Annotated in this window: 51 protein-coding genes and 1 pseudogene (1 of these 52 running past the window's edge); 45 read left to right on the top strand and 7 right to left on the bottom strand. The window is 34.7% G+C overall.

All coding sequences use genetic code 11. The annotated features are described in order from the left end of the window. The 5 genes from DES38_RS03300 to DES38_RS03280 form a co-directional block, all read left to right on the top strand. Positions 1-209 carry the final stretch of a flagellar hook-basal body protein gene (locus DES38_RS03300; RefSeq protein ID WP_110250671.1) on the top strand. The gene continues 613 nt to the left of window position 1, outside the view, so 209 of the gene's 822 nt are visible here — the last part of the coding sequence; its start codon lies beyond the left edge, outside the window; it ends in the stop codon at positions 207-209. A gap of 14 nt (positions 210-223) precedes the next feature. Then, positions 224-1,057 (top strand): flagellar hook-basal body protein, encoded by an 834-nt coding sequence (locus tag DES38_RS03295; RefSeq protein WP_110250670.1) that lies wholly within the window; start codon positions 224-226, stop codon positions 1,055-1,057. Between the two features lie 11 nt (positions 1,058-1,068). Continuing rightward, positions 1,069-1,389, top strand: a complete 321-nt coding sequence (locus tag DES38_RS03290; RefSeq protein WP_110250669.1) for a DNA-directed RNA polymerase subunit beta — start codon at positions 1,069-1,071, stop codon at positions 1,387-1,389. A 57-nt stretch (positions 1,390-1,446) separates the two neighbouring features. Next, positions 1,447-1,869 carry a 3-hydroxyacyl-ACP dehydratase FabZ gene (gene fabZ / locus DES38_RS03285; protein ID WP_110250668.1) on the top strand — a complete coding sequence of 141 codons (423 nt, stop codon included), beginning with the start codon at positions 1,447-1,449 and terminating at the stop codon, positions 1,867-1,869. Positions 1,870-2,335: 466 nt separating this feature from the next. Then, on the top strand, positions 2,336-3,376 hold the full coding sequence (locus DES38_RS03280; protein WP_110250667.1) for a glycosyltransferase family 4 protein: 1,041 nt from the start codon (positions 2,336-2,338) through the stop codon (positions 3,374-3,376). A gap of 56 nt (positions 3,377-3,432) precedes the next feature. Here DES38_RS03280 and DES38_RS03275 read toward each other — a convergent pair whose 3' ends face one another. Both DES38_RS03275 and tagD read right to left on the bottom strand, forming a co-directional pair. Further along, complete coding sequence (locus tag DES38_RS03275) at positions 3,433-4,584, bottom strand: CDP-glycerol glycerophosphotransferase family protein (protein WP_110250666.1); 1,152 nt, start codon at positions 4,582-4,584, stop codon at positions 3,433-3,435. Next, positions 4,577-4,975 carry a glycerol-3-phosphate cytidylyltransferase gene (tagD, locus tag DES38_RS03270; RefSeq protein ID WP_110250665.1) on the bottom strand — a complete coding sequence of 133 codons (399 nt, stop codon included), beginning with the start codon at positions 4,973-4,975 and terminating at the stop codon, positions 4,577-4,579. The genes DES38_RS03275 and tagD overlap by 8 nt, the downstream gene beginning before the upstream one ends. 180 nt (positions 4,976-5,155) lie before the next feature. On the opposite strand from tagD, the gene DES38_RS03265 reads away from it, so the two are divergent. The 7 genes from DES38_RS03265 (at position 5,156) to DES38_RS03235 (ending at position 15,854) form a co-directional block, all read left to right on the top strand. Next, positions 5,156-6,346 (top strand): CDP-glycerol glycerophosphotransferase family protein, encoded by a 1,191-nt coding sequence (locus DES38_RS03265; RefSeq protein ID WP_425450527.1) that lies wholly within the window; start codon positions 5,156-5,158, stop codon positions 6,344-6,346. Between the two features lie 34 nt (positions 6,347-6,380). Continuing rightward, a complete protein-coding gene (locus DES38_RS03260; protein WP_110250664.1) occupies positions 6,381-9,017 on the top strand; it encodes an N-acetylglucosaminidase in 2,637 nt (878 codons plus the stop codon). A gap of 108 nt (positions 9,018-9,125) precedes the next feature. After that, on the top strand, positions 9,126-12,290 hold the full coding sequence (locus DES38_RS03255) for a CDP-glycerol glycerophosphotransferase family protein (protein WP_110250663.1): 3,165 nt from the start codon (positions 9,126-9,128) through the stop codon (positions 12,288-12,290). Positions 12,291-12,301: 11 nt separating this feature from the next. Next, positions 12,302-13,477: a glycosyltransferase family 4 protein gene (locus DES38_RS03250; protein WP_110250662.1), complete on the top strand. Its 1,176-nt coding sequence runs from the start codon at positions 12,302-12,304 to the stop codon at positions 13,475-13,477. Between the two features lie 10 nt (positions 13,478-13,487). Then, positions 13,488-14,309 carry an ABC transporter permease gene (locus tag DES38_RS03245; RefSeq protein WP_110250661.1) on the top strand — a complete coding sequence of 274 codons (822 nt, stop codon included), beginning with the start codon at positions 13,488-13,490 and terminating at the stop codon, positions 14,307-14,309. Positions 14,310-14,323: 14 nt separating this feature from the next. After that, the gene (tagH, locus tag DES38_RS03240) at positions 14,324-15,115 is read left to right on the top strand and encodes a teichoic acids export ABC transporter ATP-binding subunit TagH (protein WP_110250660.1); all 792 of its coding nucleotides are present in this window, start codon (positions 14,324-14,326) and stop codon (positions 15,113-15,115) included. A gap of 10 nt (positions 15,116-15,125) precedes the next feature. Further along, positions 15,126-15,854: a WecB/TagA/CpsF family glycosyltransferase gene (locus DES38_RS03235; RefSeq protein WP_110250659.1), complete on the top strand. Its 729-nt coding sequence runs from the start codon at positions 15,126-15,128 to the stop codon at positions 15,852-15,854. A gap of 67 nt (positions 15,855-15,921) precedes the next feature. On the opposite strand, the gene DES38_RS03230 is transcribed toward DES38_RS03235, so the two are convergent. The 5 genes from DES38_RS03230 to DES38_RS03210 form a co-directional block, all read right to left on the bottom strand. Next, positions 15,922-16,920, bottom strand: coding sequence for an LCP family protein (locus DES38_RS03230; protein WP_110250658.1), 999 nt, complete (start codon positions 16,918-16,920; stop codon positions 15,922-15,924). Between the two features lie 150 nt (positions 16,921-17,070). Beyond that, entirely contained in the window at positions 17,071-18,036 is a 966-nt protein-coding gene (locus DES38_RS03225) for an LCP family protein (protein ID WP_245881948.1), read from the bottom strand. Positions 18,037-18,164: 128 nt separating this feature from the next. Then, on the bottom strand, positions 18,165-19,040 hold the full coding sequence (galU, locus tag DES38_RS03220; RefSeq protein ID WP_110250657.1) for a UTP--glucose-1-phosphate uridylyltransferase GalU: 876 nt from the start codon (positions 19,038-19,040) through the stop codon (positions 18,165-18,167). 189 nt (positions 19,041-19,229) lie between these two features. Beyond that, positions 19,230-19,694 (bottom strand): anaerobic ribonucleoside-triphosphate reductase activating protein, encoded by a 465-nt coding sequence (nrdG, locus tag DES38_RS03215; protein ID WP_110250656.1) that lies wholly within the window; start codon positions 19,692-19,694, stop codon positions 19,230-19,232. A 2-nt stretch (positions 19,695-19,696) separates the two neighbouring features. Beyond that, positions 19,697-21,580, bottom strand: coding sequence for an anaerobic ribonucleoside triphosphate reductase (locus DES38_RS03210; protein WP_110250655.1), 1,884 nt, complete (start codon positions 21,578-21,580; stop codon positions 19,697-19,699). Positions 21,581-22,137: 557 nt separating this feature from the next. Between DES38_RS03210 and DES38_RS03205 the strand changes: the two genes are divergently transcribed. From DES38_RS03205 to DES38_RS03045, 33 genes and pseudogenes are all read left to right on the top strand, one after another. Next, positions 22,138-22,896 carry a YveK family protein gene (locus tag DES38_RS03205; protein WP_110250654.1) on the top strand — a complete coding sequence of 253 codons (759 nt, stop codon included), beginning with the start codon at positions 22,138-22,140 and terminating at the stop codon, positions 22,894-22,896. Positions 22,897-22,898: 2 nt separating this feature from the next. Further along, positions 22,899-23,588 carry a CpsD/CapB family tyrosine-protein kinase gene (locus tag DES38_RS03200; protein ID WP_110250653.1) on the top strand — a complete coding sequence of 230 codons (690 nt, stop codon included), beginning with the start codon at positions 22,899-22,901 and terminating at the stop codon, positions 23,586-23,588. A gap of 598 nt (positions 23,589-24,186) precedes the next feature. Continuing rightward, positions 24,187-24,954 carry a tyrosine-protein phosphatase gene (locus tag DES38_RS03195; RefSeq protein WP_110250652.1) on the top strand — a complete coding sequence of 256 codons (768 nt, stop codon included), beginning with the start codon at positions 24,187-24,189 and terminating at the stop codon, positions 24,952-24,954. A 215-nt stretch (positions 24,955-25,169) separates the two neighbouring features. Beyond that, entirely contained in the window at positions 25,170-27,002 is a 1,833-nt protein-coding gene (locus tag DES38_RS03190) for a polysaccharide biosynthesis protein (RefSeq protein ID WP_110250651.1), read from the top strand. Positions 27,003-27,079: 77 nt separating this feature from the next. Continuing rightward, positions 27,080-27,415, top strand: a complete 336-nt coding sequence (locus DES38_RS03185) for a type II secretion system protein (RefSeq protein ID WP_110250650.1) — start codon at positions 27,080-27,082, stop codon at positions 27,413-27,415. 293 nt (positions 27,416-27,708) lie between these two features. After that, the gene (locus DES38_RS03180) at positions 27,709-28,347 is read left to right on the top strand and encodes a sugar transferase (RefSeq protein ID WP_110250649.1); all 639 of its coding nucleotides are present in this window, start codon (positions 27,709-27,711) and stop codon (positions 28,345-28,347) included. Between the two features lie 54 nt (positions 28,348-28,401). Continuing rightward, positions 28,402-29,253 carry an NAD-dependent epimerase/dehydratase family protein gene (locus DES38_RS03175; protein WP_110250648.1) on the top strand — a complete coding sequence of 284 codons (852 nt, stop codon included), beginning with the start codon at positions 28,402-28,404 and terminating at the stop codon, positions 29,251-29,253. Then, positions 29,250-30,017, top strand: coding sequence for a glycosyltransferase family 2 protein (locus tag DES38_RS03170; protein ID WP_110250647.1), 768 nt, complete (start codon positions 29,250-29,252; stop codon positions 30,015-30,017). The genes DES38_RS03175 and DES38_RS03170 overlap by 4 nt, the downstream gene beginning before the upstream one ends. Before the next feature lie 26 nt (positions 30,018-30,043). Next, positions 30,044-31,126 (top strand): glycosyltransferase family protein, encoded by a 1,083-nt coding sequence (locus DES38_RS03165; protein ID WP_110250646.1) that lies wholly within the window; start codon positions 30,044-30,046, stop codon positions 31,124-31,126. Between the two features lie 12 nt (positions 31,127-31,138). Next, positions 31,139-32,212, top strand: coding sequence for an EpsG family protein (locus DES38_RS03160; protein ID WP_110250645.1), 1,074 nt, complete (start codon positions 31,139-31,141; stop codon positions 32,210-32,212). Between the two features lie 17 nt (positions 32,213-32,229). Then, complete coding sequence (locus DES38_RS03155) at positions 32,230-33,459, top strand: glycosyltransferase family 4 protein (RefSeq protein WP_110250644.1); 1,230 nt, start codon at positions 32,230-32,232, stop codon at positions 33,457-33,459. 387 nt (positions 33,460-33,846) lie between these two features. After that, a pseudogene (locus DES38_RS12220) lies at positions 33,847-34,005 on the top strand (DapH/DapD/GlmU-related protein); the annotation flags it as partial. Between the two features lie 43 nt (positions 34,006-34,048). Continuing rightward, complete coding sequence (locus tag DES38_RS03145) at positions 34,049-35,356, top strand: nucleotide sugar dehydrogenase (RefSeq protein ID WP_110250642.1); 1,308 nt, start codon at positions 34,049-34,051, stop codon at positions 35,354-35,356. Between the two features lie 12 nt (positions 35,357-35,368). Then, the gene (locus DES38_RS03140) at positions 35,369-36,451 is read left to right on the top strand and encodes a Gfo/Idh/MocA family protein (protein ID WP_110250641.1); all 1,083 of its coding nucleotides are present in this window, start codon (positions 35,369-35,371) and stop codon (positions 36,449-36,451) included. Beyond that, positions 36,448-37,008 carry an acyltransferase gene (locus tag DES38_RS03135; protein ID WP_110250640.1) on the top strand — a complete coding sequence of 187 codons (561 nt, stop codon included), beginning with the start codon at positions 36,448-36,450 and terminating at the stop codon, positions 37,006-37,008. Before DES38_RS03140 ends, DES38_RS03135 begins: the two co-directional genes overlap by 4 nt. 18 nt (positions 37,009-37,026) lie before the next feature. Next, positions 37,027-38,166, top strand: a complete 1,140-nt coding sequence (locus DES38_RS03130; protein ID WP_110250639.1) for a DegT/DnrJ/EryC1/StrS family aminotransferase — start codon at positions 37,027-37,029, stop codon at positions 38,164-38,166. Positions 38,167-39,587: 1,421 nt separating this feature from the next. After that, positions 39,588-41,009, top strand: coding sequence for a hypothetical protein (locus DES38_RS03125; protein ID WP_110250638.1), 1,422 nt, complete (start codon positions 39,588-39,590; stop codon positions 41,007-41,009). Positions 41,010-41,063: 54 nt separating this feature from the next. Beyond that, positions 41,064-42,350, top strand: coding sequence for a flippase (locus DES38_RS03120; RefSeq protein WP_110250637.1), 1,287 nt, complete (start codon positions 41,064-41,066; stop codon positions 42,348-42,350). A 31-nt stretch (positions 42,351-42,381) separates the two neighbouring features. After that, the gene (locus DES38_RS03115; RefSeq protein ID WP_110250636.1) at positions 42,382-43,362 is read left to right on the top strand and encodes an NAD-dependent 4,6-dehydratase LegB; all 981 of its coding nucleotides are present in this window, start codon (positions 42,382-42,384) and stop codon (positions 43,360-43,362) included. Between the two features lie 15 nt (positions 43,363-43,377). Beyond that, a complete protein-coding gene (locus DES38_RS03110; protein WP_110250635.1) occupies positions 43,378-44,550 on the top strand; it encodes a LegC family aminotransferase in 1,173 nt (390 codons plus the stop codon). Between the two features lie 25 nt (positions 44,551-44,575). Beyond that, the gene (locus DES38_RS03105; RefSeq protein ID WP_110250634.1) at positions 44,576-45,622 is read left to right on the top strand and encodes a sugar phosphate nucleotidyltransferase; all 1,047 of its coding nucleotides are present in this window, start codon (positions 44,576-44,578) and stop codon (positions 45,620-45,622) included. Beyond that, the gene (locus DES38_RS03100; RefSeq protein ID WP_110250633.1) at positions 45,615-46,259 is read left to right on the top strand and encodes an acetyltransferase; all 645 of its coding nucleotides are present in this window, start codon (positions 45,615-45,617) and stop codon (positions 46,257-46,259) included. Before DES38_RS03105 ends, DES38_RS03100 begins: the two co-directional genes overlap by 8 nt. Beyond that, positions 46,256-47,251 (top strand): N-acetylneuraminate synthase, encoded by a 996-nt coding sequence (neuB, locus tag DES38_RS03095; protein WP_110250632.1) that lies wholly within the window; start codon positions 46,256-46,258, stop codon positions 47,249-47,251. The genes DES38_RS03100 and neuB overlap by 4 nt, the downstream gene beginning before the upstream one ends. Continuing rightward, on the top strand, positions 47,248-48,417 hold the full coding sequence (neuC, locus tag DES38_RS03090) for a UDP-N-acetylglucosamine 2-epimerase (RefSeq protein WP_110250631.1): 1,170 nt from the start codon (positions 47,248-47,250) through the stop codon (positions 48,415-48,417). The genes neuB and neuC overlap by 4 nt, the downstream gene beginning before the upstream one ends. Then, positions 48,417-49,112: an acylneuraminate cytidylyltransferase family protein gene (locus tag DES38_RS03085; protein ID WP_110250630.1), complete on the top strand. Its 696-nt coding sequence runs from the start codon at positions 48,417-48,419 to the stop codon at positions 49,110-49,112. Before neuC ends, DES38_RS03085 begins: the two co-directional genes overlap by 1 nt. Positions 49,113-49,570: 458 nt before the next feature. Beyond that, positions 49,571-50,854 (top strand): hypothetical protein, encoded by a 1,284-nt coding sequence (locus DES38_RS03080; protein WP_146206348.1) that lies wholly within the window; start codon positions 49,571-49,573, stop codon positions 50,852-50,854. An 18-nt stretch (positions 50,855-50,872) separates the two neighbouring features. Continuing rightward, complete coding sequence (locus tag DES38_RS03075) at positions 50,873-51,505, top strand: hypothetical protein (RefSeq protein WP_110250628.1); 633 nt, start codon at positions 50,873-50,875, stop codon at positions 51,503-51,505. 26 nt (positions 51,506-51,531) lie between these two features. After that, positions 51,532-53,349, top strand: a complete 1,818-nt coding sequence (locus DES38_RS03070) for a KAP family P-loop NTPase fold protein (protein WP_245881947.1) — start codon at positions 51,532-51,534, stop codon at positions 53,347-53,349. Positions 53,350-53,351: 2 nt separating this feature from the next. Next, complete coding sequence (gene qatB / locus DES38_RS03065; protein WP_110250626.1) at positions 53,352-54,161, top strand: Qat anti-phage system associated protein QatB; 810 nt, start codon at positions 53,352-53,354, stop codon at positions 54,159-54,161. A gap of 26 nt (positions 54,162-54,187) precedes the next feature. Continuing rightward, a complete protein-coding gene (gene qatC, locus DES38_RS03060; RefSeq protein WP_110250625.1) occupies positions 54,188-55,477 on the top strand; it encodes a Qat anti-phage system QueC-like protein QatC in 1,290 nt (429 codons plus the stop codon). Beyond that, positions 55,464-56,186, top strand: coding sequence for a Qat anti-phage system TatD family nuclease QatD (qatD, locus tag DES38_RS03055; RefSeq protein ID WP_110250624.1), 723 nt, complete (start codon positions 55,464-55,466; stop codon positions 56,184-56,186). The genes qatC and qatD overlap by 14 nt, the downstream gene beginning before the upstream one ends. A 59-nt stretch (positions 56,187-56,245) precedes the next feature. Continuing rightward, positions 56,246-56,962, top strand: a complete 717-nt coding sequence (locus DES38_RS03050) for a hypothetical protein (protein WP_110250623.1) — start codon at positions 56,246-56,248, stop codon at positions 56,960-56,962. A 150-nt stretch (positions 56,963-57,112) separates the two neighbouring features. Continuing rightward, positions 57,113-57,511 (top strand): helix-turn-helix domain-containing protein, encoded by a 399-nt coding sequence (locus DES38_RS03045; RefSeq protein ID WP_170114318.1) that lies wholly within the window; start codon positions 57,113-57,115, stop codon positions 57,509-57,511. Positions 57,512-57,671: the final 160 nt, after the last annotated feature.

Below are 57,671 nucleotides of genomic sequence, written 5' to 3'. Positions count from 1 at the left end.
ATGAAGGCGAAGTTGTCAATGGTCGTGGGGTAGCTGGACTCAATTTTAGTGTAACCCAAGGGTACCTAGAATCGTCTAATGTTGATGAAGGTCAAACGATGGTTGAAATGATGCAAGCCTACCGTTTGTTTGAAACCAACCAACAAGTGTTGCGCGCCTATGATCAAAGCATGGATATTGCCGTCAATCAAATTGGACGATTAACCTAAGGAGCGTGAGCTAAATGAGTCGAATGTCTTTTCAAGCCGCAACAACAATGCGGGAATTACAAACGAAAATGGATTTGATCGGTCATAATGTTTCGAATACAAATACGACCGGCTACAAATCGCAAATGGCCAACTTTAACTCACTGCTCTATCAAAACATTGATAATTTTGGTGATGTTGAAGCGAATGCCGAAGGCCGCGTTTCACCACACGGGATTCGTCAAGGTGCCGGTGCGAGACTGGGGCATACGAACATTGACCTGTCTCAAGGGACGGTGACGACGACAGATCGTGCCCTCGATGTGGCTTTACTCGAAGATAATCAATTATTAGAGGTAGAAGTGACAGAGAACGGGAATACAGAGACGCGTTACACACGTGACGGCTCGCTTTATTTACAGCCGACAGATACAGGTGAAGTTGCGCTGGTCACGCGTAATGGTCATGCTGTATTGAATCCTGCTGGTGCGCCGATTACATTAGCTGAAGACTTTGATGATGTCAATATTGATGACCAAGGTCAACTTGTTGTCACACGTGGCGCCGCTACTTTAGTTGAAGGACAGTTATCGGTGTCAGAAGCGATTCGTCCTCAGTTTTTAGAAGCGACAGGTAACAATCTGTTCCGTTTACCTGATTTAACCGAAGTGGCTTTTAATGCTGCAGATATTATTGACCAAGTAGCTGTTAATGATATCACGCTTGCCGCGGGTAGATTAGAGGCATCAAATGTTAACCTATCCACACAAATGACGGATTTGATTCAATCGCAACGTGCTTATCAATTTAATGCACGATCGATCTCAATGCATGATCAGATGCGCGGTTTAATTAATCAAATGCGCTAAGGAGTATATTTATGACGAACACAAATGAAACAAAACCAAAAACAGCGAGCCAACCACGTGAAGTCATTGATGAACCGAATAATCGAGAAGTGGTAAAAGAAGAAAAAAAAGCTGAACGTAAAGCAAAACGACAAGCGCATAAAGAGAAGTACGCCGTACGGCGTATCTTTCCGATTTGGCTCCGCATCATCGTTATCGTGCTCTTGAGTATTCTGGCGCTGATTATCGGTCTTATTGTTGGCTATAGTGTGCTCGGTAATGGTGAACCGTTAGACGTATTGAAATTTGAGTTTTGGCAACATGTTTTAGACATTATTCAAGGCGTTGAGTAGAAGCAGCAAAAGATTTGCTGCTTTATCTTTTTAAATCAGAATTAGGAGTTGGTACTAATGTTAGATATAAATCAGATTAAAGAAGTCATACCACATCGTTACCCTTTTTTACTTATTGATGAAGTGATAGAACTTGAAGAAGGAAAACGTGTTGTCGCCAAGAAAAATGTCACGATTAATGAACCGTTTTTCCAAGGGCATTTTCCTGATTATCCAGTGATGCCGGGTGTACTGATTGTTGAAGCGCTAGCGCAAGCAGGAGCGGTTGCGATGCTTAAAAAAGAAGGTAACGAAGGTAAGCTTGGGTTTTTAGCGGGTATCGACAAGTGCCGCTTTAAACGTCAAGTCAAACCAGGTGATACGCTAAAACTGGAAGTTGAAATCACGCGTCTTAAAGGACCAATTGGTAAAGGTAAGGCAATTGCGACTGTTGAAGGTGAACTTGCCTGTGAAGCGGAGATTATGTTCGCGATACAGTAAGTGTTTAAGTGAATTATCTTTTATAATAGACGGATTAAAATAAAATTAATTGACCAACATAGGATCATGAGTGTAATGCTTTATAATAATGCAATAGAATAGATAGAAATAGAGCAAAGTGATAAATCATAATTATGGATTTTATAATAATCTATGGTTGCCCACTTTGCTTTTTGCGTTGATTTATAACAACAGAATTATTAAAACGTCAAAGATTAGCTAGCATTATTTTTATACTAATAAAATGCAAGTTACTCTAACTCCAAAGGGTACATTTGTTTCAACGTTCGATTAATAGTTATATACTCTCAATTTTAGTCCCAGGCAATGAAATAAATGAATCTGATTCAAAAATATGGTATAATCATCTGATGAAGTAATCTTAAATTTACAGTAACATTACATTGCATTTATACGACAAAGTATAATGTGAACCAATAGAGAGAATTGAGAAAGGAAGGGGAACATGAATTTTATAATTGCAGTAATTATTACATTTAGTCTAACTGTATTTTTAACCCCTCTTGTTAAACGATTAGCATATAAAATTGGAGCAACAGATTTACCGAATAAACGAAAAATCCATGCGGAGCTGATGCCAAGATTAGGGGGCTTAGCAATTTTTATTAGTTTTATTGTAGGTGTGATCATTTTTAATCCGGATAGTCGTTTTGAGTGGCCAATTATTATCGGGGCGATACTTGTCACAGGGATAGGGATCATTGATGATAAATATCAATTATCAGCTCGATATAAGTTTATTGTGCAAACAATTGCTGCCTTGATTGTAGTATTGGGTGGAGTTGAAATGACGTACATTAATTTGCCGTTTGGTTATATGTTAGATTTTGGTCAGCTTAGTATTCCAATTACGGTAATTTGGATTGTGGGTATTACAAACGCTATTAATTTAATAGATGGATTGGATGGTTTAGCTGCTGGTGTATCTACGATTGCATTAATTACAATCGCAGGGTTGGCTTTAGCGTTAGGTGATATCTTTGTAGCATTAGTTAGCTTTTTATTAATTGGCAGTACATTGGGGTTCTTGGTATTTAACTTCTATCCGGCCAAGATTTTTATGGGTGACACAGGCGCTTTGTTCTTGGGATACATGATTGGTGTTCTTTCAGTTTTAGGGTTTAAAAACGCAACCTTATTTTCATTGATTGTTCCAATTGCGATCCTAGGTGTTCCAATCCTTGATACGTTTTTTGCGATTGTCAGACGAGTGGTCCACAAGAAACCGTTATATGCACCTGATAAGATGCATTTACACCATTGTCTATTGAATTTAGGATTTGGTCATCGCCAAACGGTTATTCTCATTTATTCGATGAGTGCATTGTTTTCAGTGGCTGCGATTATCTTTAATCAATCAACAATGTGGGGATCCACTATTACTTTCTTTCTAATGATACTGTTAATTGAACTCGTCGTTGAATTAACGGGACTAGTAAGTAGTAATTATCGTCCGATTTTAAATTTTATTTATAGAAAGAAGTAGACTTTTTTATTTTAAAAAAAGCATTGTTTCCCTCTTCTTCGAGGTAAGCAATGCTTTTAATTGTATATATAATTAACTAGATCACTAGAGGATGTTCCTTTAGAGTAAGTATTCCAATCTTCTTTGAAGTATGCTAGTTTTTCATGATTAAATTTATTTGCTTCTATTATTGAGATAATCTTTTCAGTCGAACTGAAAACAGGTCCTGGAACAAGTGTATGATAATCTTCCCATACTCCTCTTTCTCTCAAGTAACTATCTAGATCATAGCTGAAAAATAACATTGGTCGATTTAATAGCGAAAATTCAAAAGGAATCGATGAATAATCTGAAATTAAATAGTCGGTGACAAGAAGTAACTCATTAATATTTGGATAATCTGAGACATCAATAATAAAATCATCGTTATTGTAGTTTTTCTTGGATCTCACCACGGGGTGTAGACGCAACAATAATTTATGAGAGCTTCCGAAAGCTTTCTTTAAAGCTGAAACATCTATTTGCAGCTGAAAATCGGCAATTTCACTATCTCTGAAAGTAGGAGCGTATAAAATAACTTTCTTATTTTTGATTGAGGAGTATTTATTGATTACGCTTTTTTTTGATGCCCTCATATCCTTATCATTGAAGAAGAAATCCGTTCTAGGAATGCCGGTGCGCAATATTTGTTTTTCCTTTAGGTCAAATGCTTGTTTAAATATCGTTGTCATTTTTTCTGAACCAACGACAACATGAGTGAAACGTTGATACACTTGTTTAAAACGCTTATTAGCCCGTCTGGATCGTTTTTTTATAGTGGGGTCTTCTAACCCGAAGCGTTTAATAGCTCCGGCTGCATGCCATAATTGAACGACTTTAACTTCTGGTTTAAACGTAGCTGCTGCTAAAAAGCCGAAATAGTTATCAACAAAGATAACTTTTGAAGTAGCGACATGATAAATTGATTTAATGAATTCTACGATATGAATGGTTTCAAAGCGCAAAACTTTTTCGCGCGGGCTCTCTTCAAAAGAGATTCTGCTACTGTTAGTTGTTAAAATGATAAGGTCGTGTTCAGTATGAGTTAAGCAACTCTTTCTGACATGATCGATATTATCACCAAAAGAAGCAATTAGAACGGTTTTGTTCTTTAATGGTTTAATACTGAAAATCACAAACCAAAAGCGAATAAATAATAAATAACTAGAGATTAGTAACTCCCTAGTCATTTTTATTTCCTTGTAATTCCTTTTTAATTTGTGTTGTAGATATACCTTCGGTTCTTGGTAAATAAACAACATCACAATGATCTTTTAAAAAGTCAAATTCACCTGTCCAATCATCACCCATAACAAAAACATCAATATGATGATTTTTAATGTCACTAATTTTTTGTTCCCAATTGTGTTCTGGGATTACTGCATCGACATACCGTACAGCTTCTAGTATTAATTTTCGAGTATCGTAATTATAGTATGCTTTCTTTCCTTTTAGCGCATTAAATTCATCAGATGAAATGGCCACCGTAAGATGATCTCCCAATTCTTTAGCGCGTTTGAGGATATTTATATGGCCGTTGTGTAACAAATCAAAAGTACCGTATGTTATAACCTTTTTCATAATTGCCTCCATAGTTTAGTTTGTAATATTATATCATATCAAATTAAAAATCATAATAGTCTTTTTCGTTAACCTTGATTAGAGGAAATGGAAATCGGATCAATTTTAATTGAAATAGGAATTATTGATGAAAAAGTAGCGGCATTGAAGTATAATGATGAATAGAACTTATTGAAGGATGTGCATAGTTTGAATATTTCAAGTATGGCTAAAAAAATCTATTTTATAATGTTGAAAAATATATATCGTATATTCGTTAACATCCCGAAAAATAGCAAATTGATAGTGTTTGAGAGTTTTTTAGGTAAGCAATATAGTGATAGTCCTAGAGCTATATACGAATATATAAAGGAAAATCATCCTGCCTTGAAGACGTATTGGGTAGTTGATCCAAGATATAAGAATAACTTTGCTGATTGCAACCTTCGGACTGTTTATAAATTCAGTCCGAAGTGGTTATTGATAATGTTAAGATCGAAGTATTGGGTATTTAATACGAGAATCCCACTTTGGGTAAAGAGAGGAAAGGGTACCGTATATCTCCAAACTTGGCACGGTACTCCTTTGAAAAAACTTGGTTTAGATATAAAAGAGGTCCATATGCCAGGTACTACAACTGAGAGCTATCACAAAAATTTTTCCTTAGCCTCAAAGAAGTGGACGTACCTTATCTCTGCTAATAAGTTTTCATCAGAAATATTTAAAAGAGCTTTTGATTTTGATGGTGAAATGATTGAAGTAGGTTACCCGAGAAACGACAAATTGATTAAAGATAATACCTTAGAAAAAATTAACAGCATAAAAAATTCACTTAGTATTGATCGATCTAAAAAGGTTATTTTATATGCACCAACATGGAGGGATAATGCTTTTCACAAAAAAGGGTCATACAAATTCCAATTAGAGCTAGATTTAAAACATTTAGAAAAAGAGTTTGGTGAAGATTACATTATAATTATGAGACTCCACTATTTGATTAGTGACTCTACAGATTTTAGTCAATACAGCTATATCCGTGATTGTTCACATTACGATGATATAAGTGACCTCTACCTGATATCTGATGTGTTAATTACGGATTACTCCTCTGTTTTTTTTGATTATGCATTATTAAAACGCCCGATTCTTTTTTTTGCATATGACTTAGAGGAATACAGAGATAAACTTAGAGGCTTCTACTTGGATTTTCCTGAAAAGGCACCAGGTTCAGTAGTGAAATCAACAGAACAGTTAGTAGTAGAACTTAGAAAGTTAGAGAAAATGAATTTCCAAGTGAGTCACAAGCACTTGAACTTTTTAGAAGAAATAGGCACATTTGATGATGGTGCTTCAACTATGAATGTTGTTAATATAATGTTAGACACCAATTGATGTCTTCGTATAAACAAATCGAAAGGAGAATTGTATGTGTAAAAAAAATGCTCGAATTGTTATGTTTTTCGTGGTTTTTGCAATATTCATTAGTGTTTTCAATGTATCGTTGACTTCTTTTGCAGAAATCGATGGGACCTCTGTGAGTCGGTTAGGACATATTCGTAATGAGGGAACGACATTGTACGATAAGAATTCGATGGAAAGTATAAAAAAACTTTCTAATTCAGATATCAATAAAGTTTATTATATAAAAAAAGAAAAAGATTATAATAATTCATTGTATTATTTGATTAGTCTTCGTCCAAGTTCTGAAACAGGTGTTTTAGGGTGGGTGAAAGCTCAAGATGTGTTTTCGCATGAACATCAGGGTACAACTATGCCAAGAGATAATGTCTATATGAATGGAGTTGGATTGGCATATAGTAAGGCTTGGGGTGGTGAATTAGATGAGGTATATTCCGATTTATCACGTTACAAAGGCTATGAACTGAAAGTTAATAAAACAGAAAAAGTGGGGAATAACACCTGGTATCGCGGCATATTAGACGGTAGACAGATTTTTGTTCATGAAAACTTCGTCACGACCGTCACTGAGTACAGTACAAGCCAATTAGGTCATATTAGAGAACCAGGAAAAGTGGTATATGATAAAGAAACAATGTCTGAACTGAAGACATTGAACACTGAGGATATTAATCAAGTGTATTATATAAAGAGAGCTAAAAGATATAATGATGAGCTGTATTATTTAATAAGCGTAAGGCCAAGTGATGAGCAAGGCGTTATTGGTTGGATTAAAAATATTGACATATTTACTCACCCACATCATGGAACATCTATGCCCTCTAATAAAATGTATATTAATGGGGTTGGTTTAGCTTATGATAAGGCTTGGGGCGGTAAAAATGATTTAGTATTTAACAACTTAGAAAAATACATTGGGTATGAATTTAAAATAAATAAAACTGAAAAAGTCGGAAATAATATCTGGTATCGAGGTATGTTAGACGGTAAACAAATTTTTTTACATGAGAATTTTGTTTCGAAAGCAACTGAAAACTCTATTAGCAGGTTGGGACAGATTTATAGTTCAGGAACTATTGTTTATGACTCCGAGACTATGGCGGAAAAACAAAAGTTAGATGAGAGTCAAATAAATCAAGTATATTATATTAAAAAGGAAAAATACATTGGAAACAAACGCTTTTTCTTGATTAGTTTACGTCCAAGTGCAAGTGAGGGGATTTTAGGTTGGGTAAAAAATGAAGATATTAGAGCTTTACCACACTTTGGTACTTCAATGCCTACAAGTAAGTTATATTTGAATGGACGAGGTAAAGCTTTTAGTAAAGCTTGGGGTGGTTCGGAAGATATTGTTTTTCAATCAACAGATGATTATTTGTATGAAGAGTTTGTTGTGAACAAAACTGAAAAAGTAGGAAATAATACTTGGTATAGAGGAATACTTAATAATAAACAAGTCTTCTTACATGAAAGCTCCTTGAATGCCACTGTTGAAAATGACATAAACTATAATTACACACTTAACGATATGATAAACATTCAGTTACAACGAACTCCACAAACAGACAAATATCGTCAAATGCCAGCTTATATCCACTCAAGCTTGGTGGGTACGGATGGGTCAAGTGGTTTTGTAGATGCTGTTAATGTTGCATTAAGGACTTCGCCCAATACCAGCTCAAGTGATAACATATATAAACGTGTCAGTGATGTGAATGTCACTATTTTGGGAGAAGTGCAAGGAAGTGCGTACCTAAACAGTAATTTATGGTATAAAATACGCTTCGAAAACAGAGAATTGTATGTTCATAGTCTACTTGTTACGCTTTCAGAACTTGGTACTTTGAACACAAATGCTAACGTAAGAAGTGATACTGATTCGAATTCTCATATATATAGTCGCTTAAACAAAGGTTCAAAAATTAAGGTGCTGAAAACTGTTCAAGGTGAGTCAATTAATAATAGCAAAAACTGGTATGAAATCGCGTTAGGTACTTGGCGATTGCCAACTCGAAAAGATATTGAATCCTACCTAATTCCTAGTGAACAAGATAAGTACCAATTCTTATTATTAAATGAGTCCGCTGATGTTGTTAGCAGCGAGTTAAATTCCATACTGAGTGGTCAAGGTGTTTTATCTGGCAAAGGTAGTAGTTTTATACAAGCTGGAAAAAAACATTCTGTGAATGAAGCATACCTTGTTAGTCATTCATTACTGGAGACTGGCAGAGGATGGTCTAGATTGGCTACAGGAATTGAAGTGGGGAAAAATTCAAATGGTAATTTAGTTCTTGTAACTAATAGCAATAGATCTGCTTTATCTTCAATTAAGACGGTATATAACGTTTATGGAATAGGCGCTGTAGATAGAGATCCAATTAATGAAGGAGCCAAGTATGCTTATAGAAATGGTTGGTTCACAGTTGAAACAGCGATTATAGAAGGTGCAGCATTTGTAAGCAATAACTATTTTTCAGTCGGACAAACAACACTATATAAAATGCGCTGGAACCCAGATAATCCAGGTGTGCATCAGTATGCTACTGATATTGGATGGGCCGCCAAACAAACAACTTTAATTAAAAATATTCACAATCAACTTACGCAAAGTAAAAAAGTTTTTGAAATTCCAAAATATAATTAATAAGAAGAACACATATTACCGTTATGTTGCTTTTGATGTAACGGTAATTTTTGTTTTGCTAACGAATAAATATTGATTAATGTTATAATATCAAGGGGGGTTAGATCTATGACTATAAAGTTTTCTTTAATAGACATTACGAAGGATAGTCGTGAAGAAACACTTCTTATCACATTTGATTACAATTTCGATGGTAACATCGTTGACTATGTTAGTGGATTATATATCGTGAATAATCAACAAAAAATAAAGATCTCAAAGGACTTGATTATTACCAATCAAAAAATAAAATTCAATATTGATAAGTCAATTTTATATAAAATTGACTTATCAAAGCCGAATGATCTCGCACTTGTATTTCAAGTTGATAATTCAGAAGTTGTTAAAATTGTTAATATTGAAAAAAAATTCGAATATCAATTTACTGTTTTAAATAAAGATTTAATTATTAAATCCTCATCATCTAAATCTTTGGTTATTATGGAATCAAAGAATTCAGAAGTGGATATTTCGGTGTCAGATGTTTTTATAAGTGATAATATTTTGGAATTAATTATTAAAGATAAGCAGCTGTTTTATGAGATTGATTATAAAAATAATGTATATTTTTATAATCAAAAATTAAATGAGAAAGTTCATTTAAAACTATTAAATATGAATCAACAAACTTACGGTGTGCAGTTTGAAATTAATTATGAAAAATTATTCTTTGAAAATTGGAAAATAGTAATACTGAATGAGGGAAATACGAATGCACTAACCTATGCAGGAGAGAGTAAAGAGTATTTTTTGGAAGCGGATCAATCGTTAGCAACTCTGTGGCCGAATTTGAGTCATGAGATAATTATTTCGCTAAATAGCTCCATAAATCAGAAGAATTTTATATTTGATGAGTTTCACAATGAAAATAACTACTTTGAATTAACAATCAAGCCGGATTTTGAAGTAAATGATTATGTAAAAATCACTTTAATAGCTATAGAAAGAAGTACAAATATAAAACAAGAATTATGTGAAGGAAAAACAATAGATAATAAATTATTTTTTAAAGTTAACTATCAATCGATAGAAATCATAGAGTCTAATGAAATATTCGACATATTAGTCCAATATGAAAGACCTAGTGGTAAACTGCTAAGAAAGATATTTGTGGAAGATAATTACTTGTTTTTACCTCAGACTGCATTTAATGAGAAAGCTATTAAAAGAGTACGGTTATATACGAATGCTGATGGTTACTTATCATTGTTAGTAGAGGACAACGCGATACTAATGAGTGTTAGTAATGTGAAAATAAATGAGTCATCTTCATCAATATCTTTAAATATGAGTCAATTAGTTAGAGATGGGATAAGTAATTTTATAGGAATATCAGTACTAAGTGAAGATGATAAAAAACAAGTAGAATATAAGCTAAGTTCGTTGATATCTAGAATAGATGATAATACTATTAAACTAAAACTTGATAAAGTAATACTGAATGAGTTATCAAAGTTAGGACAAAAGAATTTATTATTTAAAGTATACTTTGAATTTAATGGTGGTATATATAATAAATTATTTGAGTTTAATGAAGATGATATTAACGACAAGAAAAATGTTATTAAATACCCCTTGTTGACATTCGATAAAGATTCACAGTCGTCAGTTGAATTAACGTATAATTATGCAAATCAGTTAAAGTTAATGTTTAACTTCTTTTCAGAGGTTCAAATCTCCAGTGTTAAGTTTGAAAAAAACACTGCAGAGATAGATGTTGAAATCTCTAATATCACAAAAGCAAAAGATCACATACATGCAGCATTGTATGACTTCAGGAATGATCAGTACATTGATATCAACACTAGGGGTACTAGTACAGGAATTAAAATATATTTTGATTATGAGGAGTTAAAAAGTAATATCTCTCAAAATGATTTTGCTTTAAAACCTGTGTTATTAATTGATAAAGGTGAAACTACACTTTGTGTTGATATTCCCATTGATTTAGATTTAGATTTTTCTTTGAATACAACTTTTTCATCTACAGCTTTAAAAGTAGAGAACGATAACTATTTCGCTGTCTTTGTAGATAGATTAAAAGCTCAATTGTTGATTGAAGCTAGACCAAAAAAAGATTATGAAAAAACAATTGGAAAAATGAAAAATATAGCTGCAAAGCTGCTTGCAATGATAGCAAGTGTAAGTGGTTTTAAAAAAAATATATGGGTAATTAGTGAGAATTTAGGAGAAGTTGCTCAAGACAATGGGTATGCATTTTTTAAATACTGTATGAATAAACCAAACAATAAGTTGGTTTATTATGTTACAAAGAAAGATAATAAAAATATGGATAAATTACTGGAGCATAAAAAGAATTTAATTTACTATGATACATTTATGCATTATTTCTATTATCATTTATCTAGATTTTTAGTCGTTGCCCATGGGATTAGAGACACATCTCCAAGCTTTTATCATAACAAAATACGCTTTAACACAAAAGATATTATTTATTTGCAGCACGGAATTATTGCTATGAAAAAGCTAGGTTTTAATAGCAAGTCTTATAACAATCGCATTCAGAAATTTGTAGTATCTTCAACACATGAGAAACGAATCCTAATAAATAAAATGAATTTCAATGAAGAACAAATAATGGTAACAGGGTTATCTAGATTTGACGATTTAATTGATACTTCGCATCAATTAGACAAAAAACAAATTTTTGTTATGCCTACATGGAGAGAATGGATATTAAATAACGAGGTAGATTTCATTGGAAGTGATTTTTTTAAACATTACAAAGCGCTTTTAACTAATGAAAAGTTAAAAAAAGTTCTAAGGGAAGAAAATATTGTATTGAAATTTTATCCCCATATAGAAATTCAAAGAAATTATATTGAATTGTTTGAAGATTTTGCGTCTGATCATATTAAAATTATTAAGTCAGGTGAAGAAGATATTAAATCCTTGATAATGGATAGTTCTTTAATGATTACTGACTATTCTAGTGTTTGTTTTGATTTTAATTATCTTGAAAAACCTACTATTTTTTATCATTTTGATTTAAATGAATATTTATCCCATAGAGGAGCCTTTGTGGATTTAACACAAGATTTAGTTGGAGAAGTTGCTTATAAAAGTAATGAGTTAGTTGATCTCATCGAGAAATCCGTTTGTGATAATTTCAAATATGAATTTCAATTCAAAGAAAAATCAAAGAAATACTACAATTACAAAGATAAGAAAAATAACCAACGCATTTTTGAAGAAATAAAAAAAATTCAGTAGGAGAATCTTGAATGAAGGTAACTTTTTTAGTTTATAATGTATTTGGGATGGGTGGCACCGTCAGAACCGTGGTTAATACGGCTAATTATTTAGTCAGTAAAGGATACGATATCGAAATAGTTAGTATAAGGAAAACCAGAAAAACCCCAATGTTTAATTTAGATTCTGGTATTAGCATACAATATCTTTATGATGCAAGACGTCCTAAAGAGTCCACGGTGTTAGGGAGCTTTAAGCAATTAATTAAGAATTATATCACAAAAATACCCAGCTTTTTAATTGATCGAAATGAAGATCTATACCATATGTTTAATATAATGACAGATATCAAACTCTACAGGGTTCTAAAAACATTAAAAACGGATATTCTTATTACCACAATACCGTCTTTTAATTTATTGTCAGCAAAATATGTTAGTCATAACATTATAAAAGTTGGTCAAGAACATAAAGTTTTTGATCAACATGCTGACACCTTAAAGAAGAAGATATATAAACACTACCATCAATTAGATGTCTTAACCTGTCTAACAGATGAAGAGAAGAACGGCTTTGAAAAAATACTCTCTTTATCAAAAGAAAAGATAATCAAAATACCAAACGGTACTGAAATACCTTTTCAGACAGCTAACTTGAAAAATAAAACGATTATAGCAGCTGGAAGATATGTTCCTGACAAAGGGTTTGATTTGTTAATTCAAGCATTTGCGTTGGTAAAAGACGAATTTCCAGATTGGCGTGTGAAGATATTTGGTGCAGGTATTGAAAAAGAGTATTTAAGAGAAGAGATTTTTCGTACTGAGAGTTATAACAATGTATTCTTAATGCCGAAATCAAATAAGCTATTTGATGAAATGCAAACAGCATCTATTTACGCTTTAAGCTCGAGGCATGAATCATTTGGAATGGTAATTATTGAAGCAATGTCAGTTGGCTTACCTTGTGTTGCTTTTAATTCATTAGGACCAAAAGAGTTGATTAAACATGAAGAAAATGGTTTACTTGTTGATAGAGAAGATGTAGTTGCATTTGCTGATAGCTTAGCTAGGTTGATGAAATCCTATGACCTAAGAGAAAAGTTAGGGAATAATGCTAAAACATACGCTTATCACTTTTCGTTAGATGAAATAGGGCATCTCTGGGAAAAAACATTAATTAAACTCTCAAACGAGAGAAGAAAAAATTGAGGTTAGATATATGAAATCTATTTTTACAGTATTGAAAGAACAGTATAAATACGCCCATCTAATTAGAAGGTTGTCGCTATATGAGTTGAAAAGTAATAACAAAAATAACTACTTAGGCATGGCTTGGGAAGTTATTAACCCGGTGATTCAAATTCTAATTTATTGGCTAGTGTTTGGTACATTAATGCAACGAGAAGCAATAATTATCTCAGGTCAAGAGATTCCATTTATCAATTGGCTGATTGGAGGATTCTTTGTTTGGACATTCTTTTACCAGGCGACAATTCAAGGTTCTAAATCAGTATATACTAGGTTAAAAATGTTAGCTAAAATGAGTTTTCCAATGAGTGTAATACCAAGTTATGTTATTTTTTCTCAATTTTATATTCATCTTTTCTCTTTAGGCGTAACAGTAATAATTTATTTACTTATTGGTCAATCGATGAGCATATATTTATTTCAGATTATTTTTTATATGATAGCTGCATTAATGTTTGTGTTTAGTTTGTCATTGATAACATCAACGCTTTCAACAATAATTAGAGACGTCCACATGTTGTTAAATTCTATCTTGAGAATGTTTTTATATCTTTCAGGTGTGCTCTGGCCAATTACATTGTTGTCAGACTACCCAATACTTAAATTAGTTATGAGCTACAATCCAGTTTATTATTTAATAGAGGGGTATAGAATTTCCTTTTTCGGTGACTACATTCACTTTATTGAATATTGGAAACAATCTTTGTTTTTCTTTGGTTTAACATTTACCTTATTGTTATTCGGTTCATATATCCATGTGAAATTTAGAAAATATTTTATTGATTATTTATGATGTGAGAGGTTAATATGGAAAAATCTATTATAGTAAAAAACGTCACAAAAAAATATGTGTTATTTAATAGTACAAAACATAGATTACTAGATTTATTGACACCAAAAAAATATGGTGAGGATTTCTATGCGCTGAGAGATATTAGTTTTGATGTAAATAGAGGGGATATTATTGGTTTTGTTGGAACAAATGGTTCTGGAAAATCAACTTTATCTAATATTATTGGTGGAATTGTACCAGAGACTTCAGGTCACGTAGAAGTTAATGGATCAGTAGCGCTAATAGCGGTAGCGTCTGGACTAAAAGGTGATTTAACAGGTAGAGAGAACATTGAGCTTAAATGCCTCATGTTAGGTTTTACCAAAAAACAGATTAAAGCAATGGAAAATGATATTATTGACTTTTCAGAGTTGGGGAGATTTATTGATCAACCTGTAAAATCATATTCAAGCGGGATGAAATCTCGCTTAGGTTTCGCTATTTCAGTAACGATTGATCCTGATATTATGATTATTGATGAAGCATTATCAGTTGGTGATGCAGCATTTGCACAAAAAAGTTTTGAAAAAATGAAGGAATTTAAGTTACAAGGTAAAACCATGATTTTTGTGAGTCATTCAATGGGGCAAATTAAAGACTTTTGCGAAAAAGTACTTTGGTTGGAATATGGGACAGTTAGAGAGTATGGGCCAACAGATGAAGTCTTGGCACATTATCAATCATTTATGGATGAATTCAAAAAGATGTCAAAACATGAAAAGCAAATGCACAAAGATAAAATCTTAAAAGCCTATCAAGGTATATAGGAGATTTCTTATGGCTGATAAAAACTATGTGGAATTATTAAATGTTAAGGTCAATGTAGCTACAAAGAAATCTGTGTTGAAAGATTTAATAGATGCTTCAATGAAGAGTGAAAAAAAATTCATCGTAACTGCTAATCCTGAAATATTGATGAATGCATATGAGGATTCAAAGTATGGAAGTGCAATAAAAAAAGCAGACTATATAGTTGCTGATGGTATTGGTGTTGTATTAGCATCTAAGATGAACAGAACATCATTACCTGAAAGAATTCCAGGCTACGATCTAATGATAGAATTACTGAATTCAATTAATTTTCATGGGCAGAGTTGTTATTTTTTAGGAGCGAGCGAATCAGTTAATAGCAGGCTTATTAAAGTAATTAAGAATAAATACCCTGATATAAAGATAGCTGGTCATAGTGATGGATATTTTAGTATTAACGATGAGAAAGTCTTAAAATCAGTTTTGGTAAGTAAGCCTGATTTTATTTTTGTAGCTTTAGGCATGCCGAAGCAAGAAGAATGGATTGCCAGACATTTTGAGCTTTTCGATAAAGGTATCTTTATGGGGGTTGGTGGAAGCTTTGATGTTCTCGCAGGAGAAGTTAACAGAGCTCCAAAATTATGGATAAGATTAAATTTAGAGTGGCTTTATCGAATAATACAAGATCCCGTTCGTTTAAAAAGGTTACCACAAGTTTTAAAATTTTTATTTTATTCAATAGTTAAGAGAAAATGATCTAACTAAGATATTATTTGCATTTAGTGAAAAACTAAGCAGTCGCAATATTGCGGCTGCTTAGTTTTTAAGTGTCATTTTGATTTGAGGTTCCTAGATGGTCCTTTAACTCAACTATAACCTTTTCTAAATGAGGTTTGTTAAGCTCAAAGTAATAGGCATCTGTCACCATGTCAGTACCTTCTAGATTTAATGTTTCAATATTAAAGTCACTAGATAAAGCATAACTTGTTAAACCCTTCATATCATTAAAACTCATATTCGTTGTCATATTATCTCCAACAGCAGTAATTAAGTTATTTAGATTTAAAAAGGCATTAACCGAAAGTGCTTTTTTGAACATCGCCTGTAAAATTTCTTGTTGGCGCTTACCTCTTTCGATATCGTTATCTAATTTACGCGTTCTTGCTAATGCAAGAGCTTCCTCGCCATTTAATGACTGACGCCCCGGCAAAAGATGAATTGCATTTTCTGTATCGTTAGAATCCATCTCATATAATTCATAAGGCACTTTTGCTTTTATTCCTCCTAACACATCTATAACATCAATGAATGCATCAAAGTTTACTTTCACATAATAATCGATAGGAATATCTAGCAGGTGTTCTAATGTAACTATCGATCCTTTTGAACCATTATATGAGTGTGCATGATTTATTTTGGTATACTCATCTCTTAAAGGAAGGTAAACATATGAATCACGAGGAATGCTAAGCATTTTAACACTACGTTTTTCTTTGTTAAAAGTCGTTAAAATGAGTGAGTCAGATAATCCGTTTGAATCTTGAGTCGAACGTACTCCTCCTTGATCAACGCCAATAAATAAGATCGATACATTATCATTGCTTATTTCTACAGGATCTTTTCTTAAGCTCGATCCAGAATCTCTGCCGTCATCTTCATAGGATCTATCAATTGTTTTTTCGGCATTGTTAAGAATTGAACTAGCATAAGTAAGACCTGCAGCTAATATAGCGATGACGATAAATAGAAAAGAAATAATAATTTTTCTTTTCCTATTTCTCTTTTTTTGTTTGCGTTTAATATATCTTGAATCATCAAGCATAGAAAATAATCTCCTTATATTTATGGATTACCTTACAGATGTTCATTATACAGTAACATTTATAAATTGACTATAATTGTTACTGTAATGTAATGAACGAGTAAAGAATAAGCTAAAAGCTGATAAACAATTTAAACTTTTTATGTTGTTTTATAATTCTAAATGATCTTTTAATTCTTGTTTAACTTCTTCTAAATGTACCTCATCTAATTCAAAGTAATAAGCATCAGTCCACAAATCATGACCTTCTAGATTTAAGCTTTCAATATTAATAGAACCCTTTGATAGAAAGGGAATGAATGAAGTCATCTCGTTGAAAGTCATGCTAGTCTTCATATTATCTCCAACTGCGCGGATAACATCATTAACATTAATAACGCCATCCATCGAAACGGCTTTATCAAAAATCGCTGTCATTATTAATTGTTGCCGTTTGCCTCGCTCTAAATCACTATCCATTTTTCTCGTACGTGCTAAGGCCAGTGCTTCCTCGCCATCTAAGCTTTGCATACCAGGGAGTAAGTGGATAGCATTCTTGGTATCGTTCGAATCCATTTCATGGAGCTCATAGGGCACTTCAACTTTAATGCCATTTAAAGCGTCAACTACATCGATAAATGCATCAAAATTCACACTGACGTAATAGTCAACAGGAATCTCAAATAGATGTTCGATAGTATCTATTGTTGCAGTCGGTCCTCCATATGCGTGTGCATGATTAATCTTGGTATAGGTATCTCTCATAGGAACATAAACATATGAATCACGTGGAATACTCAACATCTTAACTGATTTTAAATCTTTATTGAAAGTTGCAAGTATTAAGGCGTCAGATAGTCCATTGGAAGATGTCTCTCGAGCTCCGCCTCGGTCAACACCAATAAATAATACAGATACGTGATCTTTGCTGGGGTCCACTAAGCCATCCCGTAAGTCTGAACCTGAACGCGTATTACTATCGTGTGCGTTGTCTATTGTACTCTTAGCTGTAAAATATACATTTGCAAGATACAATATAGCAATTGTAAAAACAATTAAGAATGGTGTGATAAGTAGCCATTTCCGTCTACGTTTTTTTCGTTTTTTTCTTTGTTGTCTAGTTGTCATTTGGTCCATAGAACTTCTCCTTAATTACTTAATTTTAGAAGTGAAATCTCCTCCAGTATCGAATGGCGCTAGAGAAGACGTTTTTATTATACATCTAGAGCCCCCTATTTGTATAGTTAAACAGGAGGCTCTCTTTGTTACTGTAATCGTTTTGAAATATCTAAAATCATTTGCTTCACATCATTACCAATTTCTTTGTTTTTTAAAGCGAATTCAATTGTTGTTTGGACGAATCCTAATTTTTCACCAACATCATAGCGTTTACCCTCGAAATCATAAGCGTATACTTGCTGAATTTCATTCAACATTTGAATCGCGTCTGTTAGTTGTATCTCACCGCCAGCACCAACTTCTTGTTTATCAAGAAAATCAAAAATCTCAGGGGTGAAAATATATCTCCCCATAATCGCTAAATTCGAAGGCGCAGTGCCTAACTTTGGTTTTTCAACAAAGTTGTTCACTTTATATAAACGATCAACTTTCTCTCCAGGATCAACAATTCCGTAACGATCTGTTTTATCATTATCGACTTGTTGAACACCAATCACAGAGGAGTTTGTTGCTTCATATTGATCGATTAGCTGTTTAAGACAAGGGGTGTCACTTTCGACGAGGTCATCACCAAGTAACACGGCAAACGGTTCATCTCCAATAAATTTACGTGCGCACCAAACCGCATGACCTAAACCTTTCGGTTCTTTTTGACGGATGTAGTGGATATCTGCAAGGTTCGACGCTTGTTCAACTTTTTCAAGTAATTCTGTCTTTCCCTTGGCTTTTAAATTCGCTTCAAGTTCAGGCGTGTGATCAAAGTGATCTTCAATTGCTCGTTTATGTTTACCAGTTACAATAATAATGTCTTCAATACCTGAAGCTACTGCCTCCTCAATGATATATTGAATGGTCGGTTTATCCACGATCGGTAACATTTCTTTTGGCATTGCTTTTGTTGCTGGTAAGAAACGAGTGCCCAGCCCAGCTGCAGGGATAATCGCTTTTTTAACTTTTTTCATTATGAAACCTCCAATAGTTATCTAAGTGAACATACTATCTAAATAGTAACACTTTCCAATTTGAAAAACTAGTTCTATTCTTCCTTAAACGTTTTAATTAAGTTGCCTTGCGTAATTGGTATTGTAATTAAAACATGCCATACGGTTCACTACACTGTGGTAAATAAAAAGACATACCTACAAAAGCTATTAAGCTAATGCAGGTACATCCTTCACTTGAATAATCCGTTGATTGCGACTGCCACGAAAATCCAAACTCAAGTCACGCTCACTTAAGATAAACGGTCCGTCAATCAACACATCACAGTGCTTAACTAAGTCTAAATGGTCACCACCTAGTTCAAGCAACTCATCTAATGTGTAACCGGTATAAGCCCAGATATTTTTACCTGCAGCTTTTAAACGCTTGGCAACGGCTTTAACCTCTGCTGCTTGAAAAAAAGGATCCCCGCCAGATAATGTGATATCAGTAAGCGGATTGCTGAGGCATTCTGCGACAATCTCATCAACGGTCATTTCTTTACCATTACGGATGTTCCAACTCTCAGGGTTGTGGCACCCCGCACAAAAGTGGGGGCAACCGGCAAAGAAAATGACCGTCCTAAGCCCCTCACCATCGACAACAGAGTCATGAATAATATTTAACACCTTCATGATTATTTCCGTCCTTGGTCATGCTTGACACGTTCAGATTCTTCCTTACGCTTAGCACTGTTCCATTTCTTCATATCACCGACTAAATAACCGGTAATCCGCCGAATCCGTTCAATCTGTTCTTCGTCGGTATTAGCACAACTTGGACATGCATTATTGATGATGCCAGTATGACCACATGCGGTACAACGGTCAACCGGATGGTTAATCGAACCGTAGCCGAAATTCGCTTGTGCCATTGCTTTAACTAAGACGTCGAGGGCTTTAATGTTTTTTGTTACATCACCGTCGCATTCGATATAAGAAATGTGGCCACCGTTACATAACGCATGAAAAGCGCCTTCTTTATTAATCTTATCAATTGCCCGAATCGGGTAATAAACCGGGACGTGGAACGAGTTGGTATAGTAATCACGATCGGTTACACCTGGAATCGTGCCGAAGACCTCACGGTCTCCACGGGTAAAGCGACCGGACAAGCCTTCGGCAGGAGTCGCAATCAAAGAAAAGTTTAAATCGTAATTATCAGATGCTTGATCCACACGTTTACGCATAAAGGAAATGATTTGATAGCCTAAGTCATAGGCGACGTCGCTCTCACCATGATGTTCACCAATCAAGGCAACAAGTGCTTCAGCTAAGCCAATAAAGCCAATACTGAGGGTCCCTTGCTTCAAGACCTCTTCAAGGGTATCGGTCGGAGCCAGTGACTCACTCCCTTTCCAGACAGCTTGGCCATAAAGAAAAGAAAAGTGCCCGGCTTGTTTAGCGCTCTGAAACTGGAAGCGTTCTAGTAGTTGCGCAATGACAATATCCATCGTATCAGCTAACTTTACGAAGAATTGATCGGTGGTATGGGACAGTAAGGCAAGCTTCACTAAATTGACTGACGTAAATGAAAGATTTCCACGTTCAATGCTGTTGTCATCACCATGACGATTAGCCATGACTCTGGTGCGGCAACCCATATAAGATACTTCGGATTCCGGTGTGCCGTTGTAGTGACCAACATTCACCTCAGAGTCGATAAAACTAAAATTAGGGAATAGACGTTCGGCTGTTGTCTCAAGTGCTAATTGATATAAATCATAATTCGGATCAGTTTCTGAAAAGTTAATTCCTTGTTTCATTTTAAAGATTTGAATAGGAAAAATCGGTGTTTCACCGTTACCAAGCCCAGCTTTAGTGGCTAGGAGTAAGTTTTTCATCACCATCCGTCCTTCGGTTGACGTATCGGTCCCGTAGTTGATGGATACGAACGGCACTTGCCCACCACCACGTGAGTGCATTGAGTTACAGTTATGGACAAACGCTTCGCACGCTTGATAGACATCACGCTCCGTATCTTTTAAGACGGCGGCTTGTAAATCGGCTTCATCCCACTTAACGGGATAGTTCGTTAAACGTTTATGATGTTTCTTCATCGTTTTTTTCACGTAAGGGGCGAGATCATAATCAAACATCGGAAAACTTTGTCCGCCGTGTTGCATGTTTTGGTTCGATTGAAATATAATAGAAGCTAGTGCCATTGCACTGACGATATCTCCAGGCTCACGCATGAATCCGTGTCCGGTGTTAAATCCACCTTTTAATAATTTTCCGAGCGGTAGTTGCACACAAGTTGTCGTGCCGGTTGGTAAGAAGTCTAAGTCATGTGGGTGAATCAAATTTTGGTCGATTGCTTCGAGTGTACGATCAGACAGTAACTTCAACTTTGCATAAGCTTTGGCAGCTTCCGACCCGAATTTAGACATTTGCCCCATCGGTGATTGGCCATCAACATTGGCATTTTCCTGAATTAAATCTTGGTTACTTGCATAAACAACCTCATCAAGTCCTGAAAATAGTGCGGTTTCGTGTGCTAGTTCCCGTGTTAAAGTTTTCATGTCATCTGCTCCTTTAATACTATATATTGATATCAATTGTTATGTATAACACAATATGTTGCGTCTTTTGTTATTTTAGCATAAAGAATTGTGTTTGAATAGCGATGTTTAGCTAGGGAAGCATCAATCGTGCGGTCGTGATGTTAATCAGACCCGTTGAAGAATGATGAGACAAGGAATAAATCAACTTTTGACAATTTTGTGACAAGAAATAATTTGATAAGAGTACTAAAAACTGTGAATGTCAATAAGTGAGATGCAAGTGTTTAGCTGATATTCTTGACGTTAGTGGTTTTGAATGAGTTGTTGCTTACACGTGTTAATTCAATAATGCGGAGGCGTAAATATATAGGAAATAACAGAGAATTTGAACAGGGGCTATTTAACGGTGAATGTCATTTATAAAAAAACTTTATTTTCCCTCTCATCTGCTTGTTAATATGTTATAATCGTCTTTGTGTATTATGAAAAAAGAGAATAGACGAACCTATGGTTGATAATGAAAATCAGCCATATTTGCTTGGAAGATAATTTTTATCATCAGGAGGATTAAAATAATGGAAGAAACAATCTCGTTAAAAGAGCTAGCCACGGTCATAAAAAAAAGGTTGGGAATGATTATTACCGTTTCATTATTTGCAGCAGCAATTAGTGGAATCGTCACTGTATTTTTAATTACGAAAGAGTACCAGGTAAGTACGCAATTCTTAGTCAACCAAAATAATACTGAGCAGACAAATACTATTCAATCAAGTGATATTAGAACAAATATTGATTTAATCAATACATATAATGTCATCATTACAAGTAATAGAATTTTAGATGAAGTTATTGACGAATTAGAGTTAGACCTATCTGCAACTGCATTAAGTAACAAGATAACGGTTCAAAATGAAAACAATTCACAAGTGGTCACAGTAAGCGTTAGAGATACGGATCCAATCCAAGCGGAACGGATTGCGAATACTACCGTTGCCGTTTTTCAAGAAGAAGTATTTGAGTTAATGAATGTCGATAATGTAAATGTGTTAAATCGTGCCGAAGTAGGGTCTAACCCAGCGCCGGTTAGTCCTAACCTGATGTTAAATATTGCGATTGCATTAGTATTAGGGGGGATGGTTTCAGTCGGGGTTACCTTCTTACTTGAATATCTTGATAACTCTGTTAAAACTGAAGATGATGTTGAAAATATTCTTGGCATGCCGGTCTTAGGTGTTATTTCCCACATTTCTGATCGCGATATGCACGCCCACCATGCTGTACCTAAACAACATGTCCAGCCTGTTGCTAGAACCAAAAGAGAGAGGAGAGCGTAACCATGGCTAAACGTCAAAAACCAGAATCACAAGCAAGCAGACATTTAATCACAAAGATGAACCCGCGTTCCCCAATCTCAGAACAATACCGAACGATTCGAACGAATTTACAGTTTGCTTCCGTTGATGGCGAATTGAAGACCATGTTAGTCACTTCAGCAGGACCTGCGGAAGGTAAATCATCAACAGTTGCAAACCTCGCGTTAGTCTTTGCTCAACAAGAAAAGAAGGTTTTACTTGTTGATGCCGATTTAAGAAAACCAACCGTACATTACACATTTAGAATCGATAACCGTATTGGATTAAGTAGTGTACTTGTCGGAGATATGGTCCTTGCCGAAGCGACAACGAAGTCTGAAGAATCAACATTAGATATTTTGCCGTCAGGTCCAATCCCACCAAACCCTTCTGAATTGCTAGGATCAAAAGCGATGCAAAAGCTTATTCATGAAGCGTCGGAATACTATGATATTGTGATTTTTGATACACCACCAGTATTAGCAGTCACGGATGCACAAATTCTTGCCAATGAAGTTGATGGGACATTACTTGTAGTGCGCAGTAAAAAGACTGATAAAGAGCTAGCAATCAAAGCAAAAGAATTGTTAGAACCAGCAAAATCAAAACTATTAGGTGCAGTCTTAAATGACAAAGAACACTCAAAAGGTGATTACTACTATTACTCACATTAAGCATGCCGAAAGGTGTGCTTTTTGTTTTAGGTCGTTCCCCTAAGATTTAGTGAAGATGTAAGGTAAGGATTAATCGTTAATCTAAATAAATCATTTGGTATAATCGAGATTGTGACAGAAGCACATGAGAAAGATTTTCATTGTAAATATCTAAGCTAAGCCATAGAAGTTAGTTAAATTGATGAGGCTAGGAAGTACTTGCACGAGAAAAAATGCTTAAAGACTGGACTGAAGATTTTTGAGAAGGTTTCAGCATGTGTTTAATTAGTCGTGGTTCTGCGTCCTGTAAAAAGGGCACCGAACGATATCGATTGACAATGTGACTTTTAAAACCTAGTGTACTGCTAGGTTCGTTACAGCACTTATTATGAATTGAAGTTTTTCTCTTGAATTTCACTCAAACACTTTTATTCATCGTGATTTCAAAGACCATAAACAGAATAGGCCTAAAGTAACCGGAAACACTCGTAACGCTTGTGGCAGTGTTCACAAAAAAGCTGAATTTTACAGTGAAATGTCACAAAGTCGGTTTTAATTAGTGGTAATATCTGCTATACTATTTTGTGCGCGAACAATTCCAGAAAGGTGTCGATGGGTTATGATAGATTTACATAGTCACATACTGCCAGGTCTTGATGATGGGGCGAAAGATATAGATGAAAGTCTTGCGCTCGCTAGAGCTGCAGTTAAAGAAGGTATATCTGGAATCGTTGCGACACCGCATCATAAAACGAGTCGCTATAACAGTGATAAAGAGAGCGTACTGACTTGTGTTGAAACATTAAATGCACGCTTAGAGGATGAAAGTATTCCCCTTACAGTTTATCCAGGTCAAGAGATTAGGATTCATGGTGAGATCTTAGAAGAAATTATTCAGTCAGAGCTATTAACGATTAATCAAAATAATCGTTACCTTCTTGTCGAATTTCCAACAGAACAAATCCCACACTATGCAAGCCGGTTATTGTTTGATATACAAACCCATGGCTACACACCGGTAATTGTCCATCCAGAACGTAATCATGTTTTTTTAAAAGAGCCGGAACGGCTGTATGAATTTGTACGTAATGGTTCTTTAACACAATTAACTGCTTCAAGTTTAACTGGACAGTTTGGAAAGCAAATCAAGCAGTTCTCAGAACAAATCCTCGAGCACCGGTTAGCGCACGTGATTGCCTCAGACGCCCATCACGTCGAGCGTCGTGGCTTTCACATGAAGGAAGCTTGTCTGGAGATTGAAGATGCTTTTGGTAGTCCATTATTAAACCAATTGTTAGAAAATGCCCATTTGATGTTAGCTGGAGAAACGTTATATATCGATGAGCCATTAAAACCGAAGAAAAAGAAATTTTTCGGCTTGTTTTAGATTATATTAGTAGCTTTAAGCAGGTTATCGCAGCATTAAAAAGCGTTCGTGCTTAACTAACGTTAAACGAATGAGTGCAGATGGATTATTTGTTATAAGACATAAAAACTATTCGTCATTATGATTAATTCATAGACAGTTCTGATAGGTTTCGGGGATGTGTGTACCCTATGCGATTTTATCGAAATTCCAGTATAGAAAGTAGGGCAAACAGCATGAGTTATAAAAAAAGAATGCTCTTATTAATTATTTTAGATTCTATCATTGTTGCTTCAGCGGTATATATCGCTTCATGGATTGTTTATCCTTCAATGGAAATATTCAATACTGAAACAATGCTGGTCTCTGCGATTGCTCTATTGCTTTTCCATCATCTGTTCGCCTACATATTTAAGCTCTACCATAAAGTCTGGGCTTATGCGAGTGTCGGAGAACTCGTTGCGATTGTCCGGGCAGTGTCCTTATCCATTCTTTCTACCGCCTTTGTCCAATTTTTGTTTAATGGTTTTACCCTTTATCGTCGTGCACTTGTGGTAACTTGGCTATTACACATTACCTTTATTGGTGGTTCGCGATTTGCTTGGCGTGTTTATCGCGATCGTTATATCATTGATAATACCAATAAGAAGCGAACATTAATTGTTGGGGCTGGTGCAGCTGGTGCGATGATTGCGCGGCAACTTAAAAATGAAGCGCAAAATTCAGAGCTGTGTCCGATTGCCTTTGTTGATGATGATCGAGATAAACAGAAACTAGAGTTATATGATCTACCAGTTCTTGGGACGACCTATGATATTGAACGGATTGCTAAGCGGGAACGGATTGATCATATCGTGATTGCGATTCCTTCCTTGACCAATGGTGATTTAAAACGGGTCATTGATACGTGTAATGCAACAAATGCGAAAGTGCAAATCTTACCGAAACTTGAAGACTTGGCCAGTGGTAAGGTGTCAATTAAAGCACTGCGAAGTGTAGACGTCGAAGACGTCCTTGGTCGAGCGCCAGTTGAATTAGATATTCGCTTAATCGAGAAAGACATCAAAGATGAAACAGTGATGATCACAGGTGCGGGTGGCTCGATTGGTTCTGAGATTACCCGGCAGTTAATGAAATTTAAACCGAAAAAAATCTTACTCGTTGGTCACGGGGAATACAGCATCTATAAGATTGATATGGAGCTTAAACGTCTTTTTCAAGATCAAGCAACCGAGGTAGTTCCTGTGATTGCTGATGTGCAAGACCGTGAGCGCATCTTCGAGATTGTTCGCACGCACGCCCCGAAAATGATTTATCACGCAGCCGCCCATAAACATGTGCCATTAATGGAGTATAATCCCCATGAAGCGGTGAAGAATAACATCATCGGTACGAAAAATGTGTCGGAAGCTGCCGATACTTATGACGTCGATACCTTCGTCTTAGTTTCAACTGATAAAGCGGTTAATCCAACAAACGTGATGGGTGCAACAAAACGGTTAGCGGAAATGTTGGTCCAAGACATTGCCAAGCGTAGCCGAACTACATTTGTTGCGGTCCGTTTCGGTAATGTGTTAGGTAGTCGGGGTTCTGTGATTCCGCTCTTTAAACAGCAAATTGAACGCGGGGGCCCGATTACAGTCACCGACCCAGAGATGACGCGGTACTTCATGACAATCCCCGAAGCCTCACGGCTTGTTGTTCAGGCAAGCACCTTAGCGAAGGGTGGGGAAATCTTTGTCCTTGATATGGGTGAACCGGTGAAGATTGTTGACCTTGCGAAGAATCTGATTAAGTTATCAGGCTACACCACAGATGAGATTGAAATTAAATATTCAGGCATTCGACCAGGGGAAAAAATGTTTGAAGAACTTCTCAATGCGAATGAAGTCTTCCCAGGTGAGGTCTATGAAAAAATTTATGTTGGAAGAACAAGCGAAGTAGACATCCAATCTGTGTTAAACTTAATAAAGGAATTCCCGAATTACACGATTAAAGAGTTAAAAGACGCCTTAATGACAATTGTTTACGCAGAGTCAAAGCAACAACAGCGACAACAAACAAATTAACGTAAATGTGAAAGCAGAATAAGCGCCACCTCAGTATGAAGTGTTTTACCATCAACAGATAAGGTTGGTGCACTTAAATGCGTGGAGATGGACTGACGCTTGTTGAGTTGTTGGCCGTGATTGCTGTTCTTTCGATTATTCTTGCAGTTCTTGCTCCGAGTGTGTCAACAATGATTGAGCATGCTGAAGAAGAGGCGTGTCACATCGGCGCCGTAGAAATTGAACGGCGCTACGAAGCCTATCTGACCTTGGAGGGTCTTGATCATTTAGACGCATTGTTCTTAACATTTCTAAACACCATCGACGTTGATTCGACAAACCATCACTATCGTTATAGTGATGGCAGAGTTAACTGTAGTAAGCACGGCGCAAGTGAAAATAATGATGAATCTGAAGAAGTACCTCACCTTTAATCACTTATAATAACTAGGCGCGTCGCTTTATTAATTGAGACAGAGTGGGTGAATAAAGCGACGTGAGTATGGTGAAAGGATAAATAGGCTGTAAACTAGTAATATCAAGGGTTTACGAGGTTGGTGTATGAGGGTGAATGTTACAGAAGCATTAAACGTCTAAGCATCCAATCATGAGTGGGAATTATGCAAGATATAGTGTTTGAAAATGAGTGACATACTACATATAGATTAAGAAAACAAAGGTGTTCTACACACCACAAACATACATAACCAAAGCAGGAGGAATTATCATGGTTTACTTAACAATCAAAAGATTAATAGATATCATACTTTCATCTTTAGGACTAATTATTTTATCTCCTGTTTTTTTAGTATTCATTATAGCAATAAAGCTTGACTCCCCTGGACCTGTTCTCTTTAAACAGAAGAGAGTTGGGATCCATAAGAGTCATTTTCATATTTTGAAGTTTAGAACTATGCGAATTGATACGCCGAAGGACACGCCAACACACCTTTTAGAGAACCCTGATCACTGGATTACTAATGTCGGTAAGTTTCTGCGTAGAACATCTTTGGATGAGCTACCACAAATCATCAATATCTTTATAGGTGAGATGAGCATCATTGGCCCAAGACCAGCGCTTTGGAATCAGTATGATCTGATTGAAGAGAGAGAGAAGTACGGCGCGAATGATGTGTCGGTTGGCCTCACAGGCTGGGCGCAGATTAATGGTAGAGATGAGCTTAAGATTGATGTGAAGGCAAGACTTGATGGAGAGTATGCTGAGAAGATTGGGCTCATGATGGATGTCAGATGCTTCTTTGGGACGATATTCAGTGTTCTGAGAAGTGATGGTGTTGTTGAAGGTGGGACTGGGACAAGATCCAAAGTTGAAACAAATAACAAGACTGAAAAATCAAAAATCTGAGGCTCATGATATAAGCAGCATATCAAATACAGCCCACTTGATTGGGGTGGCAAAATGAAAAATATTTTAATCACTGGTAAGAATAGTTACATAGGTACATCTTTAGAGAATTGGCTCATGAAAGAACCTGATAAATACAAAGTAGATACGGTTGATATGAAAGATGGTTCATGGAAAGAGAAGGACTTCAGCACATATGACGTTGTGTTTCATGTGGCTGGGATAGCTCATATCAAAAAAACAAAAGAGAATCAAGATCTTTACTATAAAGTGAACAGGGACTTGGCTTATGAAACTGCTCAAAAGGCGAAACAAGATGGAGTAGAGCAGTTTATTTTTCTAAGTTCAATGAGTGTGTATGGTATTGAGAATGGCGTGATCGATAAGGATACTCCACTCAAGCCCAATAGTGCTTATGGCAAATCAAAGATTGAAGCAGAAGAATTAATTAATAAGTTTATAGATAGTTCGTTCACCGTAGCAACTTTAAGACCGCCTATGGTCTATGGGAAGGGCTGCAGAGGTAACTATCCAAGGTTAGTAGGATTAGCTCTCAAGACGCCGATCTTTCCAAAGGTAGACAATAAGAGAAGCATGATCTACATAGACAACTTATCCGAGTTTGTGAAGCAACTTGTTGATAACAGAAGTGGTGGATTATTCTTTCCGCAGAATGCTGAGTATGTGAATACGAGTGAAATGGTTAGGCTGATAGCTGAGATTCACAGTAAGCGAACGGTAATGACTAAGTTATTTAATCCCTTATTAAGATTACTGAATATAAGTATGGTGAATAAGGTATTTGGTGACTTGGTTTATGACATGAGTATATCAGAGTATGAGAATGATTATAAAGTTTGTGGGTTTAGAGAATCGATTATAGAAATAGAGGGGATAAGAAAATGAGTATAAATGAAGCTCTAGTCAGTATAGTTATGCCGGCTTATAATTGCGAAAAGTATGTTGTTGAAGCGATAAACTCAATTCTTGCTCAAACATATAGAAACTGGGAATTATTAGTTCTGGATGATGGATCTAAAGATAATACACTTCGGATTATTGAAGATTTTAGTCAAAATGATTCCAGAATAAAAGCATTACCCAACGGAAAAAACATGGGTGTTTCCGCAACTAGAAACCGAGGTATAGAGCTTGCATCTGGTGAGTGGATAGCTTTTTTAGATAGTGATGATATGTGGGAGCCAGAAAAATTAGAGAAACAATTTGAGATAGTAGATAAGGAAGCCGCAGAATTCTTATTCACTGGGTCATCATATATTAATGAAGAGGGAGAACCCTACAAAGGAATATTTAAAGTTCCTGAAAAAATAACATACAAGAAACTTAGAAATCAGAATGTAATATCATGTTCTTCTGTTCTTGTAAAGAGGAAGTATTTTGAACATATAAAAATGGAAAAAGATAAGATGCATGAAGATTATGCTGTGTGGCTGAGAATTTTGAAAATAGGTGTTACAGCTTTTGGAGTAAACGAGCCATTGCTGATTTACAGAATTTCTCGGAATTCAAAATCAGGAAATAAGATAAAGACAATTAAGATGACGTATAAGGTATTTAGATTTGTAGGTATTAACCCTATTGGATCAGCTTATTTTATGATGAGGCATGTAATTGCATCAGTGGGGAAGTATAAGAGGATATTTGAGTGACAATATCTTAAAGAAGGTGGAAACTTATGATAGGTATTATTTTCATTGGAGATTTGAAATACTGTCCTTATCTAAATAGATATACAGAGAAGTTAGAAAAGAATAATGAAAACTATGAGGTATTATACTGGAATCGTGAAGGTTCTAACATGAAATACCCTGAAAATTATATTGGTTATGTGAAAAAGTCAAAGTTAAATAAAAGTATTTATCGTAAATTAAGTGATTTTATTGGATATAAATTGTGGTTGAATAGACGGTTGAAGGCCATAAAGTATGACAAGTTAATTGTTTTATCCACACTTTCAGGAATAATTAGCTTTGAATTTTTAGTTAATAAATTTAAAAATAAATATATCTTTGATGTTAGAGATTATAGTTACGAACACAATAAACTTTTTTATTTGATTGAAAAGAAAATAATTGAAAAATCTTATTTCACATGCATTTCCTCTGAAGGATTCAAGAACTTTTTACCTCAAGATCAAATATATTTAAGTGTTCACAATTTTAATACTAATGAGATTCACAGTTTAACTGAATTTTCAAAGAAGAACAGAGGACAAACATTGAATTTAGTTTGGTTGGGTGCTGTACGATATTTTAATCACCAAATTAAAATTATTGATAAGTTGAAAAATAATCCAAGATTCAACTTGATTTATCATGGATCAGGTGCGGATTTAGAGGAGTATATTAAGTATTGTAATGCAAATGGTGTAAAAAATGTAGTTTTTACAGGGGAATATAATAATGAACAAAAAAGAAATTTGATTGCAGAAGCAGATATTATCAATAATTCTTACATGACTTCTAAATTAATGGAAGTGAAGTACGCTATATCGAATAAATATTATGATGGGGTTCTTTATAAGGTACCACAATTGGTAGAAAGTAATACTTATAAGGCAGCAAAAGTTCAAACTAATGGTTTGGGTATAGCTGTTGATCCAGACGATTATGATTTTGCTGATAAATTGTACGAATATTATCATAATATTGATGAAGAAAGGTTCAATGCTAGTTGTAATACTGAAATTACTAGAATACTAAAAGAAGACGAGTATTATTCAAAAGAAGTTAATAGATTTCTTTCAGATGATGGTTAAGGAGGTTTAGGTATGGGGGTGTATATTTTTCTATTAGTTTTTATTATATCAATGTTAGTGATACATGAGAAACTATTTGATTTAAATGCTAATAATGGTATAACGTTGTCAAAACGAGATACTTCACTAAAAAAAATGTCATTTATCTCTGTGTTTTTAACATTAGGACTTTTTTCAGCATTTCGAGATGGCATTGGTATCGATTACATTTCTTATATAATGCATATCGAAAGAATTGCAATGGGTTTACCAAACTATATGGAACCTGGATTTCAATACTTAGCAAAATTCATAATGTATATTACTAAAGATCCTAGAATGGTTATTGGAGCTGCGTCAATAATAACTAGTTTTTTTTACGTTTCTGCAATTTATAAGCAAAGTAACAACATAAAATTTAGTGTGTTTCTATTCTTGACGTGGGGATATTATTTTTTCACTTTTAATACTATTAGAAATTATCTGGCGTTATCTATCGTGATTTATGCAATTGTTTATTTGTTTGATAGAAAGTATTTTAAATTCATTTTCGGTATATTAATAGCGGCTCTATTTCATAAAAGTGCTCTTATATGCTTACCATTATATTTTATTGCAAGTAAAAAAATCAATAAGCAAACATATTTACTTATTGCAATGTCTTCATTATTACTATTTTTTTTAAAAGATTTACTGAGAGATGTTGCATTTTGGATTTATCCTCAATACGAAGGTACAGTATATGATACAGGCAGAATTTCGATTTTTAACATCTTAAAATCTTCGGTAGTGCTTTTTTATGGAGTTATGTATTATTCGAAGATAAAAGCTGATATTAAATTACGAACTTATTTTAATTTAAATTTCTTTTCTCTGATAATTTACACTTCGCTTTATTGGTTACCTGAAATATCAAGAATAGGGTTCTATTTTAATATTGTTTCGATTTTCTTAATACCGAATCTAACTATTTTGATTAAGAAAAGAGATAGAATGATTATTAATCTACTGATTTATTCATTTAGTATAATTATATTTGTGCTTTTAATGAGAAGTTTCTATGCCCCGAACATCAAATTGTTACCGTATAATAGCTGGTTATTTTAGTGAAGAGGAGGGTTAAAGTGAAAAAAATATTATATGTGGCTCCACTAGTGGCGGGGTTCCAAGACATTTTAGAAGGTAGTATTGAGAGTAAAGGATTACCGTCATTTATTTTACCACTCAAAAAATTACAGGAGTCTAAAGAATATACAGTTGATATTGTCTTGGTTTCAAAATTTAACAATGAGTTCAATATTAAAGTGGATTGGATAAACAAGGAAAATATAGTTGCTAATATTAATAATGATTTATCTACTAAAAATTATATTCTTAAAGTTATTAGGAAAGCGAAATCGTCTTTCCAAGTAATTAACAGTCTTTTAAAGTTAACAAAAAAGAATAAGTATGAAGTTATTTACTGTCATGGCAAAGCTGCTGTTTGGGGTAACTTTATCTCTATAATTAGAAGAATACCATGTGCTTACAGAGTTTATGGAACTGTTTCAGTGTATGAAGATTTAAAAAAATACGGAAAATTGATAGGATCAGTAAAGCATCCGATATATACATTAATATTTAAGTTGCCAAAGAAGTTCTTGATGATAACAGATGATGGAAGTCAGGGTGATAAAGTATATGAGCTTATGAAACCGAAAACCCACAGATACCCATTTTACTTTTTATTGAACGGGGTAGATCATCAATCAATTGAAGAAATTGATTCAAGCTTCATTCTTAAAGATGTGAAGTACCTTTTCCATGCTGGAAGAATCGACCCGATAAAAAGACAGGATAGAAACATTGAAATACTCAAAGTGTTGAAAGATAAAGGATACGACTTAAAACTATATCTTTCAGGACATTTTGATGAGGAATCAGATTATTATAAGCACCTAGTTCAATTAATAAAAAAATTCAATTTAGAAGATCGTGTAAAATTTTTAGGACCAATAGATAGGGATAAATTAAAAGCTTACTCTTATTATTCAGTGTGTACATTGTTAATGGGGGATATCTCTAATACAGGGAATGTTTTTTATGAAGTCTTTTCGACGGGTTCAATTGTTGTTGGTTTGGATGGCATAGGTTTACGAAAATTTATCGAAAATAATAAAAATGGTTATCTTGTTAATGATAATAATGATGCCGTATTTTCTATAGAAAAGTTATTAAATGCTAGTAATGAAGAATTAAATGCAGTTAGAAGTGGAGCAATTAGGGAGTCGAGAATAAAATTAGAAAATTGGGATAAGAGAGTTAACAAGGAAATTGATTTACTAACACAAGGTGATAGCGTAATAAGTGAATAAAACTTTACTAATTTGAAAGGGACTATTATGAAAATGAAAATCAGAGTAATAATTGGTCAGCTATTATATAAAATGGTTGCAACTCACTTACCGCAGAGCTACTCAAAATTTAATAAGATATCTCATTATTTAAGATCTTTATCAGCAAAACTCATTTTTAATAGTTGTGGTAAAAATGTAGCTGTAGGAAGAAAAGCAATAATTAGTAGAAATATTTCTATCGGGAATTGTTCAGGTATAGGGGAAAAATCTGAAGTTCTTGGAACATGTAAAATAGGTGATAACGTGCTTATGGGCCCGGAATGTATAATCTATACAAAAAATCATAATTACATGGCAAAAGATGAATTAATAATTAATCAGGGTGTTACTGATGAAATGCCCGTGACTATTGGAAATGACGTGTGGACAGGCAGAAGGGTTATAATCCTACCAGGTGTGACTATTGGAAATGGAGCTGTGATTGCTGCTGGAAGTGTTGTTACAAAAGATGTTCCTCCATATACCTTAGTGGGAGGAAATCCTTCGATAATAATAAAAGAAAGATGCTGATTCAGTCATAAAATAAAGAATTGAAAGGAAATTATATATGAATACAATAAAAAAGAAGTTGATAGACAAAACTGCGACATTAGGTGTCGTGGGATTAGGTTATGTGGGGCTACCATTAGCTGTAGAAAAAGCAAAGGCGGGATTTAAGACAATAGGGTTTGATGTACAAGAATCTAAAGTTGAAATGGTTAATTCTGGAAATAACTATATTGGCGATGTTGTCAATGATGATTTGAAAGAAATTGTAAAATCAGGATTGTTATCAGCAACGACTAACTTTGCACAGGTAGCATCTGCTGACTGTGTATGCATCTGTGTACCTACCCCGCTCGATGAACATCAACAACCTGACATTAGTTATTTAAAAGAATCTGCTAAAAGCATTGTTCCATTCATGCATAGAGATATGTTGATAGTTCTTGAGTCAACTACGTATCCAGGAACAACAGAAGAATTATTAAAATCAATTCTTGAAGAATCAGGACTAAAATGCGGAAAAGATTTCCATCTGGCATTCTCGCCTGAAAGGGTAGATCCAGGTAACCTTATATATAAAACAAAGAATACGCCAAAAGTAGTGGGGGGAATAACACCAGAATGTACAGATGTAGCTGCTGCGATGTATGAAGCTATTTTAGAAGCACCTATCCATAAAGTATCTTCACCTGCAGTAGCTGAAATGGAGAAAATTCTTGAAAACACTTATAGAAATATAAACATTGGACTTGTAAATGAATTAGCTATTCTAAGTAATAAAATGGGGATTAATTTTTGGGAAGTTGTTGATGCGGCAAAATCAAAACCTTATGGATTCCAAGCATTTTATCCAGGTCCGGGTCTTGGAGGACACTGTATTCCATTAGATCCATACTATTTATCATGGAAAGCTAGAGAGTATGGTTTTCACACATCTATGATTGAATCATCGATGATGGTAAATGATAGAATGCCAGAATATTGTGCTGAAAGAGCAAGTAAGATTCTAAACAGGTTTAAAAAAGCGATGAACGGAGCTAAAGTTTTAATTCTAGGTGTTGCTTATAAGCAAGATATTGAAGATTATAGAGAAAGTCCTGCCATTCGTGTAATTGAAGAGCTTGAAAAAGAAGGAACAGAAGTTGTTTACTACGATTCCTATGTTTCTGAATATCGAGAGCATGGTGTTGTTAAAAAGGGTGAACCTGAACTCACTGCAGAACTGATTAAAAGCGCTGATCTTATTATAGTAACAACAGCACATACTAATGTAGATTATAGTTTTGTTCAAAACCATGCGAAAGCTATCTTTGATACAAAGAATGCGATGAAGCATGTAGAAGCGCGCGAAAATATTGAGTTGTTATAAGGAGGGCTTACGATGAGTTTAAAATATGCAATTATTGGTTGCGGAAGAATTTCACCGAATCATATAGCAGCTGCATTGGAAAATAATTTGGATATTGTAGCGTTATGTGATATTGAAGAATCAAAAATGGATAATACAATTCAAGAATTCAATCTTTCTAAAAACATAAAAAAATATATAGATTATAAAGAAATGCTTCAAAATGAAAAGCCTGAACTGGTGGCGATATGCACTGAAAGTGGTAAACATGGTCAGATTGCATTAGATTGCATTGATGCAAGTGCTAATCTTATCATAGAAAAACCAATTACTCTTTCTCTTGAAGAAGCTGATATGATAATAGAGAAAGCCAATGAGAAGAATATCAAGGTGAGTGCATGCCATCAAAACAGATTTAATAAATCAGTCCAAAAGATAAGAAAAACTGTTGAAGCTGATCGCTTTGGAAGACTCATGCATGGCACAGCACATATTAGATGGAATAGAGGAGAAGATTATTACACACAAGCCACTTGGAGAGGTACATGGGAGCAAGATGGTGGTGCTCTTATGAATCAGTGCATCCACAACATTGATTTATTAAGATGGATGATGGGTGATGAAGTCACTGAAGTTGTAGGAATGATAGATAATTTAATACATGGGTTCATCGATGTTGAAGATTTGGGCATAGCATTAGTTAAGTTTGCCAACGGAAGCTATGGTATTATTGAGGGTACAACAAATATTTATCCTAAGAACCTTGAAGAGACTTTATATATCTTTGGTGAAAAAGGAACAGTGAAGGCTGGAGGAAAATCTGTAAATCTGATTGAAGAATGGCAATTTGCAGATAACCTTGATGACGCTGAAGAAGTTAAAGAGAAGTATCATGAGAATCCACCAAATGTTTATGGGTTTGGTCACATGCCCTTGTATACAGATGTAATCAATGCTGTAAAGAATGATAAAGAGCCTTATGTGACAGCTTCTGATGGTAGAAATGCGCTTGAGCTGGTCCTTGCGATTTATAAATCTGCAGCAGAAGGAAAAAGTGTGAAATTGCCACTTAATAAATGTAGTACATTAGATTTTAAAGGAAGGTTTGACAGATGAACCACTTCGTTCATGAAAGCAGTTATATAGATGAGAATGTATCCATAGGTAAAGGTACAAAAATATGGCATTTCTGTCATGTCCATAAGGGTGCTCAGATCGGTGAGAAGTGTTCTTTGGGGCAGAACGTAAATGTGTCAAATAATGTAAAAATCGGCAATGGTGTCAAGATTCAAAATAATGTAACCGTATTTGAAGGTGTTGAGCTTGAGGATTATGTATTTTGTGGTCCTTCAATGGTTTTCACTAATGATTTAACACCTAGAAGCAAATACCCGAAAGGTCCTGCTGGTTATAAGAGAACTCTAGTTAAGTACGGAGCTTCTATTGGCGCCAATGCAACCATCGTATGTGGAAACACTATTGGAGAATGGGCGATGATTGCTTCAGGAGCGGTAGTGACAAAAGATGTTCCAGCCTATGCATTAATGGCAGGTGTTCCTACAAAACAATTAGGATGGGTTTGTAAATGTGGAAAACCCCTAAAAGATAATTTTAAGTGTGGTGAATGTGGGAGAGAGTACATATTAGAAAATAACGAATTGAAAGAAAAGTAATTATAGGGAGTGTTGACTATGGAGTTTAGAGACTTAAAAGCTCAATATGATAAATGGAAGAATGAGATTGATTCAGCTATTCAAAAAGTTATAAATACTACCACCTTTATTGGTGGTAAAGAAGTGAACACCTTAGAACAAAGGCTAGCTGAATATGTAGGGGTTAAGAACTGTATAAGTTGTGCAAATGGTACTGAAGCAATGACGCTCCTCATGATGGCTTGGGATATAAAAGAAGGGGACGCTGTATTTGTTCCTGATTTTACATTCTTCTCTTCAGGTGAAATTGTATCTTTTAGAGGTGCTACACCAATATTTGTTGATGTTGACAAATATACATTTAATATTGACACCATTAAACTTGAAAAAGCTATTAAAAAAGTAATTGATGAAGACAAGCTTACACCAAGGGTAATTATTCCAGTAGACTTATTTGGACTTCCAGCTGATCATATTGAAGTAGAAAGAATCGCAAAGAAATATAATCTAAAAGTTCTAGAGGACGCAGCTCAAGGATTCGGAGGAAGCATCAACGGAAGGAAAGCTTGTAACTTTGGTGATGCTGCAACGACATCATTCTTTCCTGCAAAACCATTAGGATGTTTCGGAGATGGTGGTGCTATTTTTACAAATGACGATAAGTTAGCCGAACTACTTAATTCGTTGAAGGTTCATGGCAAAGGGGTTAATAAATACGATAATGTTAGGATAGGTGTTAATTCTAGACTTGATGCAATCCAAGCTTCTGTACTTAATGTGAAGCTGACTGCATTCATTGAACATGAACTTGAGGATGTAAATAGGGTATACAGACTTTATAATGAGAAACTTGAAGGTATTGTAGAAATACCAGTTATTCCAGAAGGATATGTATCGAGCTTTGCCCAGTATACGATAAAGTTAAAGAATAAAGAAGAAAGAGATGGTTTACAAGTTAATTTAAAAGAAAAAGGAATTCCATGCATGGCCTATTACACTAAGCCAATGCATAGGCAAAGCGCTTTTTCAGAGTATGAATACGATAATAATGACTTTGAAATGACTAATAAGCTTTGTGAAACGGTGTTGTCTTTACCAATGCATCCGTATTTATTTGAAGCTGATGTAAATAAAGTAGTTACTGAAATAAAAAACTATTTATTGATGAAAGCAAGGTGATCAAAACAAATGAAAAAATTAGTAATCGTGGGGTGGGGTTTTATCGGTAACAATGCTGTGGTGGAACTTATTAATAAAAGCCATTAAGTAATTATTGCTGATAATTTTATCAACTCAAATTTTGAAGTGCTGAACAGACTTCATCAAATAAAAGGTATCAAACCAACTTTTTGTCTACAATGGTACTTATCAAAATGTGTGAAGTACAGAGTGAATAAGTTTGTAATCAGCTCATCTGCAATAATTTATGATGATTAACCATCCCCAAAAAAGAAGATATGGAGTGGAATAATTCAACTAATTATTGAGGAGAGACAAATGCTATGTGTAAGAAACTATTAACTGACACAGCAAATGTTAATAATAGCTTTAGAGTTGATTTTCTAAGATATTTCAAACAAGTGGGACCTAAAAAAGTGGTTTATTCAGAGAGGATTCAAATGAAGTGCTCAACAATCAGCTAGCTTATAGCAAAAAGTGAGTTATAGAAGGTTAATGTATTTGTTAATGATTATGGGACAACTCATGGAACTGGTGTTAGAGATTAAATTTATGTGATTGATTTTGCAGAAGGGGATGTAAAGGCTATAGCGAATATTTCAGGAGGTGCAAACATGTATAATTGATCTGTTGTAAAATGAAATGCATAATACCATTAGATACTAAAAAAGTTTTATAGGAGCGCTATACTTATGAGCACTCTACATGACTTAAACATCATTCTACCTTAGTAAAACGCACTTTTAAACATTAACAGATATCAACCGGGGGCGACTTCAGTAATGTTCTTGCTGCTGTTTGTGAACATGGCAAGCATCCCTTTAGCGGATGGAGTAATTTCTGATTTCTTCCTTATAATAGCACCATCCACGCTTATAGCGTACCATGGTCAAAATCTGTTTAGTTCTCAATGGTTTGGGAGTCCATATTTAACAAATGAGAACTAATAAGAGACACTTGTGCCAAGAGTACGCCTTGAGGAGGCGGCTATTAATGCATAAGAATCAAAGATCAGTATCGGTCAAATTATTATAAGTACAACTCTTTGAATGTATTGGAATATCTTTCAAGAAGATTTATGCATCTGACTTTGCAATTCAGAAACATATATGGTTTAGGAATTGAAGAAGGGGCTTATGTGTTAGAAATTTTAAAAACCTTTATAAAAAGTTAATGGTATGAATATCCCGTATGAGATAGTGAAAAGATACACAGTGGATGTCGCGACCTGTTTTCTGAGTCTAAGTAAAGTAGAGCGATAGCTTGGCTAGAGAAACAAGTTATCTATTGAAGACAAGGTTAGTGACGCTTGGTGATTTGAAATAAATGGATAATGAAATAAGAATATTTGCTGTTTAAGGGCTGAAGAATAAATATTAAAAGTAACAATCTTGGTTTTACATTTTTCAGGAGGATTGAAAATGAATAGAAGATATAACCTAAAGGAGATATATAGCTTCTTTGAAAAAGTAGAATTCGACTACGGATTAATTGATTACAAGATTGATAATGTATATTTTTGGAAGTTAATTCGAATTAGTATTTGGAGCACTATTAATAATAAAGTTGGTTTAATGGGGATTGCACATCCTCCTAGAAAAGAAGCTTTTATCGAAAAATTAATTAATAGAGCAAAAAAAGAATTTAATATTTACCGATATAATGCAAAAAAAACGAAAGACCAAAAAGATATATTGATTTTCAAAAGCCCAAGGAAAACTTTTTTGGAAGGAGAAATTTCAGATTATTATACGCACTATATAAGAAAAACTATAAAATCATCCAATAAAAGAGTTTTAAACTTAGATTTGGATACATTTCACAGACAATACTCCCCCCCCTCATATGCTGTTGCTTTACCTTCTATATTTAGCAGAAGATACTGTAGATGGTTTATGAATATAAGATTTACGGAGAGTGATGTATTATTACTGAATGAAATTGAAAAGCGAATAGAGTATAAGTTTAATATTAAGTTAAACATTAAGGAATTAATTAGAGTTCAGATCTTCTACTATAGATATAATTACAAATATTATTGGAACTTATATAAAAAAATAAAACCTAAAAAAATCATATTAGTATGTTCTTATGGGAATGAAGCATTAATTTCTGCAGCGCAGGACCTAGGAATTGAAGTTTATGAAGTTCAACATGGAACAATATCTAAATATCATTTAGGATATAGTTTTACTAGTAATAAAAAAGTACCTTATTTTCCGGATTATTTAATGATATATGGTGATTATTGGTTTGATAGTACACCGATTCCTTTATCAAGCGAAAAAATATTGAATATTGGTTTTCCATACCTAACTCAACAATTAGAACATTATAAGGATAATGAAAAAATAAAAAACTCAGTTATTTTTATTTCTCAAGGGACAATCGGTAAAGAGTTATCTGAAATAGCATTTGAATTCGCTAAAAAAAATACCTGTTATAATGTTACATATAAATTGCACCCGAGTGAATTTAATGATTGGAGAGCTATATATCCAAGGCTGAATGAGGGTATGAAACTTAGTAACTTTAAAATTGTCGATGATAATAAAATTAACTTGTATCAGCTTCTGTCAGAGTCAGAATATCAAGTTGGTGTATACTCAACAGCTTTATATGAAGGGTTAATACTAAATGCAAAAACAATATTAGTAAGCTTGCCAGGAGTAGAAAATTTGGAGTATTTATTAGATGAAAAAATTGTTATGATTGCGAATACGGCTGATGAACTAAAAGATAGTATATCCAATTATAAAACTAAGCCTTTCAATAAAATCTATTTCTTTAGCGATGCGAATAATCATGACAAGATTCTACAGACTCATTTTTTTAATAAGTAAAATATTTATATAAAGAAATTAATACCTGTTTATATTAATCGAAAGTGTGATGTAATGGAACGTATAAAAAACAGCATATTAAAATCTAATTTGTTTAAAACAGCTGGGATCTATACAATGACGAGTGTAATTAATAGTGCTATTCCATTTTTTTTACTCCCTGTATTGACAAGATACCTTTCACCAGTTGATTATGGTATTGTATCGATGTTTGGTATGCTTGTAAGTTTTATAGCCCCATTTACGGGTTTAAGTGTTCATGGGGCTATAGCAAGAATGTACTATGAAAAGGATACAGTTGACATAAAAGAATATATTACTAATAGCATATATATTTTAATAAGTAGCACTTTATTAGTTGCAGTAATCTTTTTTATGTTCTCAAGCGCAATCGCAAATGTTTCCTCGGTACCTATTCAAGTGTTATGGATGGTAATAGTAGTTTCGTTTGCCCAATTTATTACTAAAATTGTTTTAACATTATGGCAAGTACAGGTTAAGTCTATACAATATGGAGTTTATCAAATATCTCAAACAGCATTGAATATGTTGCTAAGTATAGTTTTGGTGGTATTTGTAGACTTAACATGGAGTGGTCGAGTTTATGCACAAGTAGTTTCTCTTATGATATTTGTGTTAATTAGTTTTTTTATATTAATAAAAAACAATTGGTTGAAATTTTCTTATAACAAAACTTATATAAAACACGCTTTAGGATTTGGAGTACCGTTAATACCACACGCTCTTGGAGGAGTATTAATGACCATGACAGACAGAATATTCATAACCAATATGGTTGGGATTGAGACAACGGGTGTTTATACAGTTGGATATCAAATAGGTATGATTATTAATCTATTAGCGACATCATTCAATCAAGCTTATGTTCCATGGTTATATTCTAAGCTAAAAGAAAACATTATGGCAACCAAAAAAAGAGTTGTTAAATTCACTTATTTATATTTCATTATTATTTTGCTGATGTCTGTGGTGCTGTCCTTAATTGCTCCATCGTTTTTGAGCTTTTTCGTGGGTAGAGAATTCGGGAATTCTAGTATATATGTAACCTGGATAGCTTTAGGTTATGCTTTTAATGGAATGTATTTTATGATTGGAAGCTACATATTTTATGCTGAAAAAACGTCATATCTTGCTTGGGTTACTTTTACAGCAGCGGTATTAAATATTGGGTTAAACTATGTTTTAATTAGCAAATATGGAGCCATCGGTGCGGCTATGGCAACTACATTAATATATTTCATAAAATTCATTCTGACATGGATATTATCTTCCAAGGCATACAAAATGCCATGGAATATTTTAAAAGACCTAAAGAAATAAAATATGAGCATACAACTAAAGGAGGATAAAAATGAGCGAAATTTTAGTAACAGGAGCAGATGGCTTCATCGGAAGTCATTTGACAGAAGAGTTAGTAAAGCAGGGACACAAAGTAAAAGCTTTTGTATATTATAATTCATTTAATTCTTGGGGATGGTTAGATACTCTTCCTAAAGATATCATGAAAGAAATAGAAGTATTTGCTGGAGATGTAAGAGATCCAAATGGCGTGAGAGAAGCAATGAAAGGCATGGACGAGGTGTTTCATCTTGCTGCACTGATTGCTATCCCTTTCAGTTACCATTCGCCAGATACGTATGTGGATACGAATATTAAAGGTACGCTTAATGTTCTGCAAGCTGCAAGAGATTTAGATACATCAAGGCTTTTAATCACATCAACATCAGAAGTATATGGCACTGCTCAATATGTACCGATAGATGAAAACCACCCGTATCAAGGACAATCCCCTTACTCTGCAACAAAAATTGGTGCGGATCGTTTGGCGGAGTCTTTCTATCGCAGCTTTAATATGCCTATCACAATTGTTCGCCCATTTAATACTTATGGACCAAGACAATCAGCGAGAGCAGTTATTCCAACAATTATTACACAGCTTCTTGCTGGAAAAGTAGAAATTGACCTTGGCTCGTTAACCCCTACTAGAGATTTTAATTATGTAAAAGATACTGCTAATGGATTTATTGAAATTGCAAAATCAAACAACACTATCGGTGAAGAAATAAATATCGCAACACAGCAAGAAATTTCAATCGGTCAACTTGCTGAAGAATTGATTAGACAGATCAATCCAAATGCGAAGATTATTTGTGATGAGCAAAGATTACGACCTGAGAAGAGTGAAGTGAATAGACTTTTAGGATCTAATGAGAAAATCAAAAGACTGACCGATTGGAAGCCTAATCATACCTTTGAACAAGGTCTAGCAGAAACAATTGAGTTCTTCAAGCATAACTTAGATCAGTATAAGACAGATATTTACAATATTTAATTTGGAGGTGCTAAAATGAGCCGGAAATTCATACCTCTATCCGTTCCCAACTTAAAAGGAAAAGAGCTTGAGTATATAACACATGCGGTTGAAACAGAATGGGTATCAACAGGTGGTCCATATGTAAATGATTTTGAATTGAAAGTAGCAGAGTATACTAAGTGCAAAGGTGCTGTTTCCTGTCAAAATGGTACATCAGGGCTTCATATTGCACTTGAAGTTTGTGGGGTTACAAAAGAAGATGAAGTCATTGTCCCAACACTAACGTTCATCGCGGCAGTAAATCCAGTAAAGTATGTCGGTGCAGAACCTGTTTTTATGGACTGTGATGATTCACTTACTATGGATGTTGACAAGCTAAAATACTTCTGTGAAACAGAATGTAGTTTTACTAATGGTAAACTCATCAATAATGTGACTGAAAAGCATATCAAAGCAATGATTGTCGTACACGTTTTTGGAAACATGGCTGATATGGAGAGGATTATTGAAATCGCCAATAAGTATAATTTAAAAGTGATTGAAGATGCAACAGAAGCGATGGGTACTTATTATATCGAAGGGAAATATAAAGGTAAACACGCCGGAACGATTGGTGATATGGGGGTTTATTCATTTAACGGAAATAAAATTATGACCACAGGCGGTGGTGGGATGATTGTTTCAGATAATGAAGAACTTTTAGGAAGGGCAAAGCATCTTACAACCCAAGCGAAAAGTGATGAGCTTTACTATACCCACGATGAAATTGGCTATAATTACCGCATGACAAACCTTCAGGCGGCATTAGGTCTTGCACAACTAGAAAAACTAGAAGACTTTATCAAGGTGAAGAAAGATAATTATGATTTCTATAAAGATGAAATACAAAAGATTTCAGGACTGGAAATTTTAGCTTTCAAGGATACTATTCGTCCAAATTATTGGTTTTATGCATTATATGTAGAACAAGGATACGCATTAAATAGAGATCAAATCATCAAATATCTAGCATCTAAAAAGATCCAGGCAAGACCGATATGGGGATTGATCAGTGACCAAAAGCCTTATGAGGGAAGTCAAACGCACAAGATTGATAAAGCAGGGCAGTATTTGGAAAAGGTAGTTAATATCCCATGCAGCTCCAATCTTTCTAGAGAAGACGTTGCTTATGTTATTGAATGTTTAAAACAACCAGAGGTGATATGAATCACTTTTGAAAAGGGGTGCGGAAATGGAAGTTTTAGAATTTTTAATAGACGAAGAAGCAACAATGCTCGAGGCAATGCAACAACTGGACAAAGTTGCTAAGAAAGTACTTTTTGTCACTCGGGATGGGCACTTTGTTGCAGCCATCACAGACGGTGATATTAGAAGGTGGATCCTAAAGAAAGGAAATCTGGATGCTAAAGTTAAGAAGATGGCAAACTATCATCCGAAATTTCTGTTAGAGGAAGAGAAAACCAAAGCAAAAGATTTTATGAAAAAACATTCTGTTGAAGCTCTTCCAATACTTGACGAAGAGAAAAACATTCTTTCTGTTGTGTTATGGAATGATGAAGAAGTCGAACCACAAAGAACTTTAGATGTACCAGTTGTTATTATGGCAGGAGGCCTTGGTACACGTCTTTATCCATACACAAAAATACTGCCTAAACCTCTCATTCCTATTGGTGAAATTCCAATTGCTGAGCATATCATTAACCGTTTTAATCGACATGGAAGCGATCAATTTTATTTTGTTGTCAATCACAAGAAGAATATGATAAAAGCCTATTTTAATGAAGTTGAAAAAGCATACAAGGTCGATTATGTAGATGAAGATAAGCCGTTAGGTACAGGTGGAGGGTTGAGCCTCCTTAAAGGAAAGATCAACTCAACATTCATTTTATCTAATTGTGATATTCTGATCGAAGAGGATTATGAAAAAATATATAATTACCATAAGAAAGAAAATAATTTAATCACAATGGTCTGTTCACTAAAGAACATTAAAATACCATATGGTGTTATTGAAATTAGTGAAACAGGCGAAATAGAAAGTATGAAGGAAAAACCAGAACTATCATTTTTCACAAATACAGGGATGTACATTGTAGAGCCTAAGATTATTGAAGAGCTAGAGGATGATAAGTCAATTGGCTTTCCGGATATCATTGAACAATATAAAGTTAAAGGTGAGAAAATCGGTATTTATCCAATAAGTGAGAATAGTTGGATGGACATGGGACAGATTGATGAAATGGAAGAGATGCGCAGAAAGTTAGAGAGAGATGAATAAAAGAATACTCTTAATTGGTGGCGGAGGCCATTGCAAATCAGTATTGGATAGTCTTCTTGAGCTAAATGAATATGCAGAAATCGGGATTGTCAATAAGAGAGAGAATGTTGGTAAGTCAGTGATGGGGGTTCCTGTAGTGGGATGTGATGATGATCTACCGACTTTATTTAGAGATGGTTATAGACATGCTTTTGTCACAGTGGGAAGTATCGGAATTCCAACGCTTCGTATAAATCTTTTCAATCTACTCAGTGAAATTGGTTATGAGATCCCGGTCATCATTGATAATTCGGCTAAAGTCAGTAATCATGCGATAATTGAACAAGGTGTGTTTATTGGGAAACAGAGTATAGTCAATGCTGGAGCTCTAATTCAAAGAGGAGCCATCATAAATTCAAGATCTATTGTGGAACACGACTGTCAGATAGGTGCCTTTTCCCACATTGCTCCAGGAGCTGTTTTAGGTGGAGAAGTGATCGTTGGAGAGCATGCTCACGTTGGCTCAAATGCTACCATTAAACAACAAATTCACATCGGATCAAATTCGATTATTGGTATGGGCAGTGTCGTCTTGCGAAACATTGATTCAAATACCATGGCTTACGGAAATCCATGCAGGGAGGTGAAGAAACTATGAGTGTATTCGTTATTGCAGAAGCTGGTGTAAATCATAATGGAAGTTTGGAGCTGGCAAAAGAATTAGTCGATGCTGCTAAAGATGCAGGGGCTGATTGCGTAAAGTTTCAAACTTTTGTTTCTAAAAATATTGTTTCAAAAAATGCAGTAAAAGCTGAATATCAAAAGCAGCAAACTGAGCCGGAAGAATCCCAACAGGATATGCTTAAGAAGCTCGAACTCTCCTTTGACGAGTTTGTCGAACTGAATGAATACTGTAAAAGTAAAAGTATTGAATTTATGTCCACTGCTTTTGATTTTGATAGCATAGATTTTTTAGATAGTTTAGAAATGGGCACGTGGAAAATTCCTTCAGGGGACATCACCAACCTTCCTTATCTAATCAAGATTGCTAAACTAAATAAACCTGTGATACTCTCCACAGGTATGAGCACCATGGAAGACATAAGAAGTGCTATTAAAGCGTTAAAAGAAAATGGAGCGGCGGAACTTACAGTTCTTCATTGTACGACAGAGTACCCGACACCATTTGAAGATGTAAATTTAAGAGCTATGAATACAATAAAAGAAGAGTTTGACGTAAAGGTGGGTTATTCGGACCACACTAAAGGCATAGAGGTTCCCATTGCCGCGGTTGCTTTAGGTACTACAGTCATAGAGAAGCATTTTACCTTAGATAGAAATATGGAAGGGCCAGATCATAAAGCAAGCTTAGAACCTAATGAGCTTAAAGCTATGGTTGACTCCATAAGACATATTGAATTGTCACTAGGTAATGGAATGAAACAGCCAGCCAAATCAGAGAAGAAGAACATGGCTGTTGCGCGTAAGAGTATTATTGCAAGTAAAGACATCAAAGCAGGTGAAATTTTTACTGATAATAACCTTACAGTAAAAAGGCCAGGGGATGGTATAAGTCCTATGAGATGGTTTGATGTTATAGGAAAATATGCACCGAGAGATTTTGAAGAAGATGAGTTGATAGAGTTATGAAGAAAATAATCAGTATTCTAACAGCAACAAGAGCCGAATATGGTTTGCTAAAACCAATAATCTCAAAACTTAATAAAGTTGAGGAATTCGATGTAAGAATCGTAGCAACTGGAGCACATCTTTCACCTGAATTCGGTTTGACTTATCAAGAAATTGAAAAGGATGGTTTTGTTATTGATGAGAAAATCGAGATCCTATTAAGCTCAGATACGCCATCGTCTATTTCCAAATCGATGGGTCTTGCGATGATTAGCTTTGCTGATTATTTCGAGAAGCTAAATCCCGATTTGTTGATTGTTCTTGGTGATCGATATGAAACTCTGGCTGTAGCAACTACAGCAATGAATCAGAGAATTCCCATAGCTCATCTCTATGGTGGAGAAACCACAGAAGGTGCCATCGATGAGTCTATTCGTCATGCGATTACAAAACTGAGTTATCTTCATTTTACAAGTACAAATGAGTACCGAAATAGAGTTATTCAATTAGGTGAGCATCCAGAGCGTGTGTACAACGTTGGAGCCATTGGTATTGAAAACATCTTAAATGAAAAATTTCTGCAAAAAGAAGAATTAGAGAATGAACTTAATATGAGTTTATCAAAACCATATGCGGTGGTTACATTCCATCCAGTAACACTTGAAAACAACAGCTCTGAGAAGCAAATTGAATCGCTTCTCGAAGTCTGCAAAGAATATAAGAACATAGATTTTATCTTCACTAAAGCAAATGCAGATGCTGAGGGCCGCGTTATAAATCAATTTATTGATCGATATGCGAGAGAAAATGAAAATATCTTTGCATATACTTCTCTTGGTATGAAGCGATACTTAAGTGCACTTAAACACTGTAAAGTAGTTGTTGGTAATTCCTCCAGTGGATTGTTAGAAGCGCCAAGCTTTGGCATTCCTACAGTCAACATTGGAGACCGACAAAAGGGAAGGCTACAAGCAGGTAGTGTCATTAACTGTGAACCAACGCAGGGAAGCATACATCAAGCCTTGGATTTGGCCTTAAGTGATAAGTTTGCACAGGAGGCTAAGAAAACCATAAATCCATACGGTGAAGGAGATACATCTAACAAGGTAGTTGAAGTAATAAAAGAATATGTGATTAAAAATAAAATAGACCTTAAGAAAAAGTTTTATGATTGCGAGGTGGGGTAATGGGAAATCTGGCAATCATACCTGCACGATCAGGATCTAAAGGGCTTAAGGACAAAAACATTAAGCTCTTGAATGGCAAACCTTTGTTAGCTTATACCATTGAAGCTGCAAGAGAATCGGGTTTGTTTGATGAAATCATGGTTTCCACCGATTCACAAGAATATGCTGATATTGCAAAGCAATGGGGTGCTAATGTACCTTTCTTGAGGAGTAATGAATTATCAAATGATACTGCTTCTTCATGGGATGCAGTCAAAGAAGTTATTGAAAGGTACAAGAATTTAGGAACTGAGTTTGATACAGTTGCTTTGTTACAGCCGACTTCGCCACTTAGAACTTCGAATGATATTATTGAAGGATATAAGGTGCTGAAAGAAAAGGCTGCAAATTTGGTTGTCGGAGTTTGCGAAATGGATCATTCCCCATTATGGTCTAACACTTTACCTGAAAACCTTTCGATGGAAAACTTCATTAGACCAGATGTTGTAGAAATGCCAAGACAGAGTATTCCGATTTACTATCGGATTAATGGCGCTTTGTATATCGTGAAAGTTGACTATCTAATGAGAACACCCGATATCTATGGGGACAGAAGCTTTGCTTCAGTTATGAAGAAAGAGAATTCTATTGATATCGACGATCAAATGGATTTTACAATTGCAGAGGTATTAATTTCTGAACGTATCAGGAAGTGATATTTAGTTCGTGTTAGCTAGTTTGATCAAGCATCACCTCTCCCCAATTCCCCCCACTCCCCAAGAAACTTTTCCACCACATAAGTAAATTTTGGGAATCTTATATGAGGCGTTAGAACTAACATTAGTTGATTAGGGTGATGGAGAGATGAGCAGGTATACAGAATAAACAGATGGGCAAATAGGCTGGTATCAAGATCGGTAGTGACGATGATATTCCAGATATGCCATGATTACTTTGACATCCAGATAAGCTTGATCAGTTTGATACCAAGATAGGCTGTGATGGTAAACATCCCAGATAAGCAGTGATAGATTGACATTCTAGATCGGTAGTGATTCTGGTTGAGCAGTTTGACACCATGATTAGCAGTGAAAGAGGACGGGCATTTTTAGTTGCAGAGATGTCCGTTTTTTAAGAAGATGAGTTTACAGAATATTTTGTTGATGGCTATGATATGGGAGGTGGAGTTGTGTGTATCTATTGTGATTCAAAGGATTTGACTGATTCAGATATAATTCCATATGCGATAACAGAAGCCAAATTAATAAAGAGATTTGTCTGTTCTAAGCACAACTCTCACACGAACAATGAATTTGAGAAAAAAGTCATAAAAAAATTAGATGTATTTAGAAAAAATATGGGACTAAAAACTCGAGATGGCAATGAGATAAAAATTAAAATTAAGATGGTTTTAGATGAAGATGAATTTGATATCGTATACAGCGATTATTCATTCTTACATGAGAAACAACAATTCTTTAAAGATGGTAAAATCATTTTTCAGCCCGGGACTAAGAAACCTGTAAAAGGACTGAATGAACTTTATAAATTTTACCCTAAATATAAAGATATTGTCCCGGGATTTATTACAAGACATAATCCATTTGAACTCTTTGGCTCAGAGGAGATGTTCAGGACAATTTCAAAAATTGCATACGAATGGCATTGTTATAAAAATAATATTGATAGTTGTCATGACAGGTATAAAGAAATAATTGATTATATTGTTGACGGTAAAGAACGGTCAAAATGCAAAGTGGAATTAGTAGATGACGCTTTTATTTATAATGCTATAGGTGATGTAATGTTAGAAGTGGGCACTAACGCTATTTATGAATATGTCGATAATAATGGTCAGTGTGTAGTAGTATTTTTTCTTTGGAATGTTATAGCCTATAAAGTGATTATTGGGACGGGCTTCCAGCCAACGGTCTCATTTAGCTTTCTAAATGACATTGAACTATATAACATTGATGGGAGTAGAGTAGAAAACACCTTCGGCGTATATTCGCTCGAAAATACCTACCAAGTTAACTCAATTGAATTCACTGCTGGTTATAAAAGAATTGGAAAAGCTATTGAAAGCAGACTAAATAAAGCACTGGGGACTTTGATTTTATCTCCTAAAAATCTCAGAAAACTCATGAAACAATTTTCCAAAGACTTTACAGCATACAAAAGCCAACATAAGAACTTACTTCAACTAATAGAATACGGATGCAAAAATCGTATTGTTCTTATTTGGATTTTAATACTGTTAGGAGAAAACGAGGATTCCTTCAATTCAGGTGAAAATTTCAATTCAAATCTATTTCGTATCATAGGAGAAGAAACGATTAGTGTTAATGAGGAAAAATTCCATGCGTATTTAGACAAGATTGGAAAGTTAGCAGAGGAAAATGAGTTAATTTCAAAGATTGATAAAGGAATGAGTATTGTTGATATCTCGGTAATATAGAAAGGAGGCCTCGACCTAATGGACACAAAATCAACCTTCAAAGGTACTATAATTTCAATCCAACCCCGCATACGTCTAACCAGGTCCTTCGACGAAGCCTCCCATACATATCTTGGTTATGCCATCACTTTAGAGGGAGAGATCGATACTCAACACACAACTTTCTCCATCGGCATCGGTAAAGCAGCTCATGCCAAGCATCAATTCAAAGTGAACGATGTGATCTCCGGAGAATGCGTTCCAGTGCCGGATCCTGACACCGAGCCTACCGAGTATTACAAAGTATCCAAGCTTAAACTCATCACCCGAAGCGCTACCATCACTAACACCTCATCTCCCTGGGAACTGGTGCCGCCGGAGCTGGAAGTTTACAGAGAAAGAGGACACCGCAGACTGGCAGCCAGGACATATGAGGTTTTCTGTAGTAGCTGCATGTGGGGAGCTAGGATGCCTGTTGAGATTATTGTAGATAACTGGAACCCTAGAGGGCGGAAGAAGTATAGATTTGAAACTTTTTGTTATGGTCCGTTAAACTGTAAATTGTATAAGGCTGGACCTAACCGGAAGGTAGAAGGCCGGAACGGGATGGTCTACGTTGAGGAAGATTGGGTTGATGCTATGAATGTGGAGCATCGAGGAGAAGATGAGTAGGACTTTTCAAATGCACTGGGGGTGTAATGATGTGGAGAGATAGTGAAACAGAACTTGATTATCTAGACTTTGATTATCTAATTGAAACTGTGAGCAATATTATCAAAAATGATGACTTATTACCTTCTACTATAGGAGTTTATGGTGATTGGGGAAGCGGAAAATCCAGCTTGATTAACATGAGCATTGCTTCATTGAAAGACAATAAGGATACTGAGTGTATATATTTCAATGGATGGCTATTTGAAGATTATGAAGACGCAAAAACTGCCTTGTTGGGAAATATTCTAGACACTATAGAGCGTAACAGGACTTTAGGTGACAATGCAAAAAAATGTATTGCTGGTTTGTATAAAAGCATAGATAAAATGAAGCTAGTGAAAAATGCAATTAGACTTGGAGGAGCATTTCTAACAGGGGGATCAAGCGTTGTAACTGAATTTGCCATTTCTAATGCCTTAGATAACATGTTACCTTCAAAGGACGGCATAATCAAAGAAGATTTGATGGAAGCTATTAAATCTGAGTTGACGGATAAAGAGCTTCGTGAAGATATCAACTCATTCAGAGATAATTTTGATAAGTTACTAAAAGAGACCCAAATAGATAGGTTAGTTGTTTTTATTGATGAACTTGATCGATGCAGTCCGGATACAATATTAGACACATTAGAGGCAATCCGACTGTTCCTATATGTAGGAAGAACTGTATTCATTATTGGTGCAGATGAAAGACATATTTCTTATGCTGTTCAAACCAAGTTTAAAGAAATCGAAGGAACCGGTATTGACATAGGTAAAGAATATTTAGAAAAAATTGTACAGTATCCGGTAAGAATACCAAGGTTAAGTACCCGGGAAGTAGAACTTTACATATCACTACTTTTTATGGAGAAAGATTTGTCAAAAGAGGAATTTAAAAAGACTATTGAATTTATTGATGATAAGAAGACTAAGAATTTTTTTGATTTTCAACTTGATTATGGACTGATAAAAGGCTTTGATGAAGATATTGCAGATAAAGTAAAATTGAGTCTAGAGATATCAAAACAACTATCTTCAGTATTAGCTAATGGTTTAAATGGAAATCCCAGACACTGCAAGCGATTTTTGAATTCTATGGAAATGCGACTTAACATGGCTCAATACAAAACAATTGAATTGGATCGAAAAATCTTAGCAAAAATTATGATGCTCGAGTATTTCAAACCAAGAATGTTTGCAGAATTAGTAAGTGCACCAGTAGATCTGACTGGTAAAATAATAGAATTATCAACACTTGAAAACAAAGAAAGTGAATCTTTGGAAAAATTAGCTTCATGGAAAGATGATGAATGGGTAAATTCTTGGTTAGAGATGCAACCTGCAATTGGTGAAGAGGATTTACGACCGTATTTCTATTTCGCAAGGACTACACTAGATAATCGATATGAGATGTCTAAGATGAAATTAAGTAAGATTGCTAATGATGTATTAAGAAATTTGACAGCTGGGACGGATTCAGGAATACGCAGTGCTTGTGATAAAGCAAAGGAAGTAAATGAGTATGAAGCTGCTTTGATCATTGAACATCTAATATCACGAATTACCAGCTCAAGTGATATATCGGATATCCAATTAAGATCATTGTTAGAATGGGGAGCGCTTAAAAAGGAAGTGCATACAGAAATTATTAACGGATTAGATGCCGTTAGTGGGACTAGGATAAAACCATCACATATACCAAGAGTAATGAACTTTGGAAAAGAAATCAATCAAACACAAAAAGTTGATGAAATTTTTGATAGTTGGATTAAGAACAATCAAGCTCTAAAGACTTTTATTGATGCAGAAAGGGGGAATTAATTATGGGTACTTCAAGTATTTTTGATGGACCAGTAAAATCATTGCTACCTAGTGATTATGACGATATCGATGATAACTATTCCCCAGAGGACGCCGACTCACCTGAAGATAATGATGAGGAAAAGCCACAAGGAACTCCTTATAGATGGAAAGATGCAAAAGATGCGATGACAAGGTATGTAAAAGGCACCTCATCTAACAGAGGTAAAGTCATGAGTAGATATGTTGGAGCATCTGGTGGTTCAAGGCAGCTTTCCAGATCTTCAACTTCAGGAAAAAGTGCAGCAATCAATCTAGGTAGGGTTATTCAAGGTTTTAGAGAGAATGGTGTTGAAAATACGCTACAATCGTTACAGATTGATTTTGTTGGAAGGAGCGCAAAAGAAGTTTTATCAGAACTTGTGAATGTTATCTCTGGCAATGCAGACACAAAGGAAGACATTGCAGCAAGGGGGGCTTCGGGTGAAGCTATTTCTGAGCTTTATAATATAGTCCTCGAAAACAATGAGGATATAGAATCATTAAGGAAGATAGACGAACCCACATTCAGTAAAGTTATTGAAGTCTTTATGAGTGAATACATCTTTAGACGAGTAATGAGTGATTTACAAAGCCGCTTTGAGAAGTATGAAAGTAATCCAAAAGAGGCAGTCAAGAAAGAACAGGAGCTTAAAAATTATATAAAAGTAAAAGTAGAGCTGAGAATGCGAGAAATGAAGCCAGAAAGTAAAGATTATCGCTCAAGTAGTATTAACAAAGAAATGAATAAATTGTTCCAGACATGTTTTAAAGCTTTCGAAGACTACGTATAAAACCAAGTATAAGGGGGTGTGCTAGATTGATTAATATTGTTTATAAATTTTCAAATTCTGAAGAGTATAGTGTCGAAGGTAACAGTATTACATGTAGTTTCGAAGATTATAGGTATACTTTTTGGAAGAGTAAATTAGAATTGCTGCCAGAATTCCCTTCAAATGAAGCTATAGATCTATTGGTAATATCATTAGCTGTATATGGGGCGGATAGAATAATCAAAAGAAAAGATTCATTTAATGCCTGGAAAAGAAGTATTCATTTGCACCTACCAGTGCTTAATTCAGATTTATTAGAAGAAAATGTGGAGTTGTTGAAACGTACGATTAATTTCCTTACAGGGGATAGTTGGGAATTTACATTCAGAGATAGAGAATTGACACTAGAGGAAAGAAAGATAAGAGACCAGATGAGGCAAACGAGAATTGATAAACTTGACATCAATAAACTGTGTATGTTTTCAGGAGGTCTTGATTCGTTTATAGGTGCTATTGATTTATTGGAAGATGAAAGTAAGGATACTATTTTTGTCAGTCATTATGGCGGAGGAAAAGGTACAATAGAATATCAAGAAGCTTTAAGAGAAGAGTTGATTAAGGAGTATTCCTTATCTAAGGACAATTTTTATTCTTTCTTTGCTGCTCCCAATGGTGGAAAAGAAGAAACAATGAGATCTCGGTCTTTTATGTTTTTCAGTCATGCAATTGCGTTAGCTGCCTGTTTTAAGAAAAGACTAGAATTAATTATACCGGAAAACGGATATATTTCATTGAACATACCACTAACTTATTCTCGAACTGGAACTAGCAGTACAAGAACAACCCATCCACATTATATGGAATTGTTTCAAGATTTATTAAATAATTTAGGTTTAGAGATCACTTTATATAATCCATATCAATTCAAAACAAAAGGTGAAATGGTTACGGAGTGCAAAAATAAAGATTTTTTAGCTGGGAATATTATAAATACAATGTCATGTTCTCATCCCGATGTAGGGAGAATGCGAGGAAAAAGTGAGACCCAACATTGTGGAAGGTGTTTGCCATGTATTATAAGAAGAGCAGCAATTAATTCTGCTGGAATCGATGATAGGACATCTTATTATGATGAGGATTTTTCATCAGGGAAAACAGCTAGAAAAAACTTGAACTCATATTTGCTTGGCCTTGAGAAGTTTGATTCTGAGAGAGCATACCTCGATATTCAAATGTCTGGACCTTTAAATTCAAATCTTGAACAATATGAATCAATTTTTAAGCGAGGTATTGCTGAACTAAAGGAAGTGCTGAAAGATTATCATGAGAATACTTAAATATGACACACATACGCATCTTGATCTATATGATGACTTTGAAACGAAACTCAAGTATATTGAGAAAAATGAGATTTATACCATAGTGATGACAAATGTTCCAAAACTTTATAAAAAGTATAAAGACAAATACCCGAATTTAAAATTTACTAGATTCTCGCTGGGTTTACATCCAGAACTAGTGATTCAATACGGTAATCAACTTAAATTGTTTTTGGACTATTTACCTGAAAGCAAATACATAGGCGAAATAGGCCTAGACTATTCAAAAGGTATAATTGTAGATCAGAAACAAACTTTTGAAAGAATTATAGAATCTTGCAATACTTTTGAAGATAAAATTATTAGTATCCATAGTAGAAAGGCCACAGATAGTGTTATTGATATTGTTGGAGAAAGCAAGAATAAGATAATTCTTCATTGGTTTACTGGAAGTAAGAAAGAACTAGAACGCGCTATAGATAAAGGATATTATTTTTCAGTCAATAGTGATATGTTAGTTACAAAAAAAGGCACAGCACTTATTTCAGAAATTCCCTCAAATAAATTATTGATTGAGAGTGATTCTCCATTTACAAAACAAACGAGAAATAACTTTACTGTAGACTATTTTGATGATTTTTATATGAATGCATCTAAAATACTGGGTAAAACTGTAGATGAGGTTGAGTTGCTGTTTAGTGAAAATTTCAGGACTCTACTTAAATAGAATAACTGAAATAAGGAATACTTAGGAAAAGACTAGTCATTTTAATTGGTGGTGAAGCTATGAGAGCGCAGTTGTATTTAGATAATCGAATACGAAAAATGCTCAAAGAACCATTTGAGACCTTTGCAAAGACTTATAATGAAAGAGTTATACCGATATTTTCCTCATTAGAGGAAGAGTCACAGGCTATTGCTGATGAGAAATATGAGGATCTTGGAAGGTATTTTAATCCTGAGAGCGATGATCCTGCAGACTATGCAGAGATGGCATGGGAAGCAGGACTCGAACATTATGAGAGTATGTCACTCATGCAGTACAATATGAGATTAATGTGGATCTCAACCCTATATCAATTCTGGGAACAGCAAGTTAGAAAATTTGTCTTTGAAGAAGTGACGAGGACTCATAAATTTATCGATAAGAAGGGTAATGACGTTGATTTTGCAGGCTTCTGCACCCGTGGAATCGATGATATAAAAGAAGAGTTCAATGAGTTTGGACAAGACTTAGAGAAGCTCAATTCCTGGTCTAAGATTGAAGAACTAAGACTACTGGCTAATGTAATTAAACATGGAGACGGATGGTCTGCTACAAAGTTAAAACAACTGAGGCCGAACTTCTTTGATTCAGGAGGCATTTCAACTGATTTACTTGACTTGTACAAGACAACGCTTGGAGAACGAGTGCTAAATATCGATGACAGTGAGTATGAGACTTATTGTGATGCTATTACTCAATTTTGGGATGAACTTCCTGATGTGTTGTACTCGAAATAAAAATTTACGCAAATTTGTGAAATGGGTATTGACCACAACATTTTTTGTAGTAGAATTACGCTATAAGGTGAAATATGAGTAAATGATAAAAGATGAACGAGAGAATATTATTTTCAACAGTTCACCTCAGAATGAAAGGAGGTGCAAATCGTGAGAGAAAAGTATATTAGGTTTGGAGATTTCATTAAGAAGAAGAGACAAGAACATCCAGATGAACTAACACTAAAAGAAGTTTCTAAAATGCTCGGAATATCTCTTTCATTTCTAAGCGATGTTGAAAATAACAGAAGGAAGCCCTTTGATAAGGACAAGATGGAACTGTTTGCAGAACTATTTGATCTCGATGATGAAGAAAAAGCAATGATGTATGACCTTGCAGCTAGAGATCGCGGTGAGGTGCCATCGGATATTGAAGATATCATGATGTATGGTGAAATAGGGGATATGGCGAGACTCGCCTTAAGGCAATCTAACGCAGGAAAGATAAGTGAGGATGATTGGAAACAGTTTATAAGAGATATAGAAAAGAAAAATAATACTAGTGAATGAAAAGAGTAAAACATATTTTATAATGGGCAATGGATAATTTAAGAGAAGATCAATTAGAAATGAAAGGTCTGTTGTAAAATGAAATGCATAATCCCATTAGATATTAAAAAAGCCATGTAAATGCGCTATACTTATGAGTGACTAAACAAATAAGTTAGGA

It is taken from the genome of Streptohalobacillus salinus, assembly GCF_003201605.1.
Classification (GTDB): Bacteria; Bacillota; Bacilli; order Bacillales; family Amphibacillaceae; genus Streptohalobacillus; species Streptohalobacillus salinus.
The sequence above is the reverse complement of the archived record's forward strand: the minus strand, read 5'-3'. Positions and strand labels throughout refer to the sequence as shown.

What these genes read in the sequence shown, in the direction of transcription:
- DES38_RS03260 (WP_110250664.1), top strand. Translation starts at nt 6,381, where the DNA reads ATGTGTAAAAAAAATGCTCGAATTGTTATGTTTTTCGTGGTTTTTGCA.
- DES38_RS03135 (WP_110250640.1), top strand. Translation starts at nt 36,448, where the DNA reads ATGAACCACTTCGTTCATGAAAGCAGTTATATAGATGAGAATGTATCC.
- fabZ (WP_110250668.1), top strand. Translation starts at nt 1,447, where the DNA reads ATGTTAGATATAAATCAGATTAAAGAAGTCATACCACATCGTTACCCT.
- DES38_RS03145 (WP_110250642.1), top strand. Translation starts at nt 34,049, where the DNA reads ATGAATACAATAAAAAAGAAGTTGATAGACAAAACTGCGACATTAGGT.
- DES38_RS03125 (WP_110250638.1), top strand. Translation starts at nt 39,588, where the DNA reads ATGAATAGAAGATATAACCTAAAGGAGATATATAGCTTCTTTGAAAAA.
- neuC (WP_110250631.1), top strand. Translation starts at nt 47,248, where the DNA reads ATGAAGAAAATAATCAGTATTCTAACAGCAACAAGAGCCGAATATGGT.
- DES38_RS03075 (WP_110250628.1), top strand. Translation starts at nt 50,873, where the DNA reads ATGGACACAAAATCAACCTTCAAAGGTACTATAATTTCAATCCAACCC.
- DES38_RS03295 (WP_110250670.1), top strand. Translation starts at nt 224, where the DNA reads ATGAGTCGAATGTCTTTTCAAGCCGCAACAACAATGCGGGAATTACAA.
- DES38_RS03100 (WP_110250633.1), top strand. Translation starts at nt 45,615, where the DNA reads ATGAATAAAAGAATACTCTTAATTGGTGGCGGAGGCCATTGCAAATCA.
- DES38_RS03205 (WP_110250654.1), top strand. Translation starts at nt 22,138, where the DNA reads ATGGAAGAAACAATCTCGTTAAAAGAGCTAGCCACGGTCATAAAAAAA.
- DES38_RS03195 (WP_110250652.1), top strand. Translation starts at nt 24,187, where the DNA reads ATGATAGATTTACATAGTCACATACTGCCAGGTCTTGATGATGGGGCG.
- DES38_RS03290 (WP_110250669.1), top strand. Translation starts at nt 1,069, where the DNA reads ATGACGAACACAAATGAAACAAAACCAAAAACAGCGAGCCAACCACGT.
- DES38_RS03050 (WP_110250623.1), top strand. Translation starts at nt 56,246, where the DNA reads ATGAGAGCGCAGTTGTATTTAGATAATCGAATACGAAAAATGCTCAAA.
- DES38_RS03230 (WP_110250658.1), bottom strand. Translation starts at nt 16,920, where the DNA reads ATGCTTGATGATTCAAGATATATTAAACGCAAACAAAAAAAGAGAAAT.
- DES38_RS03210 (WP_110250655.1), bottom strand. Translation starts at nt 21,580, where the DNA reads ATGAAAACTTTAACACGGGAACTAGCACACGAAACCGCACTATTTTCA.
- DES38_RS03165 (WP_110250646.1), top strand. Translation starts at nt 30,044, where the DNA reads ATGATAGGTATTATTTTCATTGGAGATTTGAAATACTGTCCTTATCTA.
- DES38_RS03080 (WP_146206348.1), top strand. Translation starts at nt 49,571, where the DNA reads ATGGGAGGTGGAGTTGTGTGTATCTATTGTGATTCAAAGGATTTGACT.
- tagD (WP_110250665.1), bottom strand. Translation starts at nt 4,975, where the DNA reads ATGAAAAAGGTTATAACATACGGTACTTTTGATTTGTTACACAACGGC.
- DES38_RS03200 (WP_110250653.1), top strand. Translation starts at nt 22,899, where the DNA reads ATGGCTAAACGTCAAAAACCAGAATCACAAGCAAGCAGACATTTAATC.
- DES38_RS03110 (WP_110250635.1), top strand. Translation starts at nt 43,378, where the DNA reads ATGAGCCGGAAATTCATACCTCTATCCGTTCCCAACTTAAAAGGAAAA.
- qatD (WP_110250624.1), top strand. Translation starts at nt 55,464, where the DNA reads ATGAGAATACTTAAATATGACACACATACGCATCTTGATCTATATGAT.
- DES38_RS03275 (WP_110250666.1), bottom strand. Translation starts at nt 4,584, where the DNA reads ATGACTAGGGAGTTACTAATCTCTAGTTATTTATTATTTATTCGCTTT.
- neuB (WP_110250632.1), top strand. Translation starts at nt 46,256, where the DNA reads ATGAGTGTATTCGTTATTGCAGAAGCTGGTGTAAATCATAATGGAAGT.
- DES38_RS03130 (WP_110250639.1), top strand. Translation starts at nt 37,027, where the DNA reads ATGGAGTTTAGAGACTTAAAAGCTCAATATGATAAATGGAAGAATGAG.
- nrdG (WP_110250656.1), bottom strand. Translation starts at nt 19,694, where the DNA reads ATGAAGGTGTTAAATATTATTCATGACTCTGTTGTCGATGGTGAGGGG.
- DES38_RS03280 (WP_110250667.1), top strand. Translation starts at nt 2,336, where the DNA reads ATGAATTTTATAATTGCAGTAATTATTACATTTAGTCTAACTGTATTT.
- tagH (WP_110250660.1), top strand. Translation starts at nt 14,324, where the DNA reads ATGGAAAAATCTATTATAGTAAAAAACGTCACAAAAAAATATGTGTTA.
- DES38_RS03070 (WP_245881947.1), top strand. Translation starts at nt 51,532, where the DNA reads ATGATGTGGAGAGATAGTGAAACAGAACTTGATTATCTAGACTTTGAT.
- galU (WP_110250657.1), bottom strand. Translation starts at nt 19,040, where the DNA reads ATGAAAAAAGTTAAAAAAGCGATTATCCCTGCAGCTGGGCTGGGCACT.
- DES38_RS03250 (WP_110250662.1), top strand. Translation starts at nt 12,302, where the DNA reads ATGAAGGTAACTTTTTTAGTTTATAATGTATTTGGGATGGGTGGCACC.
- DES38_RS03235 (WP_110250659.1), top strand. Translation starts at nt 15,126, where the DNA reads ATGGCTGATAAAAACTATGTGGAATTATTAAATGTTAAGGTCAATGTA.
- DES38_RS03225 (WP_245881948.1), bottom strand. Translation starts at nt 18,036, where the DNA reads ATGGACCAAATGACAACTAGACAACAAAGAAAAAAACGAAAAAAACGT.
- DES38_RS03140 (WP_110250641.1), top strand. Translation starts at nt 35,369, where the DNA reads ATGAGTTTAAAATATGCAATTATTGGTTGCGGAAGAATTTCACCGAAT.
- DES38_RS03245 (WP_110250661.1), top strand. Translation starts at nt 13,488, where the DNA reads ATGAAATCTATTTTTACAGTATTGAAAGAACAGTATAAATACGCCCAT.
- DES38_RS03120 (WP_110250637.1), top strand. Translation starts at nt 41,064, where the DNA reads ATGGAACGTATAAAAAACAGCATATTAAAATCTAATTTGTTTAAAACA.
- DES38_RS03255 (WP_110250663.1), top strand. Translation starts at nt 9,126, where the DNA reads ATGACTATAAAGTTTTCTTTAATAGACATTACGAAGGATAGTCGTGAA.
- DES38_RS03185 (WP_110250650.1), top strand. Translation starts at nt 27,080, where the DNA reads ATGCGTGGAGATGGACTGACGCTTGTTGAGTTGTTGGCCGTGATTGCT.
- DES38_RS03170 (WP_110250647.1), top strand. Translation starts at nt 29,250, where the DNA reads ATGAGTATAAATGAAGCTCTAGTCAGTATAGTTATGCCGGCTTATAAT.
- DES38_RS03160 (WP_110250645.1), top strand. Translation starts at nt 31,139, where the DNA reads ATGGGGGTGTATATTTTTCTATTAGTTTTTATTATATCAATGTTAGTG.
- DES38_RS03180 (WP_110250649.1), top strand. Translation starts at nt 27,709, where the DNA reads ATGGTTTACTTAACAATCAAAAGATTAATAGATATCATACTTTCATCT.
- DES38_RS03175 (WP_110250648.1), top strand. Translation starts at nt 28,402, where the DNA reads ATGAAAAATATTTTAATCACTGGTAAGAATAGTTACATAGGTACATCT.
- DES38_RS03115 (WP_110250636.1), top strand. Translation starts at nt 42,382, where the DNA reads ATGAGCGAAATTTTAGTAACAGGAGCAGATGGCTTCATCGGAAGTCAT.
- DES38_RS03190 (WP_110250651.1), top strand. Translation starts at nt 25,170, where the DNA reads ATGAGTTATAAAAAAAGAATGCTCTTATTAATTATTTTAGATTCTATC.
- DES38_RS03085 (WP_110250630.1), top strand. Translation starts at nt 48,417, where the DNA reads ATGGGAAATCTGGCAATCATACCTGCACGATCAGGATCTAAAGGGCTT.
- qatB (WP_110250626.1), top strand. Translation starts at nt 53,352, where the DNA reads ATGGGTACTTCAAGTATTTTTGATGGACCAGTAAAATCATTGCTACCT.
- DES38_RS03105 (WP_110250634.1), top strand. Translation starts at nt 44,576, where the DNA reads ATGGAAGTTTTAGAATTTTTAATAGACGAAGAAGCAACAATGCTCGAG.